The 57671-nt window shown below is 37.6% G+C and carries 50 protein-coding genes, 1 tRNA gene and 1 pseudogene (1 of these 52 running past the window's edge); 25 read left to right on the top strand and 27 right to left on the bottom strand.

The features are described 5' to 3' along the window. Window positions 1–345: the 5' end (the start) of a formate dehydrogenase subunit alpha gene (gene fdhF / locus JEP40_RS13470; RefSeq protein ID WP_198623943.1), read on the bottom strand. Its footprint begins 1824 nt before the window's first position; 345 of the gene's 2169 nt are visible here — the first part of the coding sequence; the start codon lies at window positions 343–345; its stop codon lies off the left edge, out of view. A gap of 328 nt (window positions 346–673) precedes the next feature. After that, window positions 674–931, bottom strand: coding sequence for a hypothetical protein (locus JEP40_RS13465; protein ID WP_198623942.1), 258 nt, complete (start codon window positions 929–931; stop codon window positions 674–676). A 27-nt stretch (window positions 932–958) separates the two neighbouring features. On the opposite strand from JEP40_RS13465, the gene JEP40_RS13460 reads away from it, so the two are divergent. Continuing rightward, entirely contained in the window at window positions 959–2275 is a 1317-nt protein-coding gene (locus JEP40_RS13460; protein WP_198623941.1) for a sodium-dependent transporter, read from the top strand. An 80-nt stretch (window positions 2276–2355) separates the two neighbouring features. Here the strand turns inward: JEP40_RS13460 and JEP40_RS13455 are convergent, their stop codons facing one another. The 4 genes from JEP40_RS13455 to JEP40_RS13440 form a co-directional block, all read right to left on the bottom strand. After that, the gene (locus JEP40_RS13455; RefSeq protein WP_198623940.1) at window positions 2356–3726 is read right to left on the bottom strand and encodes a class-II fumarase/aspartase family protein; all 1371 of its coding nucleotides are present in this window, start codon (window positions 3724–3726) and stop codon (window positions 2356–2358) included. A gap of 11 nt (window positions 3727–3737) precedes the next feature. Next, on the bottom strand, window positions 3738–5294 hold the full coding sequence (locus JEP40_RS13450; protein WP_198623939.1) for a PTS transporter subunit EIIC: 1557 nt from the start codon (window positions 5292–5294) through the stop codon (window positions 3738–3740). 318 nt (window positions 5295–5612) lie between these two features. Then, window positions 5613–6353, bottom strand: a complete 741-nt coding sequence (locus JEP40_RS13445; RefSeq protein ID WP_198623938.1) for a MurR/RpiR family transcriptional regulator — start codon at window positions 6351–6353, stop codon at window positions 5613–5615. Between the two features lie 196 nt (window positions 6354–6549). Then, window positions 6550–6795, bottom strand: coding sequence for a DUF2543 family protein (locus JEP40_RS13440; RefSeq protein ID WP_198623937.1), 246 nt, complete (start codon window positions 6793–6795; stop codon window positions 6550–6552). 124 nt (window positions 6796–6919) lie between these two features. Between JEP40_RS13440 and JEP40_RS13435 the strand changes: the two genes are divergently transcribed. Next, complete coding sequence (locus tag JEP40_RS13435; RefSeq protein WP_198623936.1) at window positions 6920–7645, top strand: RluA family pseudouridine synthase; 726 nt, start codon at window positions 6920–6922, stop codon at window positions 7643–7645. A 10-nt stretch (window positions 7646–7655) separates the two neighbouring features. Here the strand turns inward: JEP40_RS13435 and JEP40_RS13430 are convergent, their stop codons facing one another. After that, window positions 7656–8138 carry a cold-shock protein gene (locus tag JEP40_RS13430; RefSeq protein ID WP_109409958.1) on the bottom strand — a complete coding sequence of 161 codons (483 nt, stop codon included), beginning with the start codon at window positions 8136–8138 and terminating at the stop codon, window positions 7656–7658. Between the two features lie 101 nt (window positions 8139–8239). Then, the gene (locus JEP40_RS13425) at window positions 8240–8773 is read right to left on the bottom strand and encodes a DUF2058 domain-containing protein (RefSeq protein ID WP_198623935.1); all 534 of its coding nucleotides are present in this window, start codon (window positions 8771–8773) and stop codon (window positions 8240–8242) included. 185 nt (window positions 8774–8958) lie between these two features. Here JEP40_RS13425 and yajD point away from each other — a divergent pair, with 185 nt between their 5' ends. Continuing rightward, the gene (gene yajD, locus JEP40_RS13420) at window positions 8959–9306 is read left to right on the top strand and encodes an HNH nuclease YajD (protein WP_006534437.1); all 348 of its coding nucleotides are present in this window, start codon (window positions 8959–8961) and stop codon (window positions 9304–9306) included. Between the two features lie 110 nt (window positions 9307–9416). Beyond that, a complete protein-coding gene (locus JEP40_RS13415) occupies window positions 9417–9779 on the top strand; it encodes a YibL family ribosome-associated protein (protein ID WP_198623934.1) in 363 nt (120 codons plus the stop codon). A 251-nt stretch (window positions 9780–10030) separates the two neighbouring features. On the opposite strand, the pseudogene JEP40_RS19265 reads toward JEP40_RS13415, so the two are convergent. Then, window positions 10031–10165 (bottom strand): annotated as a pseudogene (locus JEP40_RS19265) (hydroxyacid dehydrogenase); the annotation flags it as partial. A gap of 171 nt (window positions 10166–10336) precedes the next feature. Then, a tRNA-Sec gene (locus JEP40_RS13405) sits at window positions 10337–10431 on the bottom strand. Window positions 10432–10672: 241 nt separating this feature from the next. Between JEP40_RS13405 and prlC the strand changes: the two genes are divergently transcribed. Further along, on the top strand, window positions 10673–12715 hold the full coding sequence (gene prlC / locus JEP40_RS13400; protein WP_198623933.1) for an oligopeptidase A: 2043 nt from the start codon (window positions 10673–10675) through the stop codon (window positions 12713–12715). Window positions 12716–12718: 3 nt separating this feature from the next. Beyond that, on the top strand, window positions 12719–13465 hold the full coding sequence (rsmJ, locus tag JEP40_RS13395) for a 16S rRNA (guanine(1516)-N(2))-methyltransferase RsmJ (protein WP_198623932.1): 747 nt from the start codon (window positions 12719–12721) through the stop codon (window positions 13463–13465). 65 nt (window positions 13466–13530) lie between these two features. Here rsmJ and JEP40_RS13390 read toward each other — a convergent pair whose 3' ends face one another. From JEP40_RS13390 to uspA, 3 genes are all read right to left on the bottom strand, one after another. Further along, window positions 13531–14280, bottom strand: coding sequence for a GolD/DthD family dehydrogenase (locus JEP40_RS13390; protein WP_198623931.1), 750 nt, complete (start codon window positions 14278–14280; stop codon window positions 13531–13533). Between the two features lie 152 nt (window positions 14281–14432). Beyond that, window positions 14433–15773, bottom strand: a complete 1341-nt coding sequence (gene gdhA / locus JEP40_RS13385; RefSeq protein ID WP_198623930.1) for an NADP-specific glutamate dehydrogenase — start codon at window positions 15771–15773, stop codon at window positions 14433–14435. A gap of 255 nt (window positions 15774–16028) precedes the next feature. Next, entirely contained in the window at window positions 16029–16460 is a 432-nt protein-coding gene (uspA, locus tag JEP40_RS13380) for a universal stress protein UspA (RefSeq protein ID WP_023583131.1), read from the bottom strand. 406 nt (window positions 16461–16866) lie between these two features. On the opposite strand from uspA, the gene uspB reads away from it, so the two are divergent. Continuing rightward, a complete protein-coding gene (uspB, locus tag JEP40_RS13375; RefSeq protein ID WP_072068946.1) occupies window positions 16867–17199 on the top strand; it encodes a universal stress protein UspB in 333 nt (110 codons plus the stop codon). A gap of 69 nt (window positions 17200–17268) precedes the next feature. On the opposite strand, the gene pitA is transcribed toward uspB, so the two are convergent. After that, window positions 17269–18768: an inorganic phosphate transporter PitA gene (gene pitA / locus JEP40_RS13370; RefSeq protein WP_109409952.1), complete on the bottom strand. Its 1500-nt coding sequence runs from the start codon at window positions 18766–18768 to the stop codon at window positions 17269–17271. Window positions 18769–19077: 309 nt separating this feature from the next. Here pitA and JEP40_RS13365 point away from each other — a divergent pair, with 309 nt between their 5' ends. Then, window positions 19078–20301, top strand: coding sequence for an NAD(P)/FAD-dependent oxidoreductase (locus tag JEP40_RS13365; protein ID WP_198623929.1), 1224 nt, complete (start codon window positions 19078–19080; stop codon window positions 20299–20301). A gap of 594 nt (window positions 20302–20895) precedes the next feature. Then, on the top strand, window positions 20896–21597 hold the full coding sequence (locus JEP40_RS13360) for a pirin family protein (protein WP_198623928.1): 702 nt from the start codon (window positions 20896–20898) through the stop codon (window positions 21595–21597). A gap of 175 nt (window positions 21598–21772) precedes the next feature. Here the strand turns inward: JEP40_RS13360 and pckA are convergent, their stop codons facing one another. The 4 genes from pckA to umoB all read right to left on the bottom strand — a co-directional run bounded on the left by pckA (window position 21773) and on the right by umoB (window position 27103). Then, complete coding sequence (gene pckA / locus JEP40_RS13355) at window positions 21773–23392, bottom strand: phosphoenolpyruvate carboxykinase (ATP) (protein ID WP_198623927.1); 1620 nt, start codon at window positions 23390–23392, stop codon at window positions 21773–21775. Between the two features lie 204 nt (window positions 23393–23596). Further along, window positions 23597–24481 carry an Hsp33 family molecular chaperone HslO gene (hslO, locus tag JEP40_RS13350; RefSeq protein WP_198623926.1) on the bottom strand — a complete coding sequence of 295 codons (885 nt, stop codon included), beginning with the start codon at window positions 24479–24481 and terminating at the stop codon, window positions 23597–23599. A 26-nt stretch (window positions 24482–24507) separates the two neighbouring features. Further along, window positions 24508–24921 carry a ribosome-associated heat shock protein Hsp15 gene (gene hslR / locus JEP40_RS13345; protein WP_198623925.1) on the bottom strand — a complete coding sequence of 138 codons (414 nt, stop codon included), beginning with the start codon at window positions 24919–24921 and terminating at the stop codon, window positions 24508–24510. 73 nt (window positions 24922–24994) lie between these two features. After that, window positions 24995–27103 carry a flagellar biogenesis regulator UmoB gene (gene umoB, locus JEP40_RS13340; protein ID WP_198623924.1) on the bottom strand — a complete coding sequence of 703 codons (2109 nt, stop codon included), beginning with the start codon at window positions 27101–27103 and terminating at the stop codon, window positions 24995–24997. 353 nt (window positions 27104–27456) lie between these two features. Here umoB and nudE point away from each other — a divergent pair, with 353 nt between their 5' ends. Next, on the top strand, window positions 27457–28005 hold the full coding sequence (gene nudE, locus JEP40_RS13335) for an ADP compounds hydrolase NudE (RefSeq protein ID WP_198623923.1): 549 nt from the start codon (window positions 27457–27459) through the stop codon (window positions 28003–28005). 40 nt (window positions 28006–28045) lie between these two features. Here nudE and mrcA read toward each other — a convergent pair whose 3' ends face one another. Beyond that, a complete protein-coding gene (gene mrcA, locus JEP40_RS13330; protein ID WP_198623922.1) occupies window positions 28046–30580 on the bottom strand; it encodes a peptidoglycan glycosyltransferase/peptidoglycan DD-transpeptidase MrcA in 2535 nt (844 codons plus the stop codon). Between the two features lie 115 nt (window positions 30581–30695). Between mrcA and JEP40_RS13325 the strand changes: the two genes are divergently transcribed. The 11 genes from JEP40_RS13325 to trpS all read left to right on the top strand — a co-directional run bounded on the left by JEP40_RS13325 (window position 30696) and on the right by trpS (window position 40430). Beyond that, entirely contained in the window at window positions 30696–31520 is an 825-nt protein-coding gene (locus JEP40_RS13325; protein WP_198623921.1) for a hypothetical protein, read from the top strand. After that, window positions 31508–32080, top strand: coding sequence for a fimbrial assembly protein (locus JEP40_RS13320; protein ID WP_198623920.1), 573 nt, complete (start codon window positions 31508–31510; stop codon window positions 32078–32080). Before JEP40_RS13325 ends, JEP40_RS13320 begins: the two co-directional genes overlap by 13 nt. After that, window positions 32077–32607 (top strand): hypothetical protein, encoded by a 531-nt coding sequence (locus tag JEP40_RS13315; RefSeq protein WP_198623919.1) that lies wholly within the window; start codon window positions 32077–32079, stop codon window positions 32605–32607. Before JEP40_RS13320 ends, JEP40_RS13315 begins: the two co-directional genes overlap by 4 nt. After that, entirely contained in the window at window positions 32604–33710 is a 1107-nt protein-coding gene (gene pilQ / locus JEP40_RS13310) for a type IV pilus secretin PilQ (RefSeq protein ID WP_198623918.1), read from the top strand. Before JEP40_RS13315 ends, pilQ begins: the two co-directional genes overlap by 4 nt. 580 nt (window positions 33711–34290) lie before the next feature. After that, window positions 34291–34812, top strand: coding sequence for a shikimate kinase AroK (gene aroK / locus JEP40_RS13305; RefSeq protein WP_036914409.1), 522 nt, complete (start codon window positions 34291–34293; stop codon window positions 34810–34812). Between the two features lie 54 nt (window positions 34813–34866). After that, on the top strand, window positions 34867–35961 hold the full coding sequence (aroB, locus tag JEP40_RS13300; protein ID WP_198623917.1) for a 3-dehydroquinate synthase: 1095 nt from the start codon (window positions 34867–34869) through the stop codon (window positions 35959–35961). Between the two features lie 170 nt (window positions 35962–36131). Next, complete coding sequence (locus JEP40_RS13295) at window positions 36132–37076, top strand: SPOR domain-containing protein (protein ID WP_198623916.1); 945 nt, start codon at window positions 36132–36134, stop codon at window positions 37074–37076. Between the two features lie 82 nt (window positions 37077–37158). Beyond that, window positions 37159–37974, top strand: coding sequence for an adenine-specific DNA-methyltransferase (dam, locus tag JEP40_RS13290; protein ID WP_109409937.1), 816 nt, complete (start codon window positions 37159–37161; stop codon window positions 37972–37974). 44 nt (window positions 37975–38018) lie between these two features. After that, entirely contained in the window at window positions 38019–38690 is a 672-nt protein-coding gene (gene rpe, locus JEP40_RS13285) for a ribulose-phosphate 3-epimerase (RefSeq protein ID WP_198623915.1), read from the top strand. Then, entirely contained in the window at window positions 38690–39394 is a 705-nt protein-coding gene (locus JEP40_RS13280; RefSeq protein ID WP_198623914.1) for a phosphoglycolate phosphatase, read from the top strand. Before rpe ends, JEP40_RS13280 begins: the two co-directional genes overlap by 1 nt. A gap of 7 nt (window positions 39395–39401) precedes the next feature. Beyond that, window positions 39402–40430, top strand: a complete 1029-nt coding sequence (gene trpS / locus JEP40_RS13275) for a tryptophan--tRNA ligase (RefSeq protein WP_198623913.1) — start codon at window positions 39402–39404, stop codon at window positions 40428–40430. A 104-nt stretch (window positions 40431–40534) separates the two neighbouring features. On the opposite strand, the gene yiiM is transcribed toward trpS, so the two are convergent. Together yiiM and sodA are read right to left on the bottom strand one after the other, a co-directional pair. Next, complete coding sequence (gene yiiM, locus JEP40_RS13270) at window positions 40535–41209, bottom strand: 6-hydroxyaminopurine reductase (protein WP_198623912.1); 675 nt, start codon at window positions 41207–41209, stop codon at window positions 40535–40537. 108 nt (window positions 41210–41317) lie between these two features. Beyond that, a complete protein-coding gene (sodA, locus tag JEP40_RS13265; RefSeq protein WP_198623911.1) occupies window positions 41318–41941 on the bottom strand; it encodes a superoxide dismutase [Mn] in 624 nt (207 codons plus the stop codon). A 372-nt stretch (window positions 41942–42313) separates the two neighbouring features. Here sodA and acs point away from each other — a divergent pair, with 372 nt between their 5' ends. Continuing rightward, window positions 42314–44272, top strand: a complete 1959-nt coding sequence (gene acs / locus JEP40_RS13260) for an acetate--CoA ligase (protein ID WP_198623910.1) — start codon at window positions 42314–42316, stop codon at window positions 44270–44272. A gap of 124 nt (window positions 44273–44396) precedes the next feature. Here the strand turns inward: acs and fadA are convergent, their stop codons facing one another. Genes fadA through JEP40_RS13245 form a run of 3 tightly spaced genes read right to left on the bottom strand, consistent with a single transcriptional unit; the run spans window position 44397 to window position 49054 of the window. Then, window positions 44397–45557 (bottom strand): acetyl-CoA C-acyltransferase FadA, encoded by a 1161-nt coding sequence (gene fadA, locus JEP40_RS13255; RefSeq protein WP_198623909.1) that lies wholly within the window; start codon window positions 45555–45557, stop codon window positions 44397–44399. A 15-nt stretch (window positions 45558–45572) separates the two neighbouring features. Then, a complete protein-coding gene (gene fadB / locus JEP40_RS13250; RefSeq protein ID WP_198623908.1) occupies window positions 45573–47729 on the bottom strand; it encodes a fatty acid oxidation complex subunit alpha FadB in 2157 nt (718 codons plus the stop codon). A 2-nt stretch (window positions 47730–47731) separates the two neighbouring features. After that, window positions 47732–49054: an acetyl-CoA hydrolase/transferase family protein gene (locus tag JEP40_RS13245; protein WP_198623907.1), complete on the bottom strand. Its 1323-nt coding sequence runs from the start codon at window positions 49052–49054 to the stop codon at window positions 47732–47734. 389 nt (window positions 49055–49443) lie between these two features. On the opposite strand from JEP40_RS13245, the gene JEP40_RS13240 reads away from it, so the two are divergent. From JEP40_RS13240 to JEP40_RS13230, 3 genes are all read left to right on the top strand, one after another. Then, the gene (locus tag JEP40_RS13240) at window positions 49444–50466 is read left to right on the top strand and encodes a helix-turn-helix domain-containing protein (protein ID WP_198623906.1); all 1023 of its coding nucleotides are present in this window, start codon (window positions 49444–49446) and stop codon (window positions 50464–50466) included. 132 nt (window positions 50467–50598) lie between these two features. Then, a complete protein-coding gene (locus JEP40_RS13235; RefSeq protein ID WP_198623905.1) occupies window positions 50599–52620 on the top strand; it encodes an FAD-dependent oxidoreductase in 2022 nt (673 codons plus the stop codon). 334 nt (window positions 52621–52954) lie between these two features. Then, window positions 52955–54538 carry a phosphoethanolamine transferase gene (locus tag JEP40_RS13230; protein WP_198623904.1) on the top strand — a complete coding sequence of 528 codons (1584 nt, stop codon included), beginning with the start codon at window positions 52955–52957 and terminating at the stop codon, window positions 54536–54538. Window positions 54539–54563: 25 nt separating this feature from the next. Here the strand turns inward: JEP40_RS13230 and JEP40_RS13225 are convergent, their stop codons facing one another. The 3 genes from JEP40_RS13225 to JEP40_RS13215 are packed head-to-tail and all read right to left on the bottom strand — an operon-like array spanning window position 54564 to window position 57403. Beyond that, a complete protein-coding gene (locus JEP40_RS13225) occupies window positions 54564–55253 on the bottom strand; it encodes a LutC/YkgG family protein (RefSeq protein WP_198623963.1) in 690 nt (229 codons plus the stop codon). Window positions 55254–55256: 3 nt separating this feature from the next. Further along, a complete protein-coding gene (locus JEP40_RS13220; RefSeq protein WP_198623903.1) occupies window positions 55257–56675 on the bottom strand; it encodes a LutB/LldF family L-lactate oxidation iron-sulfur protein in 1419 nt (472 codons plus the stop codon). Further along, window positions 56666–57403: a (Fe-S)-binding protein gene (locus tag JEP40_RS13215; RefSeq protein ID WP_198623902.1), complete on the bottom strand. Its 738-nt coding sequence runs from the start codon at window positions 57401–57403 to the stop codon at window positions 56666–56668. The genes JEP40_RS13220 and JEP40_RS13215 overlap by 10 nt, the downstream gene beginning before the upstream one ends. Between the last annotated feature and the right edge of the window lie 268 nt (window positions 57404–57671).

The raw sequence follows: 57671 nt of genomic DNA, 5'->3' as shown, positions 1-57671 counted from the left end.
TTCATTCCCTGTACCACGAGAAGATCCAGTGCACATGATGGATTTTGCACCGTATTTTTCTTTTATTTCCAGTAATTTTTTTGCCGTATATTGAATCGCTTCATTCCAACTTACAATTTCAAAATCAGCCCCTTTTTGTCGGCGGATCATGGGTTCATGAATTCTGGCTGTCAGCAATTTATTGTCATTAAGAAAATCCCAACCATAGAGCCCTTTTAAGCAAAGTTCTCCTTGATTGGTGACACCATTGGCACCTTCAGCTTTGATTATGCGACCATTTTCGACACAGAGATTGATTTTGCAGCCAGCGCCACAGTAAGGACAGACGGAGTTGATTTTGTTCATTTGATATCCTTTCCCCTAACTAGGGAGTAAAAGAGTCATAAAGAACTTTCAACTAAGCAGGAATTATGCCAAGTAATTTTTACTATTTAATCAATTAGATACAAAAATAAATTGATATTAAATTATTGTTTCGACATTTTTGCCGATGCCACCTTACACAATAAGATTAACTCCATAACTTATCACCCCGTTCACCGTTAGCACCGAAAAAACATTTGCCAATAAAAATTAACACTAAATTCTAATAAATTTTATTTCTTTGGTTTGAATTTATGATATAAATAACAAATGCGCATTTTGAAAAATAATATTTCATATTGCATGGCGATTATATCCATTTCAATAAAGAGCAAAAAGATGAATATGAACACCAATAGTCGACTTCTAGGCCTAAACCTACTACTCCTTCGTTAGGTGGCCAAGCGCGTTCATTTTTTTGCAAAAGCCACCAGTCAGGTGGCTTTTTTTGTTGTGCCCCTACTGGTGAAATTATTTTTAGGGGAGTTTCTATGATGTTGAGTTTTACCATAAGGATGATGAGTGACAACGTCTTCTCAATAAACAATTGTATGGCAATGCCTTCCATAACTGACCAAATAAAACAGGAGGCAAAATGAGCCAACAATGGACATCACGAGTCGGCCATATCTTAGCAGCCGCAGGCTCTGCAATCGGTATTGGTGCTATTTGGAAGTTTTCTTATGTTGCAGCCAATAATGGTGGCGGTGCATTCTTAATTGTCTTTTTGTTATTTAGTTTCATTATCGGGCTTGCTGTATTACTGGCTGAAAATATCTTGGGTAGTAGCACTCACGCAGAAGCCGTAAATGCCTTTAAAAAAATGATGGGACGTAACTGGGTCATTATTGGCGTTATCGGTGTCTTCAGTTCTTGGTGTATTTATAGTTTCTATAGTGTTGTCGGTGGTTGGACAATTGGCTACACCGTTATGGCAGCAACAGGCCAGCTAAATATCACTGATAGCGCAGAATTGACGGGTATTTTTACCCGTTTTATTAGCAATCCTTTATGGCCTATTTTGGCTCACCTTGCCTTTGCTGGACTAACCTGTTTTGTAGTTTTAGCGGGCGTACAACGAGGGTTAGAAAAAGCCGTTAAAATCATGATGCCAATGTTATTTATCATTATGATCTTATTGATTATTGTTGGTATTAGTTTGCCGGGTTCTTCTGAAGGTTTAAAATTATTTTTATATCCTGATTTCAGTAAATTAACCCCTCAAGGTGTATTGGATGCGTTAGGTTTAGCCTTCTTCTCACTGTCTATCGGTTTAGGTATTCATATCACTTACAGTGCTTATTTAGCGGATAACAAAGGGATCGCCAACTCCAGTATGTGGGTAGTTATTTTATCTTGTATGGTGTGTGTACTTGCCGGATTAATGATTTTCCCTGCATTATCTGCCGCAGGCTTAGAGCCTAATGCTGGCCCTGGTTTAACTTTTATGACCATGCCAGTTTATTTTGCTAACTTACCTGGTGGCAATATTTTAGCAGTGACTTTCTTCGTCTTGTTATTAATGGCGGCGTTAACCTCTGCTATTTCATTACTGGAACATATTGTGGCTTATGTGCAAATGCGTTTTCAGTGGACACGTCGTCGTGCAGGATTAGTAGTAACCGCGTCGATCATGCTGATGGGTATTCCTGTCTCATTATCTTTTGGACCAATGAGTGATGTGACATTCGCAGGAAAAACGGTCTTTGATTTATTGGATTATCTGACATCCAATATTCTGATGCCTTTATTTGGTATTGCAATGTGTTTAATTTTTGGATGGTCACGTAGAGCAAATGCATTAATTCCTGACAATATCTCTGGCTTAAAACGTCAATGCTTATTACTGGTATGGCGTTATATTGGCCCAATTTGTATCGGTATTATTTTAGTACATGGGTTGATTGGTTAGTTATCAACTAAAAAGAGCCACTCAAATTGAATGGCTCTTGACTTAACTGATAATGATTTATGTATAGATACTTGATGACTTTATTTATAGCTTTGTTTAATTTCTTGAGAAATCGCTAACCCACGTTTTGCTTCTTTCTGCGCAAGTTCAACAGATAAACCGATATAAGAACGAGGATCAAGCATGGCCTTAATTTCATCGGCATTAAAGGCCGCTGTAATGGTGTCATTTTTCATCAGGTTAGTATAAAAATCTTCACCATCTGCTGCCGTTTTAATGGCTTCTTCATATAACAGTGAATGTGCTTTATCTTTACCTAATTTTTCAGCCATTTTCATCATAACGTATTCAGTATTATCCAAACCTTTATTTCTCATCACGTTATGTAGCATTCTCTCTTCATGAGGAACAATGGTTCTTGAAAGCTCTTCCGTTCTCAACAAAATTTCGGTTGTAAGTTCTAACGATTCTTCAATTAAACCATCGAATAACATATAAGAACTGCTATCACCTTCATAAGGTCTTACCGCAGAGTACATCCCTACATTAGGTAATGAGTACAGTTTCTGTGAGTTAGCAATAATACCTTTGGCTAATTTTGGATTAATTTTATGGGGCATCGTGCTACTTCCCACAGTGCCTTTTGTAAACCCTTCAGAAACCTCAGCAATTTCTTCCAATGTTGTACTATAAACTTCTTCACCAATTTTATGGCAGATGTTAGCCATCAGTGCTAAGTTCATCATATATTCTAATTTGTGAGTACTTAGATTACGTGATGGCACTTCCATTGCTTGCATACCCACTAATTCAGCGACACGTTTTTGTACTTTCATTCCAACTTCTGGCATTGAGTTAAAAGCACCTACAGCGCCACCCATCATAATGGTGAATACTCGCTTTTCGCATTCTTTCATTCGTTGGTAGCAATCAATAAAATCGCTGATCCATACTGAAACTTTGTACCCATAAGTAATAGGAATAGCATGACGACCGTGCGTTCTACCTGCCATCACCATATGTTTTGTTTTTTCAGCAAGATTAGATAAGTTTTCAATAATTTCGCCTAACAATAACATGAACTTATTGTGTACTGTTTTCATCATATACAGCTGTGAACTTTGCTGTATATTTTGCGTGGTAATACCATAGTGCACATATTTACCGCTCTCTTCAGAGCACGCATTCACCAATACTTTTAAGAAAGGCACAAAGCCATGACCGATTTTTTGATAAATGCGGTTCATCTCTTCGAAATCGATATTCTCAATAATCGCCTTTTCTTTAATTTCATCTGCGGCAGACTGTGGAATAAAACCGTATTCAGCTTGTGCTTGCGCTAACATTGCTTCAAACATCAACCAAGTTGAATATTTAGCTTCATTGGACAGCAGATTTTTTATACCGCGATCGTCGATTGTTTTACTTTTAGAATCGTATAACGCTCTCATCATGTATCCTTTTATTTCTTCATTGCTTCATCAACAGCATTGCGAACAAATTCGACTTTAGGGCCATAAACGACATGGACATGGTTTGCTGCCGGAAAGAAGAATGCTGTACATCCAGACTCCAACATTAATTCTTTATCTATTTGATTAACTTCATTAATATCAATACGTAATCGTGTAATACAGTTATCAACATTACGGATATTTTGTTTACCACCTAACGCTTGGATTAAGATCTCTGCAATTTCGCCATAACGTTTTTCTTTGATTAGCGTATTTTTCATATTGCTTGATTCTTCTCTACCTGGCGTTTTGATATCAAATTTGACGATAGCCCAGTAGAAAATGAAGTAGGTCACAACCGCAAGTGCACTACCGATAATGACGAGGAAGATCCAGTTAGTGTGTTCGTACAGTAAGCCAAAGATGGTGAAGTCAAAGACTGTGCCTCGGATATAACCAATTGCAACACCAGCAAAAGAGAGTAGAACCGCACCAATTCCCACGATAATGGCGTAAATTAAATAGAGTAACGGCGCAATAAAGACGAAGGTGAATTCAAGAGGTTCGGTCACGTTACCTAACATTGCGGTTAAGACCATTGTCACCAGCATCGATTTAACTTCAGCGCGGTTCTCTTTTTTCGAGGTTTTATAAATTGCTAATGCAATCGCAGGGAACAAGAACAGCGTAACCAACATTTGTTGCTGAGCCATAAAACGTGTCAGGCTTGGCATCATTGCCCAATATTCACTACTTGGCCCTTGGTTAAATAATACTTCTGTCATTGCTGGAACAACGCCTACATAGGTTTGTCCTTCAATCACATAAGAGCCACCAGCTTCGGTAAATCTAAACAGAACGTTCCAGACGTGGTGTAAACCAAATGGAATAAATAGACGCTCGCCACCCGCGGTAAAGAAAGGCCCAACAGGACTTAAGAAGACAGCCGAGAGCTTAGTTAAACCCATGACTAATACTTCCCAAATAAATGGTAGCAATGCACCTACACCAATCATTAATCCGACCATAATAATGGCGACAGATTTTTTCCCTGAAAAGAAAGCAAATGCTGTTGGTAATTCAAGGTTATAGAATTTATCAGTAGCCCATGCAGCGATTAATCCTGTGATAATCCCCCCTGCGGCACTAATATTCATGGTTTGTATACCCAGAACCTTGATTTGCCCAACCTGCGTCATAATGGCAGGATCAGCCAGTTTTCCAGTCAATACCAACCAGATATTGATTGTACTTATCAAGGTCAAATAGCCCACTACAGAGGCAAAGACCGCGATCCCCTTATCTTTATGGCTCATTCCATACGCCACCCCCATTGCGAATAGAAGTGGAATATTGTCAAACACCACACCCGCAATAGAACGGATACTGACTAATAAAGCATTGACTGTTTCATTTCCTAAGAAAGGAAAGCGTGCAATCATATAAGACTGAACTAAAGCACCACTGATCCCCAAGATCATACCGATAGGTGCTAATACACCGATTGGTAGAAGTAGGGTTCTACCAAAGCGCTGAATAGATTCGCTGAATTTTTTCCTGGCCATATTTGTTTCCTTATGACTTCTCGAATATAAAAGAATTACCGAGGTACTCTAGCTTAGGGATTATAGGAAATGAATGACGTAGCGGTTTTAAATATTATCTCAGGTCATTTTTTATGACCTAGGTCTTTTTAATAAATAATTTAATTAATAATTATAAACAATTTCTTATTTCAGAAATGATGATTGATACTAGATATTAATATTAATATTGAAAAAAAGGTTATTTTAAAATAATTTATATTTATTTTAATCAGGTAGATTAATAATTTTCACACATGAAGAATAAAAAGAACATTTAACTAATAGAATTATTAGAACTTAAAGTAATGTTTCTAGCTCATTTATCAGTAAATCCACCAGCATAAAAAAGCCAATACGTGATTTAGTATCATCTTTTTTTGTATCATGATTATCAGCGAAACAAAATAGAGCATGAGTTGCATAAGTGGTTAATTCATTAGTATTAAATGCTGTCATGCTAATAATATTGGCATCTTTTAATTGCACGATTTTTGCTGTCTCAATGATTTTCTTTGTACCACCAGAAAGTGAGATAAAGATAACCGTATCGTCTTCATTAACAAGACGAGTAAATGAATCAGATAAGTTGTAATCATTAATAAAAAAGCAATGTAGACCTAAAGCAAACAAAAGGTGTTCAAGATAATAACCGACTGCTTTACTCGTACCTCTTGCAACAATAAAAATATTCCTAGAGTGACGTAAGGTTTTCGCACATTCCCGAATTTGTTCTTCATTAATTAAAGTAAATGTTTTATTAATATTTTTTTCTAATTGCTTTTTATAAGATGCTGTACTCGTTTTCTCAACTTTATTTTGCATCAAAATATAATTATTAATTTGGAATTTAAGCTCTTTAAATCCACTAAACCCTAACTTTTGCGATAAATTAATGATCACCGTTTTTGATACAAAGGTTTTTGCAACTAAATCATTAATATTTAAATAGGGTATATCCGCAATATTATCGGTGAGATATTTTAATACTTTTTTTTCGCTGATCGTTAAATTGTCATAATTCTTTAGGAAATCCAGCATATCTCACCCAACCAATTGAATATAAAACACCCGATAAAGGATCGAACATCCCAAAAGCATGTCAGTTCTTTTCGTGCACTTATGTGCAATAAAATAGATAACGAGTATACGTTAAATCATACAGTTATGTATGATCAGAGTTGTTTTTTGTGAATTGAAAGATTATTGAGCCCACAATTAATGAGCTCAATACGTGTTATTCATTACCCCAGCGATTAAGAAACATCGCGATATCGTCAATGCGTTTTTTATCAATACCCGCTTCTTTTGCCATATCTTGTTGTGCCAATTCACTAATTTCTTCGTTATTCATCAATCGAGTGAGTAATAATTGAAAATAGAGAGCAAGCGCATCTTCTTCTGCCTCAGCAACAGGATCGGTTGATTCCAGTGAATACTCTTCTACCATGTCATAATATTTAAAGTGGATTTCATTGTTCATAGGTTGCCCCTAGGGATTAACATTTATCGTCATTATATTCAAATTACTAAGAGTATATCTCTACATTCGCCTGTTAACTTAAAATTCGCTATCATCCACTCTCTTCTTTTTTGCGGATAAGCTGATGTCTACGATTATCGATACTTTTATTGCCCCACCTTGCCATGATGAAATCGAGATCCTTTATCAAGATGAGCACTTAATACTTATCAACAAACCGACAAGACTATTGAGCTTATCAGGAAAAAATCCACAAAATATCGACTCGGTACATTATCGGTTAGTGAAGCTATTTCCGGGATGTACACTTGTTCATCGACTTGATTTTGGTACATCTGGATTGATGGTTGTGGCACGCAATAAAGCTATCAATGCTCTTTTGTGTCAGCAATTTAGCCAACGCAGTGTAACCAAGGTATACAACGCACTCCTATGTGGCCATTTGAAAGAGAATGAAGGCGTGATTGATGCACCGATTGCAAAAGATCCAGCTCTGTTCCCACGCATGTCGATTTGCCCTATTAATGGAAAACCTGCACGCTCTGGTTATCACGTTATTGAGCGTTTTTATCATACGTTAGAAAATGGAACGTTATTGCCTCTAACACGGGTACGATTTACCCCTGAAACGGGAAGAACTCATCAACTTCGTATCCACAGCCAGTTTATAGGGCATCCTATTTTAGGTTGTGATTTATATGGCGGGAGCGACTGTTGCTTGAATGAAAGAATGGAAGAAACTAAAAGAACTGCACGGACTCCACGACTTATGCTTCATGCGAGTGAACTTCACTTTGCTCACCCTATTAGTCAAGCGCCAATAAAAGCGCACTGTGAGAGCCCGTTTTAAATGTCGATATTTACAGTTTAAGCGCCTTTACTGTTTCATCGATATCAAGTTCATCTTCAGTAAAAACTATCTCTGTTCCGTGCATTGTGGTGATCGCCAGCTTTCTCAACGTACGCATATTATTAGCGCCATCCGCTGATTTTGGTCTGATGCTATTCATTAAAGTACCGACAGAAAGTACGGTATTTTCTTTATTGATATGCGTATCTGCAGGCACATCTTCACTGTAAATTCGAAATGATTTAATAGATGTCAGTTTAACTCGCTCACCGGCGATATAAACGTATTTGCTGTCTGGGATCACTTTAACTGCATACGCAGACAGGCCTTTGGTATTTGTGGTCGGCTCAAACGTGACATTTGCATCTGTCTTTATCAAAGCAGGGTTGGCAACTTTAATCACATGAAAATAACGGTTATCACCGTTTTCATCTTTAATAAATCCAAAACCTTTATCTTCAAACCACTTTGTGATTATTCCGTTCATTGCCATTATCGCCTACTTAATCGTTTATCTACAAAAATTTCCAGATGCAGTATAAAGCACAATGCTTATACAAACTATGCCTTTAAGGTAATAAGCTACGTTGCTTATTACCACATCAAATCATCTGGGATTTTAAAATCAGCATAAGGATCGTCTTCATCTTGTTCTGTCTCGCTAAGTGCGTTATTTAACAAAATACAGTCCACATCTCTTTGTGTAATTTTATCCGCTACACTTGCTGGAATAATCGCGTATTCCGTTTTATCTGCATTATCCAGGCGAGCAATGGCGAGACGCCCACTAATTAATTGAGATTGCGTCAGTTTATCCACCACAATCTTTTTAATCACATTGTTATCAGTGAAATTAAAATCAATATCGCCTTTTACTGGCGTAATTCTATTCATTTCAATAAGTTGCTTAACTTGCGCTTTATATTCTTTAGATAAAATCGCCTGTTTTTGTTGCTCACTAAGCAGTTTATCGCGCTCCAGTTGAGCTTTTTTATTTTCTTCTACGGCTTCCCTTGCTTCTCGTGCTTGAACACGTGATTTTTTTGCCGTTCTTTGGACTTTTGCCATTTTTTTACTGGTCACAAGCCCTGCTTTTAACATTTGCTCTTGTAAGGTAAGTTTTGCCATTTTTTTGCCTAAATCTGCTCAATAATTTTTGAAATTATACCTGTAATTTCCAAGAGTGCATCAGATTGTAAGATTAGCGGTTTACTGAGAGAAATAGAACTTATGAAATTTGAACCTATCGGTGCATTCAGAGTATATTGGAAAAACTATTGTCAAACTTTCTCTTATAACAGGTAATACTAGTAATGGCACTGATCCCAAAAAACTATGCACGGTTGGAAAGTGGCTACCGTGAAAAAGCACTGAAAATCTATCCGTGGGTATGTGGACGTTGTGCGCGTGAGTTTGTCTACTCGAACTTACGTGAACTAACCGTTCATCATATTGATCACGACCATACCAATAACCCAGAAGATGGCAGTAACTGGGAGTTATTGTGTCTTTTTTGCCATGATCATGAACACTCTAAATACACAGAAGCAGACCAATACGGCACAACTGTTGTCGCGGGTGAGGATGCACAAGATGATGTAGGTGCAGCAACCTATAATCCTTTTGCTGATTTAAAATCGATGCTCAATAAAAAGAAATAATGAATGCGATGTCTGCTTTGGTGCAAAGCACCAACTCGTCCCCTTTTTCACTCTCTTACGTAGAATAGTGTATACTTGCCAACAAGAAATTTGTTCACGGTTAATTAATAATGAAAGAAATCGAAAAAGCAAAAATTAAACTCCTTAGCGATCGTTTAGATCTTATTCGCCATAAGATGGCAAGTATCTCGCTGACGGACGAAGCGGAAAAATACGCAGAGTTTGAAAAAGAAAAAGTAGAACTGGAAACTGAAATTGTTCGTCTGAAAGCTGTACGTAACAATAAACTAAGTAAAGAAGCGCAGAAATTAGAAGATATGCCATTCAAACGCCTTATCACTAAGAAAGAACAAGCTGATATTGGTAAGCTGAAAAAAGCCGTACGAGGATTGATAATTGTCCATCCAATGACGGCATTAGGCCGTGAAATGGGACTAGATGGTATGACTGGTTTTTCTAAGACTGATTTCTAGTTAGAAAATTAGCCCAACTAAAATCTATAATGATCGACTAATACTGAAAGGTTCTTAAAACACTTTTCGTTGTTATGCACTGTTCGTTATCCGTAGCTTTCTTACTAACTCCACCAGCACTTTGTAATACTTTGCGACCATAGAGAGATTAAAGTATTGCACATTGTACTGTTTAGCATCATCCACAGTTGTTCGGTAAAACCGAACAACTGGATCTTCGATTAACTCGTCTTCCATAAAAAATATTACTGGTATGCTTCACTAATCGAGGCTTGAAATAACCACAACGTATCAGACTCAAAGAGGCATTCGACGCGAGTTTGACCATCTTCACTTCGGAATAAAATAAATTCACCCTGTGGTGCTTCAGGAAGATTTTCGCTCATCAAATTGCCTCCACTTTCTATACGTTATGAATAAACTATGAACAACAATATATCAGGTTTAACAAAAAAATAAGGGTGCCTGTAAATGGATGGTAAACTTATTATTTTACTGAAAAACAATATGATAAAGAGATAATAGGATGCTTTATTGGGAAGTAATGAAACAAGAAGTGGCGGAAGATCACAGGAGTCGAACCTGCCAAGGACCGCTGGCGGCCCCATCTGGATTTGAAGTCCAGCCGCCCCACCGGGGACGATGATCTTCCATTTTTGAATGGGTCAAAAGGAAATAACGGGATGATTATACGCTGAATTATTTTTAATCCCAAGTGCATCAAATCAATAAAACCTCTTTCAAATAAAATAATCCCGTTTTTGAGTAAAACTTCGGATAATTACCGCGATACTATTGAACTTATACAGTTTCATCCTCATCTTACTATCTATAACGAATAAACTCAGTGGTGTGTTTTACGTCACTGCAAACCAAAATACAGGATGTTTTTTATGTCAAATCCATTACTTAGCACAACGGGATTACCTGCATTTTCCCAGATCAAACCAGAACATGTTGTTCCTGCATTAAAAAAAGTGTTAACAACTTATCGCGAAACGGTCGAAAAATTACTGGCTGATAATACTCATTTTAGCTGGGATAATCTTTGCCAACCTTTAGCAGAAGCAGGCGATAAACTTTCTCGTGTTTGGTCTCCAGTCAGTCATTTAAACTCTGTCAAAAATAGCGCTGAATTGCGTGAAGCCTATGAACAAAGTTTACCATTGCTGTCTGAATTCAGTACGTGGATGGGACAACATGAAGGCTTATACCAGGCTTATAAATCTATTAAAGAAAGTGCTGATTTTAATGCGTTAACTCAACCTCAGAAAAAAGCGATTGAAAATGCATTACGTGATTTTGAGTTATCAGGTATTGGTTTATCCAAAGAGAAACAACAGCGTTTTGGTGAAATCAGCGCGCGTATGTCTGAATTAGGCGCTAAATATGGAAATAACGTATTAGATGCAACGATGGGTTGGTCTAAACTAATTACTGATGTAGAAGATTTATCTGGTATGCCTCAAAGTGCTATTGATGCCGCAAAAGCTATCGCACAAGCTAAAGAGCAAGAAGGCTACCTATTAACACTCGATATGCCAAGCTATCTGCCCGTCATGACATACGCTGATAATCGTGAACTAAGAAAAGAGATGAGTATCGCTTATAGTACACGAGCCTCTGATCAAGGCCCAAATGCAGGTCAGTGGGATAATAGCGAAATTATTGCTGAGATCCTCGCATTACGTCACGAACTCGCTCAACTCCTTGGTTTCAACAATTACGCTGAAAAGTCACTCGCCACTAAAATGGCAGAGTCTCCAGAACAAGTCCTTAGTTTTTTAACTGACTTAGCACAACGCGCTCACCACCAAGGTAAAGAAGAGTTAGCTGAACTCACCCAATTTGCAAAAGAACACTATGGCGTTGATAAATTAGAATCATGGGATCTGGCTTACTACAGCGAAAAACAGAAACAACATCTGTTCTCAATCGATGATGAACAACTGCGTCCTTACTTCCCTGAACAACGCGCTTTAAGTGGCTTATTTGAAGTTGTTCATCGTATCTATGGTTTAACAGCTAAAGAACGTAATGACATCGACACTTGGCATGATGATGTTCGTTTCTTTGAGCTTTACGATGAAAGTAACACCTTGCGCGGTAGCTTCTATCTTGATTTGTATGCACGTGAACACAAACGTGGTGGTGCTTGGATGGATGACTGCATGGGAAGAATGCGTCATGCCGATGGAAAACTACAAAATCCTGTTGCTTATCTCACCTGTAACTTCAATAAACCAGTAGGTAATAAGCCTGCACTGTTTACTCATAATGAAGTCACTACGCTATTCCATGAGTTTGGTCATGGCTTACATCACATGTTAACGCAAATTGATACTGCCGATGTTGCAGGTATTAACGGCGTGCCATGGGATGCTGTTGAATTACCAAGTCAATTTATGGAAAACTGGTGCTGGGAGCCAGAAGCATTAGCTTTTATTTCTGGTCATTATGAAACTGGCGAACCATTACCACAGGCAATGCTTGATAATATGCTTAAAGCAAAAAATTATCAGTCTGCAATGTTTGTGTTACGCCAATTAGAATTTGGTCTATTTGATTTCCGTTTACATGCAGAGTATGACCCAGCAAAAGGGGCTCGTGTAATGGAAACCTTAACCAGCGTGAAAGATCAAGTATCTGTTGTTCCATCAACACCTTGGGCACGTTTTCCTCATGCCTTTAGCCATATATTTGCAGGTGGCTATGCTGCAGGTTATTACAGCTATTTATGGGCTGATGTACTGGCGGCTGATGCCTTCTCTCGTTTCTCCGAAGAAGGGATTTTTAACCGCGAAACAGGCCAATCATTCCTAGATAATATTTTAACTCGTGGCGGTTCTGAAGAGCCAATGGAACTGTTCAAACGCTTCCGTGGTCGTGAGCCAAAACTTGATGCTATGCTTAAAGGCTACGGCATTAAAGGATGATATGTGAATATCTGTTTACTTTGTGAAGAAGGCGCTGATAACAGCGCCTTATCTGATTTAGCGCAACGTTGGGGATTAATTCACGACGAAACGCAAACAATGGCTTTAGTGTTAACACCGACTCACCTTGAATTACGCAAACAAGATGAACCTAAATTAGGTGGCATCTATGTGGATTTCGTAGAAGGCACTATGGCTCATCGCCGTAAATTTGGCGGTGGTCGAGGTGAAGCAGTGGCAAAAGCGGTTGGGATCAAAAAAGATTATCTGCCCGATGTTGTTGATGCAACAGCAGGGCTTGGCCGTGATGCGTTTGTCTTAGCATCTATTGGTTGCAAAGTCAGAATGGTAGAGCGTCACCCCGTGGTTGCTGCATTACTTGAGGATGGCTTAAAACGTGCTTATCTTGATGCTGACATTGGTGAATGGATGCAGGAAAGAATGATATTAATTCATGCCTCTTCTGCCCAAGCATTAACCGAGATCACTCCACCTCCTGATGTTGTCTATCTTGATCCTATGTATCCACATAAAACAAAAAGCGCGTTAGTAAAAAAAGAGATGCGTGTGTTTCAATCTTTAGTCGGTGCTGATGAAGATGCTGATGCACTGCTAGAACCCGCAATTATTTTGGCAAAAAAACGTGTTGTCGTAAAACGCCCTGATTATGCTGAACCATTAAATAATCAGCCTGCTCATGCCAATATAACAACAAAAAATCACCGTTTTGATATTTACCCTTGTGTTTAAGGCTATTATAAAGGGGCTTTATAGCCCCTTTATTCTTACACCACTACTTTTCTTCTATTTTCTGATTATTGAATACTATATCCACCGTCAATAACAAGATTATGACCATTTATCATATCTGAAGCATTACTCGCTAAAAAGACTGCGGCGGCGGCAATCTCTTCCGGTTCGGCAAAACGTTGAGCTGGAATTTGAGCTTTCATCTTCTCGCCTTTCTCACCTTCCCATGCCTGCTTTCCTAAATCGGTCATCACAATAGTGGGGGATATTGCATTAATTTGTAAACCTTTAGGTGCCCATTCTAACGCCAACACTTTAGTCATACCGATAACACCCGCTTTAGTGGCGCAATAAGCAATATGTTCGGGCAAGGCTATCACGCCTGCTTGAGAGGCTAAATTGATAATTTTACCTTGTCCCTGTTGTAACATATATTGCCCCACTTCTTGGCATAACAAGAATGTCCCCGTTAAATTGACTGATAAGGTTTTATTCCAGTCCGCAACAGAAAGTGATCCCGCGGGAGCTAACGCTACAACACCTGCGCAATTCACCAAAATATCAATATGACCAAACTCTTCAAATACAGAGTAGACTGCACGATGTACAGACTCTTCATTTGTGACATCACATTGAATACCAACCGCACTATTTAATTGCTGAGCAACTTGCTCAACCTTTTCTGATCTATCTAATAATGCGACTTTTGCCCCTTTCTGAATAAACATCTTCGCAATAGATAATCCAATTCCTGCCGCTCCACCAGTAATAACAGCGACTTTATTTGGTAGGGTGAAGTCTATTTGCATTGCCATAAATACCTCCCACAAAAATAATCACTTTATAAAGTGCCTCTTTTTAAGGATAGCAGATGAAAAATTAGAAAAAGATAAGATAGGTAAATGAAGAGCGGTAGGTTCATAGAGGATCTGACGGGTGTTACACACCCGTTCAGAATCAATGAGATTTACAATACACCTTGTGCCAGCATTGCATCTGCAACTTTGACAAAGCCAGCAATGTTCGCACCTTGAATATAATTAGTTTGCTTACCTTCACCACCATAATTAACACAAGCATGGTGAATATCTAACATGATGTGATGTAAGCGAGCATCCACTTTCTCTGCTTTCCAGCTTAGACGAGCCGCATTCTGTGCCATTTCTAAACCAGAGGTTGCAACGCCACCTGCATTAGCTGCTTTACCCGGTGCAAAAAGAACACCCGCTTCAATAAAGGCATCCGTTGCAGCAATTGTCGTTGGCATATTTGCACCTTCAGCAACCGCTTTAACACCATTTTTAATCAAGACGTTAGCCGCTTCTAAATCTAATTCATTTTGTGTTGCACAAGGCAGCGCAATATCAACAGGAACAGACCAAGGTTGTTGCCCTTCAAGGTAGGTTAAACCAAATTCTTTGGCATATTCTTCAACACGGCCATAGTTATTTTTAATTTCAGTTAGGCGTGCGAGTTTTTCAGTAGTAAATCCAGCTTCATCAACAACCGTACCACCTGAATCTGATGCTGTAATAACCTTAGCACCTAGCTCTAAACATTTTTCGATAGTGAACTGCGCCACATTACCCGCACCAGAAACTGCCACACGCATCCCCTCAAGAGACATACCATGACGTTTAAGCATCGCATTAGTAAAGTAAACTAAACCGTATCCAGTGGCTTCTGGGCGGATTAAACTGCCTCCAAATGAAAGACCTTTCCCTGTAAATACACATTCATTGCTATTAGACAGTTTTTTCATCATGCCTGCCATAAAGCCAACTTCACGCGCACCTACACCAATATCTCCTGCTGGAACATCTGTGTTAGCTCCTAAATGACGATAAAGTTCAGTCATTAGAGCCTGACAAAAACGCATGACTTCCCCATGGCTTTTACCTTTAGGGTTAAAGTCCGAGCCACCTTTCGCCCCCCCCATTGGTAATGTCGTTAAGGCATTTTTAAATGTTTGCTCAAAACCTAAGAATTTTAGAATGGAAAGGTTCACTGATGGGTGAAAACGCATGCCACCTTTGTAAGGTCCGATAGCTGAGTTAAATTGGATACGCCATGCACGGTTAACCTGCACCTGTCCTTTATCATCTAACCAACAAACGCGAAACTGAATAATACGTTCAGGCTCAACTAAGCGCTCAAGTAATGATTGTTCACGATATTGTGGATTTTTCTCTAAAAAAGGCCACAAAGTGGTAAAAACTTCACGGACCGCCTGATGATACTCAGGTTGATGAGCGTTATATTTTTCTACCCCTTCTAAAAACGAAGACAATGAGCCAGATATATTCATTCCGCTATTCCTTTTTTGTGTAATGTGATGTTGGCATAACCTCATTTATTCGGAATATTTTTGGGTTTTGTGAGGTTGATGTTGTTTTGCTTCTTGAATATATCATTAAAATACATTCACACTTCAAGACATTTTTTTCATAATTAGACAAAAAAAAAAGGTTGACTCTGTTTAACAGCAGGAAAAATAGGAATTTTAGGCAAAAAAATACCTGCATAAGCAGGCATTTTTTTTGCTTAAACAAGCAAGCGATTATTATTCATCATCTTTCAAAGGAACAATTAACATATCAACATGTACTGTATTAATTAATTGACGTGCTGATGACATCAATTTGCTCCAGAAGTCTTGGTGATGACCGCAAACAACTAAGTCCATATCGTATTTTTTAATCGCATCAACCAGAACTTGGCCTAAATCACCGCTACCACTCAAGGTTTCCTGAATTTCATAACCTGATTTATCTGAGAGGTCTTTTAACGCGTTACGGGTTTCATCAGTAATACGTTGTTGCATATCACCGAGGTTAACATCAATTAGACCGGTATAAAGATCAGAATAGTTAACATCAACGTGAATTAAGGAAACTTTGGCATTATAGGGTTTTGCCATAGATACAGCTTTCTGTACTAAGACGTTACTCTCAGGGGATAAATCAACTGCCACTAGAATATGCTTATAAGCCATCGTGAACTCCTTCCATAAGCTGATTAATCGGTTGGAAAGGCGGTTAAGCCTAAATCCTATATATTAAATATAACGTTTTAAGATGAAAGTTAGATGTCGCCTTGATCACAACTTATGTCAAATTCATCAAGAAAGCATCTATCGATAAATAACAATATACACCATTTTAGATTATCACGATGTCATTCACCGACAATATCATCATAATAATGAGAATTGAGTATAAAAAACAACAAAAACACCCTTTTAGAGTTATTTTTTATCCATTTTTTTGAAAAAGGAAACAACTTAAACACGTCACTTTTGTTTATTGTTTAATTTCACCTAAACTTAAATAAGAGAAAAAAGTAACCTCTATGGGTAAAGGTTTTCTCATCTCTGAATCTATTATTCTAGGGAGGGGATTATGTTTAATGTCATTGTTATCTTTTGGGCGCTCTGTATTCTTTGCCTGATTAATATGATGCGTTATTTTTCATCTATTCGGGTATTACTCACAATATTGCGCCAATCTGATCCGTTACTCTATCAATCAGTGGATGGTAATGGTTTTTTTACTATGCATGGGCAATTTTCCAAACAATTGCGACTGATCCGCTACATCAACCAACGCCAATATACCAACCATCATAATCCTGAAGTGATTATGCGTTGCGAGCGAATTTATCGACAATTTTATCTTGTTAGCCGTTTTTGTATTTTGGCTGTAGCAAGTTTAATTGCGATGCTCATTTGGTAGGTGATAAAAACAAAAAAACGGTGACTAAAAGTCACCGTTTATAAACAAACTTGGGTAGTTTATTGCTTATCAGCCATTCACAATGAATGTCAGTGATATCCAATAAAGTAAACCTGATAAACCAATGCTAACTGGTAATGTTAAGATCCAAGCTAGTGCAATATTTTTCACCGTCTTCGTTTGAACCCCTCCACCATCAACAATCATCGTACCTGCAACTGCAGATGATAGAACTTGTGTTGTTGATACAGGCATACCCGTATAACTTGCGACACCAATGGACACTGCAGCTGTTACCTGAGCAGAAACCCCTTGAGCATAAGTCATACCTTTTTTACCAATTTTCTCACCAATCGTTACTGCAACACGTTTCCAACCTACCATTGTCCCAATAGAGAGCGCTAATGCCACTGCAACAATAATCCAAATCGGTGCATATTCCACAGTGTTTAGCAGGTCACGACTCAATGTTTTTAAGAACCGTGCATCTTGGGCGCTAGTTTCAGGTAATTTAGCCACTTCTGTTGCGGTATCAGCGATACACATTAGTAATCGACGCATTTGAGCACGCTGGTCTGCTGTTAGTTCATCATAAGAACTAATATTTGCCAGCATTTGTTCTGTTTGATTCAGAACAATTGGCGTTCTCGCGCTGTTACAATGGAAATCAGTATCACTAGGATCAGTTTGTGCTGACACTGCTGGTGTATTTTCGATAGCATGCTGTAATGCTGGCTGATGCTTCTCATAATACTGTTGTAAGTGCACAACGGCATCATGTGTTTTGGTGATATCGTATCCGCTAGCACTCATATTGACGACAAAGCCCGCAGGCGCCACACCAATTAATACTAACATGATAAGACCGATACCTTTCTGCCCATCATTTGCACCATGAGAAAAACTGACCCCAACTGCAGATAAAATCAGTGCAGTACGAGTCCAAAATGGTGGCTTACGTTTACCATCTTGTTTTTCACGTTCAGCAGGTGTCAGGTGAATACGACGACGTTTTTTCGTACCACTCCAGTAACGGCGCAGTAAGAAAATCATCGCGCCTGCAATAACCAAGCCGATAATTGGAGAAAGAATGAGAGATAGGAAGATACTGATCATTTTTGGAATGTTTAACGCATCAACGATAGACGAATCTGTCACGATAGCATTTGTTAAACCAATACCAATGATAGCACCTATCAGCGTATGTGAACTTGATGCTGGAATGCCGAAATACCATGTACCTAAATTCCAGATAATGGCGGCTAACAACAACGAGAAGACCATAGCAAGGCCATGACCTGAGCTCACATTCAGCAGAAGATCTGTCGGTAACAAGTGAACGATAGCATAAGCTACGCTCAAACCACCGAGCAAAACTCCAAGGAAGTTAAATACACCCGCCATCACGACCGCAAATTGCGCACGCATAGCACGAGTATAGATAACAGTTGCTACCGCATTTGCGGTATCATGGAAGCCGTTAATAGCTTCATAAAATAGCACAAAAAGCAGTGCTAAAACCAACATTAAACCTGTATGAAATTCTAGGTCAGTAAACAAATGTAGCATAGACGTTAAGCCAGTTAGTTGGACATGAACGCGGCGCATTATCAGCGACAAATGCGAACGGTGGAAGCGAAATTTAACCTTTTTTTGATTTGATAACCAAGAAAATCAGAGCCTTTTTAAGATAATTCCTTATATATCATTTAATTAATAAAAATAAAAAAAAAGTAAATTTCTGACAAATTTTTTCCTTGCTAATACGAATTTAGGTGAAAAATACAAATTTCTCCATATAATTTTACAAAAACACTCTGATCTTACGCGAAAATCATTGATTAAGTAGTCAGAGAAAACCAAGAACGAGACATCATTGTGGGATCATACGATACAGTAATTATAGGTGCAGGTGCCGCGGGGCTTTTTTGTGCATCTTTAGCAGGACAAGCAGGATTATCTGTTTTAGTGCTAGATAACGGTAAAAAAGCAGGGCGAAAAATTCTTATGTCAGGAGGTGGCCGTTGCAATTTTACCAATATGTATATCGAGCCTTCAGCCTATTTATCAGAGAATCCTCATTTTTGTAAGTCAGCACTTGCTCGCTATACACAATGGGATCTTATTGAATTAGTGCAAAAACATAACATTGCCTATCATGAGAAAACATTAGGCCAACTCTTTTGTGATGATTCAGCACAGCAAATTGTGGATTTATTACTTACCGAGTGTCAAAAAGGAAAAGTGAGTATTCGCTTACGTAGCGAAGTGACGTTAATCGAGAAAACAGATGAAGGCTTCACTATTTTTGTTGATGGAAAAGTGATTGTGACCCCTTCTGTTGTTATTGCTAGTGGTGGGCTTTCCATGCCTGGTTTAGGTGCGACACCTTTTGGCTATAAAGTTGCAGAACAATTTGGCCTCCCGGTTTTACCCACTCGTGCAGGCTTAGTGCCTTTTACACTACATAAACCCCAACTTGAGCAATTAAGTCAGCTATCAGGTGTCGCTGTACCTGCTATTGTGACGGCAAAAAATGGAACGAGTTTTAAAGAAAACATTCTTTTTACTCACCGAGGCCTTTCAGGCCCAGCTATTTTGCAAATCTCTAGTTATTGGCAACCCGGAGAGTATGTAAGTATTAACTTACTTCCAAATATTGATCTTGAAAGTCTTCTACAAGAAAAACGCCAAGAGCACCCAAATCAATCATTAAAAAATACATTATCTCGCTTATTACCAAAGCGTTTTATTGAAATAATGATAGAAAATAAACAGTTGCCTGATATTCCCCTCACTCAACTTAACAACGAACGCATTACTCAAATTGCAACGTTGCTGCAAGAATGGCAAGTTCAGCCTAATGGTACTGAAGGATATCGTACTGCAGAAGTCACTCTGGGTGGCGTAGATACTCGTGCCCTTTCCTCTAAAACGATGGAAGCCACCAAAGTAAAAGGACTCTATTTCATTGGTGAAGTAGTGGATGTAACAGGTTGGTTAGGTGGATATAACTTCCAATGGGCGTGGAGTTCCGCGTATGCCTGTGCTCAGAGCCTTATTTCAACACCAAAATCGACTTTGCTGGGTAATAATAAATAAATGTACCAATGTTAAAATTATAAATACTGGATTTATAATTCTATAAATTTATAAGCCATACATAACAAAACCCAGTTATCATCAATCAATGATGGCTGGATTTTGTTTTATCTCTTAATAGCGACTGAAAATGACTCATATCCCTTCTTTTACTCTGGTTTTATAACGTATTTCTTATTCTTTTTTCTACGAATAACCTTATAAAAAATATTGTTAACTATTTGGTTATATTACTATTTTAAAAAATTATTAAAATAAAATAACTCGTTAATCAGTAAGTTAAAACTTTTTCATTGCTTTTTTCTGTATTGTTTAAAAAAAGGGCTTTACAAATGATACTGAGAACTATTATCATCAATAACACTTTCAGACGCACCTCCTTCAGGGTGATATGAAAGAACGACATTGCTCACATTGCTTCCAGTGTTTTATTTTAGCCAGCCGGGTGCTGGCTTTTTTCTTTTCTAGCACTTATTCGATATTTTTATTTCTCCTTATTCAAATTATTTGGATCCTCAGGTTAAATTCCTCCGCTTTTCTACTTTGTGCTATTGCGTAAACTGTGTTCAACAACTGATGAGAAGGAAACACATAATGATTTATCTACGCAAAGCAAATGAAAGAGGACACGCTAATCATGGTTGGCTAGATAGCTGGCATACCTTCTCTTTCGCAAACTATTACGATCGTAATTTTATGGGATTTTCTGCATTACGTGTGATTAATGAAGATCGTGTAATACCTGGTGAAGGTTTTGGCACTCACCCTCATAAAGATATGGAAATTTTAACCTATGTGCTTGAAGGTAATATCGAGCATAAAGACAGTATGGGTAATAAAGAAAATGTACCTGCAGGTGAGTTTCAGATAATGAGTGCTGGTACAGGGATCACCCATTCAGAATATAATCCGAATAGTGATCAAGGGCTACATTTCTACCAAATCTGGATTATGCCAAATACTGTCGGTATTACACCACGTTACGATCAACGTCGTTTTGATACAACAGTAAGTAAACAGCTTATTTTGTCGCCAGATGCCCGTGATGGCTCTTTAAAAGTATTCCAAGACATGATCTTATGGCGTTGGAACCTGAAAAAAGGCGAAGAAGCACAATATCAAGTAGAAACGGGACGCAATGTTTGGCTACAAATTGTAAAAGGAAAAATAGCCATTAATGACATAATTGCGACCACCAGTGATGGTGTAGCTATTGCTGATGAAGATATGATCCGTTTCGTTGGTGATGAAGACAGTGAGGTTTTATTGTTTGATTTGCCTCCTGTAAAAGCATAGTTGGGTTATCACCCTCTAAAGCCACTTTTTCTCTAATAGATAGTTTCACTTTATTTCCTTTTTACTCCCTGAAATACTCTCGCATTTCAGGGATTTTTTTTCTCTAATACTTCAAATAAAAAAACACCAAAATCATATCCTATGAATTTGGCGTTTTTATTAGTACTCTAAATAATTAACGTTTTGGCCCAACTTTTGTCAGTGCTTGACCTGCTGGTGTATCTGTATACTTATCAAAGTTTTTCACAAAACGATCAGCGAGATCGTCTGCTTTCATGTCCCATTGCGCTTTATCCGTATAAGTATCACGAGGATCTAAAATTTCACTGTTAACACCTGGTAGTGCTGTTGGGATCTCTAAATCAAACACAGGTAATGTTTTCATTGGCGCATTATCAATATCACCATTTAAGATGGCATCAATAATAGCGCGAGTATCTTTAATTGAGATACGCTTACCTGTGCCGTTCCAACCTGTATTAACCAGATAGGCTTTTGCTCCAGATGCTTGCATACGTTTTACCAATACTTCAGCATATTGTGTTGGATGCAGAGATAAGAATGCCGCACCAAAACATGCTGAGAATGTTGGTGTTGGCTCTGTTACACCACGTTCTGTTCCTGCAAGCTTAGCGGTAAAACCAGATAAGAAGTGATATTGCGTTTGTTCTGGCGTTAAACGTGAAACTGGAGGTAACACACCAAAAGCATCTGCTGTTAAGAAGATCACTTTCTTAGCGTGACCGGCTTTAGAAACAGGTTTAACGATATTATCGATATGATAAATTGGGTAAGAAACACGGGTATTTTCTGTTTTTGAGCCATCGTCGAAATCAACAGAACCATCCGATAACACAACCACGTTTTCTAACAGTGCGTCACGTTTAATTGCACCATAGATATCAGGCTCAGCTTCTTTTGATAAGTGGATCGTTTTCGCATAACAACCCCCTTCAAAGTTAAACACGCCGTCATCATCCCAACCATGCTCATCATCACCAATTAACTTACGCTTAGGATCTGTTGAAAGGGTTGTTTTACCTGTACCAGATAAACCAAAGAAAATAGCCACATCACCACTTTCGCCAACGTTTGCGGAGCAGTGCATAGAAGCCATACCTTTAAGAGGAAGAAAGTAGTTCATCATAGAGAACATGCCTTTCTTCATCTCGCCACCATACCAAGTACCACCGATTAACTGAATGCGTTCAGTTAAATTGAAAGCAACGAAGTTCTCAGAATTAAGTCCTTGTGCCTTCCAATTTGGATTTGTACATTTCGCTCCGTTCATCACAATGAAGTCTGGTGTGAAATTTTCCAGCTCTTCTTGTTCAGGACGAATAAACATATTTTTAACAAAATGGGCTTGCCAAGCAACTTCCGTAATAAAACGTACTTTTAAACGTGTATCCGCATTCGCACCACAAAATGCATCAACAACAAACAAACGTTTGCCTGATAGCTGATTGGTTACCAATGATTTTAAGTCAGACCACACTTCTTGTGAGAGTGGTTTGTTATCATTTTTACCTTTTCCCTGATCAGCCCACCACACAGTGTCACGAGTAACATCATCACGAACAATGTATTTATCTTTCGGAGAACGTCCAGTAAATATACCTGTATCAACGGCAATAGCGCCTAACGAGGTTAATGTGCCTCGTTCATAACCTGTTAATCCAGGTTGGGTTTCTTCATTAAATAACAGCTCATAGCTTGGGTTATAAATGATTTCACTTGTGTCTTTAATACCGTACTGCTGGAGATCCTTAGGGGTAAGACCTTTAGCGCTCATAGTTTCGCTCCTGATAAATAGACCTTTCTACGAGCAATATTAGGGTGTTACGAGTAATTAACAGCGATTGTTATCAATATTTTGAAAATTTATAATTTTTTTATGTTGAGAACGAGAGCTAATGCACAAAACTACAGAAAAATTGTTGAATAAAAAAGGACGTAAAATAACGTCCTTTTGTTAAAATCATCTTGCTAAATCGAATCAGTGCAATTCAGAGTTATCTAACTTATTGATATTGCTAACATCACTCTCTGTGAAGATGTAATGAGTTCCACAATACTCACATTCCATATCGATATTACCCTGTTCTTGCAACAGGTGGTTCACATCTTCTTTAGACAATGTTACTAATGTATTTTCACAGCGTTCACGCGAACAAGTGCAATGAAATTCAACAGCTTGAGGCTCATAAAGAGTAACATCTTCTTCGTGATATAAACGATGTAAGATCTCTTTAGTATCCAGCGTAAATAACTCTTCAGCTTTAATAGTGTGAGTTAATTGTGTAAGTAATTCAAAATGTTCCGCCGTATGTTCTGCCGTGAACTCTTCTGATGCTGGTAATACTTGTAATAACATCCCCGCGGCCGCAGTCTTACCCGCTTGCATACCACTACGAATAAATACACGAGTCGGTAACTGTTCTGATTGCTTAAAATAGTTATCAATACAAGCTTCAATAGTTTCACCATCAAGAGCAACAATACCTTGATAACGCTCACCCTTCTCTGGTGTTACTGTGATGACCATAAAACCATTCCCGATCATCTCTTTTAATGTACTTCCAGCCTTAACATCATCACCCACACGCGCAACGCCGCGCATTTGTTGATTGTTATTACCATTGATAACAACCAATCGTACTGGGCCATCGCCTTGTATTTGAACAGTAATATCTCCTTCAAATTTAAGCGTTGCTGTTAACAAACTCGTTGCCACCAGCAAATCACCCAGAAGACATTGAACTGGCTCAGGATAATGGTGATTTTCAAGCATTGATTGATAGGTTTCAGTCACATTGACCAATTCACCACGTACCGCGTTTTTTTCAAATAAAAAACGTGATAAAGAGTCTTTTTTAGACATAACGTTCTCTCATTTCAGGGAATCGATTAATCCGATTCTTGTAAATTTGTCTGTTTGAAGCGAAGTAAGGTACGTCTTTCCTTTTTATCCGGGCGACGTTCAGGATGAGGCATTGTTAACGCATTCATTTTTCTCGCTAGAGCAATTTTTTCTCTTTTAGCAATACTCTCTGGTGTTTCACAATAGAGTGCCTGCGCTTGTGTAGCACCTTGTCGCTGTGCACTCACCATTAGAATGGTTACTGTCCGTTCATCATTACCTTGTCGCAGACGTATTTCTGCGCCTTCTTCAACGATTTTACTTGGCTTGCCTCTCACACCATTGTAATGGACTTTACCACCTTCAATCATCGTGCGAGCAATGGCACGCGTTTTATAAAAACGAGCAGCCCAAAGCCATTTATCTAAGCGGACACCACTTTCTTGTGATGGTTGACTCATCCCTTTCTCCTTAAACTTCAACTTCTTTCATGAAGGCGATAGTGAAAACACATAGCCTTCCACAACAAGGGACTTACTGAGGAGGGCGATAAAAACAGTGCTCATAATAGAGACTGATTTTATTCATGCGTTGGTTGTTTTGTCGCCGACGCCGGATGATAAGAAATAGGTTCAATACTAAGAACCCGATAGCAAGAAACAATAATAACGTATTACCGATGTAATATAACATTGTCATTGAATCAGGTAGGCTATGTAAAAATATCTGTAACGTACCATTAGCATCAATAACCATGCCTGTTATTACGCCACCTGTATCAAAAGGTGTATGTAATAAAATATCGGATAAACGCTGTAACTCCCGCCACTGTTCTAACGGCGTGGGTTCAAACACTGAGTTTGAATTTGACGCGTAATCAACGAGCTGTTTTCTTTCATCACTAATTAATAGCACACCACCTGGTGGCGGACTATTTAGCAGTATTGCGGCTTTATCTATTTCTCGGTAGATGAAAGAAGATGTGGTGGTGTCGATAAGCTTTTCCAAGGCCTCAGCACTTACTGCACGTAATAAAACATTGGTGCCAGTTAGTTTACCACTCTCAGCACGTTGAACTAATGCAGTCCAGTCATTGACGTTACTCAAATTAACTAACGCCATTTTCAAGCGGATACATTCATTCTCTCGTGGACATAAATCCTGTGTTTTCAACACAATACCATCGAAGTTATCTAAAAGATTCATCCCTGATTTAGTAATTGCTTGACCTAAGCTGGGGTTAACTCGGTTATTAGAAACGGGATGAAGTTGCTCTTCAACCATATGTAATAAAGCAGCTGCTTTTTCGATTGTGCTCGACTCAGGCATCGGCATTGGATTGCTGTTGTTCCAGTAAATACCCGAACAATCAAAAGGTGCAAAAATGGTTTTATTATTCTTACTTGATAGATTAGGTGGCATATAACACATACCAACCCCTTTCGCCTGAATAATATCCCCAACATGCAAATCCGTTGTTTCCAATTCAGTAAAATTGGTCACTAAATGAGGTTCTGTATCTTTAAACCATGAAAAACTGAGTTTCATTGAAAGAGAAAGTGGCTGATAAAGATACAACATGCCAATAATAAATAAGCTCCAAAAAACGAAAATAATATTTTTAATATACCGTTTATAAGGATAATTTTTTTCTTCATCATGTAATGAAAGATAACTTCCTTGCTTTATAACATGATGACTAGGATACATTTCTAAATAGGTAACTTTATCAATATCACCTTGAATATAAGGTTCCCAATGAGGTGGATAAATAAGATCAATTCCCCCTAAAGAAACATTTTTTACCTGCCCATGATCAAAATTACCGAAAAGCCCCCAGCGTTTTAAACGTCCTTTAAAACAATGGACTTCTTGCTTACGCGGCTTAATCAAAGGATTGTGAATAAGGAAAATTCCAATGACAAGAAATACGCTTCCTATCGCTAAGATCCAAGGAAGGAAAACCTGAGGCATCATTAAGGCCGTTAACCATAATGTAAGCCCTATACAAACAAAAGAACCATCCCAAAAACCAGATGAGTTATGTAATCGGTATTCTTCGTTAGTCTCTTCTCTAATTTGCAGTAGGTGAGCAGCATCACCTTCATTCTTTTGGATCGTGGAAGAACCATTTGCCAAGATAGGTTCAGAAAGTTGCTTTAAACTGAGTGCGGAAAAATGGATTTTTTCATCTTTTAAGAAATGCCCATTAACACCAACTACGATGGGGATAGATGGCGTACACACAACATCGAGGACATTTTCTTGTTGAAGATAAGGTACAAGCAACGGGGGAATATGAATTTCTACAGCATCAATATAGTAACGCCAATGATTTAATCCTTCCGATGAACCAGCAAAACGGTTAACGATATTTCTTAATGTCGTAACGACTTCACCTTTAATTGGCATTTCGGGGAAGTTTTGTAATGAATATCCAGAAGAAAAATCAGACGTACCAAAATAAGATAAATAATCACTAATAAGCCCATAGTCATCTGAAGTGAGCTTACGATAAGTTGGTTTGGCAAGAGAGGGGAGATGATGTGAGTCATCAAGCCGCCTTCTTTTAAAGAATAGAAAGGCGGCCATTATAAATAGGCTTATCATCAAGATAGCCAATATAATGACTGATAATCTCATTTTTTCCCCATGCTTATACTGATGCTGCGTGGTAACAATACCAAATTTAAAACCCTGCCTAACATAAGGCAATTCCTATTCTTTTGTTCTATTTTTTATTTAAATACAATAGATTATATTTTTATCGGCGCGTTATAATTTATTTATCTTATCAATTTTATATCCACTAACAACGCTATCTTCAGGTAAAATAGCGGATCAATAAATAATAATATTCTCAAAAAATCAATAAATAACTAGGTTTAGTAGCGGAGTGTACTCAATTTTCACTTAAAAGCTAAATCTAATTGTTAGATTTATTTTGTCATTAATGTGTTAAATTCAGGTTAATCTCTATTCTGCCAGGGGCTGTTATGAAAGAACTTAAAAAACCCAACATATTAAACATTGATAACATCGCCCGTTCTCGATTATTTCAGATCCAATCCGTTAATCTGGAGTTCAGTAACGGGGAAAAACGTATTTATGAACGCATGAAACCAGCGAATCGTGAAGCTGTTATGATTGTTCCGATCATTGATGACAACCTTATCCTTATTCGTGAATACGCTGTCGGTATCGAAAATTATGACTTTGGTTTTCCTAAAGGAGCCATTGATCCCGGCGAAAATGCCCTACAAGCCGCAAACCGCGAACTCAAAGAAGAAATTGGTTATGGTGCCCACTCTTTAATAGAAATAGCAAAGCTTTCTATGGCACCTTCTTATTTTTCCAGCAAAATGAATATCGTCATTGCGCATGATCTTTACCCAGAGCAACTGGAAGGCGATGAACCTGAACCACTAATTCAAGTACGTTGGCCTATCGCAAAAATGATGGACTTACTAGATCATCCTGATTTTACTGAAGCACGTAGTGTCAGCGCCCTCTTCCTCGCACAGCGTTATTTACAAAATAAATAGATAAAAAAACCGGATTTTTACATCCGGTTTTTTCGACTAATTAGAATAATTCGTTAGATTCGCCATTATCCTCAAAAATCTGTGTTCCCACTTCACTTTTTGCTCTTTCAGTTGGTTGTGTACCTTCAATGAAATACTCTTTCATCGAGGGACCATCACCTGCGAGTTTGCCCGTTCTTCTATCTATTTGAACAGCGACAACACCTTTTGGTGCTGGCATCATATTCACAGGCACGCCATCAAGTGCGACTTTCATAAAGTCATTCCAAATAGGTTGCGCTGTTTTAGCACCCGCTTCACCACCACTAGCCGCAGTACGTCCTAAGCTTCGGCTACTGTCATCAAAACCAATCCAAGCAGTAGCAACAATATTCGCACCATAACCCGAGAACCATGCATCTTTAGAGCTGTTGGTTGTTCCTGTTTTACCACCAATATCTTGGCGTTTTAGATCACGAACAGCCCGCCAACCTGTACCAGACCATCCCGGCTCACCCACAAGGTTTGTTCTTAATGCATCATGCATTAAATAAGCCAGTGGTGTACTGATAACGTGTGGTGCATAAGGGCTTTCTTTAACAGTTTCAGCTAACGGAGCTTGTTCCAATTCAATTTCAGGAGCTGCATCCACAGGCTGTGATTTATTAGACTGAGCAACGTTTTCCATATAGTCATCAGATAGAGCGATAGAACGCATGGTATCACCGTAAATAACGGGTATATCCGTACAGTCTGGGCACGCTACTTTTGGTTCTGCAGTAAACAGCACTTCACCTTCTGCATTTTCAATACGTTGGATATAGTAAGGTTCAATTAAATATCCGCCATTCGCCATAACAGCAAAACCGCGTACCATTTGCATTGGGGTGAATGATGGCGAGCCTAATGCTAAGGATTCTGTTCTGTCTATATTTTGGTTAGGAAAACCAAAACGTAAGAGATAGTCTGCGGCATAATCCACACCCATTGCACGCATTGCACGAACCATTACCACGTTTTTAGATTGACCTAATCCCTGACGTAAACGAATAGGGCCAGCGTAAGTTGGCGGTGAGTTTTTAGGTCGCCAATCTGTACCAGCACCCGCATCCCAACGACTAATAGGTAAGTCATTTAGTAACGTAGATAGAGTTAAACCTTTATCTAATGCTGCAGCATACAAGAAAGGTTTAATATTCGAACCCACTTGACGTAATGATTGAGAAACACGATTAAATTTACTGATTTCAAAATCAAAGCCTCCGACAAGGGCAATAATTCCGCCATTTAGAGGATTTAATGCAACAAATGCCGCATTAACACCCGGAAGCTGGGCTAATACCCAATTATTATCATTATTTTGACGAACCCAAATTTGCTCACCAACATTAACGACTGCATCAACTTTTGTTGGTGTTGCTCCTTGAGCGGTATCTGAAATAAACTTACGAGCCCAACGAACGGCCTTTAAATCTAAGGTTATATTATCGCCATTTTTTAAAACCACTTTCGCTTCTTTAGCATCTGCAGATAACACAACCGCCGGAATCAATGGTCCATAAGTTTGTATTTCTTTTAATTTTTTACTGATCGCATCATTATCCCAAGGCGTTTGCCCTTCACGCCAAAGGACTTCTTGAGCACCGCGATAACCATGGCGCATATCATAATCAATCACATTGTCACGTAAGGCTTTTTCTGCAGCTAACTGATCTTTACGAATAACCGTTGTGTAAATTTTATAACCATCCGTATAAGCATTTTCACCATAGCGCTCATACATCTCCATTCTCACCATTTCAGTGAGATATGGGGCTGAGAAATCAATTTGGGGAGCATGATATTTCGCCACAATAGGCTCTGCTCGGGCACTTTCATATTGTGCCCGAGTGATGTAATTCTCTTCATACATACGCAGTAAAACAACATTACGGCGTTTTAAGGCTCGATCGTAAGAATAGAGTGGATTTAGTGTAGAAGGCGCTTTAGGCAAACCTGCAATGACGGCCATTTCATTAAGGCTAAGATCATGCACACTTTTACCAAAGTAAACATAAGCTGCGGCACCCACACCATAAGCACGGTTACCCAGATAAATTTTATTTAGATACAGCGCTAAAATTTCATCTTTAGTTAACTCTTTTTCAATGCGAATAGCCAAAAAGGCTTCTTTGATTTTTCGCATTAATTTTTTCTCAGGCGTTAAAAAGAAATTTCGTGCTAACTGTTGCGTAATGGTACTTGCACCTTGAGAAGCTTGTCCTGACGTTAATGCGACAACTACCGCACGCGAGATCCCAATGGGGTCGATACCGTGATGCTCACGAAAACGGGTATCTTCTGTTGCGATAAAAGCATTAATTAATTGAGGAGGCATTTCCTCTAGCGTTAGCGGTAAACGACGTTTTTCGCCATATTGCGCAATTAATTCTCCGTCTGCACTCAAAACCTGCATAGGGGTTTGTAAACGAACATCTTTTAATGTCGCGACATCGGGTAACTGAGGCTCAACATACTTATACATACCGTATATCGAGGCTGCTCCCAAAATTATGCAAGCAAAAACGAAGATGAAAAAATATTTTAAGAACTTCACCTTAAATTTCCCATGTAGTGTGGATTGGGTAGTTTATAAACAAACAGTGCGTAGTATAAAGGTAACGCCTCTTTGAAAATAGGCAATTACTCATCAATAGATATGGATATCATTTATGGAAACACACAATTACCAGATTGGTATTGAAATTAACACTCATCATATTAATGCTGTTTTGGTATTTCAGCAGAATAAACAATGGAAGATCAGCGCATTTTGGCAATTCCCTTTACCTCTCAATGACGATTCAGATGATACGAAATTAAGAAATATCTTAATAAACTGGCGCAAGGATCTCCCTTTTATTAACAATATTACTCTCTCGTTACCCGATATTTATGAAAGTTATCAAACAATCCCACTGCCACCGCTTATTTCCCTTACATCGGCAGCATGTTATCGGTTAGCACAGTTACGAGCCACATCTTACACACAAAATACAAAAAACCCCGTTAATTTTGACTATCGGCAAAATAACGGCAAACTCGCTATTCATTTGTGTCATAAAATCGCATTAGATAAGTATATAGCTTTATTTTCCCAAATAAACTTAACACTCTCTGCGATTGATTTACCCGCGTGTGCACTACGCTATTTAGCCACTTACCTAAAAATTTCACCTCAAAACAAGCTTATTTACTGTAAAAACAATACGCTATTTTGGGTTTCATCTGATGATGAAATGCCCCACTACGGCACTCTTCCTTATCAAGATCAACAAGAACAACAAACCGCTATTTATCAGCTAATAGAGAAATATCATTGGTCTAAAGAGCAGTGCTATTTTGCTGGCGATAATGCGACAAACTTTAGCCATTTAATGCCTCTCTGGCCTGATTTTTCCCATTATTTATTTCAACCAACCATAAAGGAAAACACACTCTCCCTTATCGCTCTTGGTTTAGCATTACGCCCTTGGGAGTCATCATGTATCAAGTAAATTACCTACCTTGGCGCCACAATTTATTTAGAAAAAAAATCGTAATATGGACTTATCAAACGTTAGTTCTTATCACTATCACGCTGATAATTTGCGGTTATTACACCTATCATTTAGTCCAAAAACGAGATACCACCACAGCATTACACACTCAAATAAAGCAACAAGAAAAAAATTTGCTAGAGCAACTCAACATTTATCAACAACAGAAAGAACAAACCTACTTATGCTATCAGCGCTATTCGCTCTATTATCAAAATTGGTTACGTTATTTACATTACATACGTTTTTTTCAGGCTATTGAAGCTTATCTCCCCGCTACTGTATGGGTAAGTCATTATTCTGATACTGATAATCGCCACTCTTTGGCTCTTATTTTACCCAAAACACAATCGCTTTCTTTTATAACCCATTTTAAACATCACCCCATTCTTGCAGCCCTATCATTAGATTATTTACAACAAAGTAAAATCTATCCGTCTTATACCGAAGTTCATTTAACGGGAAAATGGGAAATCGACGAACCGTGGAATAAAAAAGATATCGAGGAAGTACCATGAAGATAAATATGCAATGGTTACAATTTGTGGTTTCTCTCGCAATCTGGCAAATAACATTACTGAGCTTAACAATACCTTTTATTATTTTTCTACTTTATTACGTCGTTATTTATACCAATTATCAGCAAGAAATAATTCAACAACAAATGGAAATAACCCAAAGACTCACACGTATTCATCATTATCAAAAGACGTCAGAAACAACACCATCCCTTGAATCACTTATTGCACAACAAGCTGAATATCATATTCCATTAAATAGCCCATCCCCCCCTGAGCAACTACAACACATACTTATTACTTATCATTTCACCCCTGAAACTTGGGAAAGTTCACCTAATTCGTTATATAAGCTCACTTTTACTTTGTCTTATGCCCGCTTGTTAACTTTACTAGAACACCTTAATCAAACAGGATTGTTACTTATCTCGCTCAATATTATTCCAACAAAAACAGAGTTACTTTCAGTTCAAATCACACTGACGGCACTAAAAGAACTCTCATTAGAACAAGGTGGCATATCATGAAAATATTGTTTTTCTTTATGATGTTATGTATGACAACTTGTGTTTTGGCTCATTTGAGAGATCCGTTCTTCCCTGACGTTCCTGATGCCATTAATCATGAAAAGACACCACCAACATTCGCTGAAGAACCATGGGCAGACACACAACAAACTGAACAATTACACCATCAACTTTATCCGTTAAATTATGCTGATGCAGATACATTAGCGATGCAACTTAGCACTTATGCGATCCCACTATTGAGTAAACAAGGCCGAGTCATTGCTGATAGTGACTCTAATAGCCTTTCAATTGTCGATAATAACAAAGCACTTTCTGAAATCGCAGATTGGCTAAAATTAAAAGATACACCACAACAACAAGTTCATATCACGGCGCATATTGTCAGTAGCAGTCAAGAAGCGTTAAATGAATTAGGTACACAGTGGGGCTTACAAGCATTAAAAACTACAAACACTGAAGCAATATCGACAATACCTAATACTATACCTAGTGCCCCTAACACTGCTTTATCAATACCATCACTGTCTGCATTATCACTTCATCAAAATACCAAAAACCCACTTCACTATATTGCCTTTAATATTGCCAGGATTAATGGTCGCCTACTAGAACTTGAGTTAAGTGCATTAGAACAAGAAAAGCAGCTATCAATTATTGCAAGCCCAAGACTAACAGCGGCTCATGAGAAAACCGCCTCAATAAAACAAGGAACGGAAATTCCCTATGTCAGCCGAGATAATGAAAGTACTCGTGTTCAATTTAAGGAGGCCGTATTAGGGATGGAAGTCACGCCGATTATTCAGAGAAATAAAAAAATAAGGTTAATACTTAAAATCAGTCAGAACACACCTGGTATTGCCCTCGTTCAAGGAGGAAGTGAACACCTTTCTATCGATAAGCAAGAGATCAGTACAGAAGTCACAATTAATGATGGAGAAACCATTATGTTAGGAGGAATATTTCAAAAAAAGCAGCAAGAGCATACAGCAAAGATCCCTTTATTATCATCTATCCCATTATTAGGGGTACTTTTTAGCCATAAAAGAGATCAACATAGTCGCCATGAATTGGTTATTTTTATTACACCCAAATTAATCTAACTTTTTATTCAAAAAATTTTTTTATTATAAAATACAATAAATTATCAATTTTTTACTAGGATTAAACTGAGAGTTATTCATTGTTTTTTCTTATAATCAGTATTTATAGATTTGACGATGAGGACGATTTAGCTTACAAGGGTTAGCTAATTTGAGTGGACCTGAAACATCACAATGATAATACGGATACATTTTATGCACTTCCTCTATTCTTTGAGGTAGGGCTTTTTATATGTAATATTGATCGCTTGATGACGAAAAAGACAATATTATCAGATGCGGTTTTCCGACTAAATTGTGTTAGAATCTTCGCGTTGCCAACAAAGATGATTACTTTTTTTAGTAGTTTTTGTTATGTACTGTAGGCAAAGGGATTTTTATCCTATGTTGTTGTTTGCAACAGCATGTGGTTATTTTATAGCGATCTACTGAAAGAACTCAGTCTTATTATGAGAGTAGATAACAATTGTTATCAGGTGTGAATTAGATAAACACTCATAAATTTCAGTTTAGGTCCCGTCGCTGAATGAATTTGGCGGGGCGGGTTATCATTAACGAATATCTTAGTAATACCAAAAACATGGCAGAGAAACGTAATATCTTTCTGGTTGGGCCTATGGGTGCCGGCAAAAGCACTATTGGTCGTCAGTTAGCTCAACAACTTAGTATGGAGTTTTATGATTCCGATCAGGAAATTGAGCGGCGTACAGGTGCGGATGTAGGTTGGGTATTTGATGTAGAAGGCGAAGAAGGCTTCCGTCAACGAGAAGAGAAAATAATCAACGAACTCACTGAAAAGCAAGGTATTGTACTCGCTACAGGTGGCGGTTCGGTGAAATCGCGAGAAACCCGTAACAGACTATCTGCACGTGGTGTGGTTGTTTATTTAGAAACAAACATTGAAAAGCAACTCGCTCGTACCCAACGTGATAAAAAACGTCCTTTATTGCAAGGTGTTGAGCCTGTGCGTGATGTCCTAGAGACATTAGCTGAAGAACGTAATCCTCTTTATGAAGAGATTGCTGACATCACAATTCATACTGATGATCAGAGTGCAAAAATTGTAGCCAATCAAATAATTGAATTATTAGAACAAAACTAATAAATTCAGCTATTTATAAGGTTAAGTAAAGACAATAAGAAAAAGGCCACTGTTATGGAAAAAATCACTGTCACATTAGGTGAAAGAAGCTATCCCATTACCATTGCTTCTGGCCTTTTTCATCAGCCTGATACCTTTTTACCATTAAAATCAGGGCAGCAAGTTATGATAGTTACAAATGTAACGCTTGCTCCACTCTATTTAGAGAAGGTAACAAACACCTTAAAAAAACAAGGTGTTTTGGTTGATAGTGTGATTTTACCTGATGGCGAACAATATAAATCGCTTGAAATCATGAACGATGTCTTTACTGCATTATTAGAAAAAAATCACAATCGAGATACGACACTTATCGCATTAGGCGGAGGTGTTATTGGTGATCTAACCGGTTTTGCGGCAGCAAGTTACCAACGTGGTGTTCGCTTTATCCAAGTTCCAACTACGTTGTTATCACAAGTTGATTCATCCGTTGGCGGAAAAACAGCTGTTAATCACCCTCTTGGCAAGAATATGATTGGTGCTTTTTACCAACCCACTTCTGTCATTATTGATCTCGATTGCCTTGCCACATTACCACCTCGTGAACTTTCATCTGGTTTAGCTGAAGTTATTAAATATGGCATCATTTTAGATAAAGACTTCTTTATCTGGCTTGAAAATAATATTGATAAACTTTTGGCACTTGACCCTAAGGCTATGGCTTTTTGTATCCGTCGTTGCTGTGAGCTAAAAGCTGACGTTGTCGCTGCAGATGAAAAAGAAACCAGTGGCTTACGTGCATTGCTCAATCTAGGCCATACTTATGGGCACGCTATTGAAGCTCATATGGGATATGGTGTTTGGTTGCATGGTGAAGCAGTTGCAGCAGGTATGGTAATGGCGGCAAGAACCTCTCAAGCACTCGGTCAATTTACTGAAGAAGAAACACAACGTGTTATTCAACTACTTGAGAAAGCAAATCTTCCCGTCAATGGCCCTGTAGAAATGGCACCTGATGACTATTTACCTCACATGATGAGAGATAAAAAAGTATCTGGTGGCAAATTACACCTTGTTTTACCAAAAGGCATCGGTCAATCCGAATTACGTGCGGATATTTCTCGCGAACAAGTCCACAAAGCGATAACATCTTGCATTAATGCAAATTAAGCTCCCCATTACCTGACTAGAAGCAAACCAGAATGCCTACTTAAGGATAATTCTGGTTAATATTGTCAAATGCAACGTTTCAGAAAAAGCGTTTCATCCTTATACTATGAGGTAATGGCTAAGGCTGAATAGAATATTTTTCGCTTTTTGACGCTCTGACGGAGGGCATAATGGACGAGTTCAAACCTGATAATGAAACCAAGAGTGATAATTCACTCAAACCTGATACATCGGATAGACCTGAACGTCGAACCAACCGACCTCGTAGCAACCCATTAAAAAATGCACGCTTCTCTGTATCCCGTCAACAGATGATGATTGGTGTAGGTGTCCTAGTGCTTATTCTGTTAATTATTGCAATCAGCTCTGCATTAAAATCACCAGAAACAACTGAACCTACGTCATCAACAGGAACAGAAAGAAATATCGATCTGTCTCAACAACCGTCATCCGTTACGCCTACAGAAAGTGGTCAGTCATCAACACCTCAAGCTATTTCTGGGCAAGAAATTCAATCTGTGACCCCCCCTTCACAAAATTTACCACCGATGATTGATTCACAAGGTCAACGTGTTGAGATCCCTGGTGATATTGTTGATTCTTTAAATCAACAACAAGCAGGTATAAACCAAGCAACTAGTCAGCAACAGCAATTAAATTCACAACAACCAAAACCAGTACAACCAGCTGCACAACCGCAAGCAACCAAGCCGGTGCAATCTGTACAAAAACCTGCAGAAGTAAAAACACCGCCAACAAAGCCAGTAACACCACCACCAGCAACAACACAGCCTAAACCAGCGACTAAACCGGTTGTTTCAGGTTCATTATCTGCTGGCAATTTAAGTTCTATTCCAGCTTCAAATTACACATTGCAATTAAGTGGTGCGAGTCGCCAAGATACTTTAGAAGCTTTCGCTAAAAAGAACCTCAATGGAAACTACGCTATCTATAAAACTCAGCGTAATGGCAACCCATGGTATGTACTCATCTATGGTAACTATCGTAATATAAGCGAAGCTAAACAGGCTGTTTCTTCATTACCTGCACCGGTACAAGCGAAACAACCTTGGGTTAGACCGATGAAACATGTTCATCAGGATCTAAAAAAATAATTAAGACGAGGTTCACCGCTGATATGCTGTCTGAAACAGAGTACAATCGGCGACTCTGAAACGATTGAGAAATTTGGACGGCATGAAAAAAAAACGCGCATTCCTAAAATGGGCTGGTGGTAAGTATCCTTTGGTGGATGACATTAAACGTCATCTGCCTGAGGGTAACTGTTTAATTGAACCTTTTATGGGTGCTGGTTCTGTTTTTTTAAATACAGAATACGATTCATATATTCTTGCCGACATAAATAGTGATCTAATTCATCTCTATAATACGGTAAAGCGACATCCTGAAAAATTTATGAAGGATGCTCGCTTATTATTTACCCCTCAAATGAATATCGCAGAGGAATTTTATCAACTACGACAAGAGTTTAATCGCTCAACAGATCCTTATCAGCGTAGTGTCTTATTTCTCTATCTTAACCGTCATTGCTACAATGGTTTATGCCGTTATAATTCAAAGGGTGAATATAACGTCCCTTTTGGCCGTTACAAAAAGCCTTATTTCCCTGAAACAGAGTTAATTTGGTTTTCTGAAAAGGCGCAAAAAGCTGAATTTGTTTGCCAAAGCTATTCATCAACCATGACCAATGCAGAAAAAGGTGCCGTCATTTATTGTGATCCGCCTTATGCGCCATTATCACCCACTGCAAATTTCACGTCATACCATACAAATAGCTTTAGTTTTCAAGAGCAGGAACATCTGGCTCAACTTGCCTCAATGCTGGCTTACGAGAGACAGATACCCGTGTTAATATCAAATCATGAGACTGCGTTAACAAAAGAGTGGTATGTAGACGCAAAAGAGCTACACAGTGTGAAAGTCAGAAGAACAATCAGTAGCAACACACTCGGTCGTAGCAAAGTAAACGAATTACTTGCCTTATATAAATAATCGTTAACAACTCCCGACAATGGGAGTGTTGTCAGGAGAATGCGATGAAAGATTTTCTGATTGCCCCTTCTATTTTATCCGCTGATTTTGCGCGTCTTGGTGAAGATACTGAAAAAGTACTTACTGCGGGTGCTGACGTTGTCCACTTTGATGTCATGGATAACCATTATGTTCCAAACCTGACGTTTGGCGCACCGATATGTAAAGCCTTACGTAACTATGGAATTACTGCCCCCATTGATGTTCACTTAATGGTAAAGCCGGTTGATCGCATCATCCCTGATTTTGCAGAAGCAGGTGCAACTTATATTTCATTTCATGCAGAAGCCAGTGACCACGTTGACCGTACCATCCAATTAATCAAAGATTGTGGTTGTAAAGCAGGCTTAGTACTTAATCCAGCAACCCCATTAAACTATCTCGACTATGTTATGGATAAATTAGATCTTATCCTGCTGATGTCTGTTAACCCAGGCTTTGGTGGTCAATCATTTATACCTAACACTCTCGATAAATTACGCCAAGTTCGTAAGATGATTGATGATGGTGGTTATGACATTCGTTTAGAAATTGATGGCGGTGTCAAAGTCGATAATATTGCTGAAATTGCCCAAGCAGGTGCGGATATGTTTGTTGCTGGCTCTGCTATTTTCAATCAGCCTGACTATAAGCATGTTATCGACAATATGCGCCGTGAATTAGAAAAGGTATCGTAATGACAGATAAAAAACTCAAAGGTATCCGTGCTATCGCCTTTGATCTCGATGGCACTCTCACCGACAGCGCTGTAGGGCTTACAGAAGCAACAGATTACGCATTAAAAGCAAAAGGCTTTCCTCCTGCTGGAAAACATAATGTTACCATTTGGGTGGGTAATGGCGTTGATATGCTACTTACACGTGCTTTGCATAATGCTGGCGTTGAGGATGTCACAGAAACTTTATTAAAAGAAATGCGTGATCTTTTTGATGAACATTATGCAACTTCCGTCAAAACAGGCAGTGATTTATTCCCACACGTTAAAGAAACGCTTGAAGTATTAGCTTCACATAATATTCCATTAGGCATCGTCACCAATAAACCATCACCATTTATAGCTCCACTATTACAGCAATTGGAAATTGATAAATATTTCTCTTTGGTGCTAGGAGGAGACGATGTTATAGAAAAAAAACCGCACCCAGCACCATTGTATTTAACAATGGGTACATTTGGTGTTAAAAAGGAAGAACTCCTTTTTGTTGGGGATTCTCGCAACGATATTATTGCAGCACAAGAGGCACAATGCCCTTGCGTAGGTTTAACCTATGGCTATAACTACGGCGTATCTATCGCAGATAGCAAACCTGATTATACACTTGATAATTTTGCTGATTTGCTCTCAATCCTCGACATCACGCCAATGACAACTGTGGAATAGAACTAACATGACGACTTCAGTAGAAAAAACGGCAAAAAAACCAATTGTATTCAGTGGTGCACAACCTTCTGGTGAGTTAACTATCGGAAACTATATGGGTGCATTACGTCAATGGGTACAAATGCAAGATGATTATGACTGCATTTACTGTATCGTTGACCAACACGCCATTACAGTTCGTCAAGATCCAAAAGAATTAAGAAAAAGAACGCTAGATACGCTAGCGCTCTATCTTGCTTGCGGTATTGATCCAGAAAAAAGTACCATTTTTGTTCAGTCACATGTTCCACAACATGCTCAATTAAGCTGGGCTTTGAATTGCTACACCTATTTTGGTGAATTGAGCCGTATGACTCAATTTAAAGATAAATCAGCACGTCATGCTGAAAACATTAATGCTGGATTATTTGATTATCCTGTATTGATGGCAGCAGATATTCTTATTTATCAAACAAATCAAGTTCCTGTTGGTATTGACCAAAAACAACATCTTGAATTAAGTCGTGATATAGCTCAGCGTTTTAACGCTATTTATGGCGATATATTCACTGTACCAGATCCTTTTATTCCAAAAGGTGGTGCTCGTGTTATGGCATTACAAGATCCAACTAAAAAAATGTCTAAGTCTGATGATAACCGTAATAACGTTATCGCATTGCTTGAAGATCCAAAAGCGGCGGCTAAAAAAATTAAGCGTGCAATGACTGATTCAGAAGAGCCACCTCGTGTTATTTACGATCTTGAAAATAAAGCGGGTGTATCTAACTTACTGGATATTTTAGCAGGTGTAACAGGTAAAACGATCCCTGAATTGGAAGCTGAATTTGAAGGCCAAATGTACGGTCATTTAAAAGGTGCTGTCGCAGATGCGGTCTCCGAAATGCTAACCAACATTCAAGAACGATTTAACACATTCCGTAATGATGACGTTCTACTTAATAAAATCATGAAAGAAGGTGCGGATAAAGCTAAAGCTCGCGCTCAAGCAACCTTAGACAAGGTTTATGACGCAATTGGATTTATTGCTCACCCATAATTTTCTGTTAATACATAAAAAAACACCCCAAAGTTGGTGTCCAACTTTTGGGGTGCAGTTCATTTTAGGGAGGTGTTTTTTTAGTAAAAGAGAAAGTTAACTATTTATTCCTTAAACAACCGTCTATTAAAACTCTCAATGGTTTGATTTTGTAGTCTTAACTGCATAGTCTTGCTCCAACTTGCAGATAATCCTGCGGCGCTTAATAGGCGACGATAAAGTTCTTCATCAAAAGGCATATGAAAAGCAATCGAAATCGCTTCTTTAACAGAGACATCACTGTTTCTTGAAACCAAGACAAGAGGATGATGGCTACCTGTTTCACCCATACTCACAACACGATATAACCAACCACAATAACCACTGTCTTGCATAATTTGCGAAAAGTTACTGACTTCTGTCACTGTATTAAGTTTGTAGCAAGGAGAGCGAGGTTGTGTAACTTGGATAAAAGCAGTTCCCCATTGGTAAATATCACCAATAAAAACGTTCTCTTCAGTCATACCTGTTGTTGAGATATTCTCGCCAAATGCGGGAGCATGAAAAAAATCAGTTAATTGTGGAAATTGCTCAGCCCAATAAAGATAGTGTTCTTTAGGATAGTGACAAAGTGCGCGATCAGGGCCACCGTGAAAGCTCTTTTCTGCTTGCTCATCACCTTCTAATCCCAGCGAAGTGAGTTTGATATGACCATCCACCACTCTCTTCGTGATCGCACTGGTAAATCCATTAGACGTTGTTGTGATATTGCCAATAAAGACACTCGGAAAATAACGCATAGCTCACTACCTAAACAAAAAAGGATAACCTATAGTAAAGATAGTGTTCAAAATAAACAATGCCGACAATTGTCGGCATTAAAAATAGAAAAGAAGTTATCAATTCAATTACGCTTTACTCTGAAAACGTTTTTGCGCTTCATCCCAGTTCACAACTGACCAGAATGCTTTGATATAATCAGGACGACGGTTTTGATATTTCAAATAATAAGCATGTTCCCACACATCTAACCCAACAATTGGATAGCCAGATGCACCGGCTAACTCTTCACCCATTAATGGGCTATCTTGATTGGCTGTAGAAACAACAGCTAACTTACCATCATCTTTTAATACCAGCCATGCCCAGCCAGAACCAAAACGACTAGCAGCTGCTTTTTCAAATAACTCTTTAAAAGCATCAACACTACCAAAATCGCGTTCAATCGCCTCTTTTAGTGAGCCTTGTAATTGAGTTCCTAATTTTAAGCCTTTCCAAAATAAAGAGTGGTTTGAGTGACCTCCTGCATTATTACGTAAGAATGTACGTTGATCAGCAGGTACTTTATGAAGGTTTTTAACTAGCTCATCAATATCTAAGCCAGCAAGTTCAGGTAATTTCTCTAATGCAGTATTGGTATTATTCACATAAGTTTGATGATGCTTTGTATGGTGAATTTCCATTGTACGCTCATCAAAATGAGGTTCTAACGCATCATAGGTATAAGGCAGTGCAGGTAATGTATAGCTCATATTAATCTCCAGTGCTGTTTTATCTTGGATCACATCATGTGATTTATCTTTTCATTTCATTATAGTGAAAAAAACGTTAATGAAAATCATTATCATATCCATATTATTTTTGTGGTTTTTTTATTCAGCACTCGTTCATTAATTTTCACAGTATATTATTTTAATTTAAAAGCCTTTAATTAAACAAAAATTCTATTAAACAAGATAAATATAGATAAATAATTCACACCTTGCTTTCGCACTAATTGAACATTCCATGAAAAGCATTTCCATTAATTCGTGATCTTCTGCGCAAAAAAGAAACAATTTTTATTCCCCCTCTTTTGTTAACGACTTTTTGACATAGTATTAACAATAGTGAGGAGAACTATTATGACAAAAATAAGCCAACATCATATTCCTGCAAGCATTGCAGAACACGCCCTGATCAATAAAGAGCAATACCAAAAAGACTATAAATTATCTATCAAAAACCCGGAGGCCTTTTGGGCAGATAAAGGGAAAATTGTTGACTGGATAAAACCATATACTGTGGTAAAAAACACTTCATTTGACCCAGGCCATGTACGCATTCGCTGGTTTGAAGATGGACAGCTAAACATCAGCCAAAACTGCCTTGATCGCCATCTTAAAAAACGTGGGGATCAAACTGCAATTATTTGGGAAGGTGACTCACCTAATGAGTCGAAAAAAATCACTTACCGACAACTCCACCAAGATGTTTGCCAATTCGCTAATGTATTAAAAAATCTAGGAATTAAAAAAGGCGATGTTGTGGCGATTTATATGCCAATGGTGCCTGAAGCAGCAGTCGCTATGCTTGCTTGTACTCGTATTGGTGCAATCCATTCTGTTATTTTTGGTGGTTTCTCACCAGAAGCTGTTGCTGGTCGTATTATTGATTCGAAAGCCAAATTAGTTATCACTGCTGATGAAGGCTTACGCGCAGGCCGCGCTATCCCTCTAAAGAAAAACGTCGATGATGCATTAAATCACGCCGATATTCCGCCGATTAATCATGTTGTTGTACTTCGCCGAACAGGAAATACAGAACAATGGATTGAAGGTCGTGATATTTGGTGGGATGAAATTATTCAAGGTGTAAGTACTGAGTGTGATGTCGAAGTTATGGATGCAGAAGATCCACTCTTTATTCTGTATACATCAGGTTCAACAGGAAAACCTAAAGGTGTGTTACATACCACCGGAGGCTATCTTGTTTATGCTTCAATGACGTTTAAATACACCTTTGATTATCATGAAGGTGATATTTATTGGTGTACTGCTGACGTTGGTTGGGTAACAGGCCATAGCTACTTACTGTATGGCCCACTTTCAAATGGCGCAACAACAGTCATGTTTGAAGGTGTACCTAATTATCCAGCCGTTAACCGTATGGCTCAAATCGTTGATAAGCACCAAATCAATATTCTGTACACTGCCCCTACCGCAATTCGCGCATTAATGGCTGAAGGCGATAAAGCAATTGAAGGAACTCAACGTGCTTCTCTACGTATCCTAGGCTCTGTAGGTGAACCTATTAATCCAGAAGCTTGGGAATGGTTCTATCAGAAAATGGGGCGTAGCCAATGCCCTATTGTAGATACATGGTGGCAAACAGAAACTGGTGGTTTCATGATAACCCCATTACCTGGTGCCATGGACTTAAAACCAGGTTCTGCAACACGTCCTTTCTTTGGTGTTCAGCCCGCCATTGTCGATAATATGGGAGAAATACAACAAGGTGCTTGTGAGGGTAACTTGGTGATTGTTGATTCTTGGCCAGGTCAAGCAAGAACACTTTTTGGTGATCACGATCGTTTTGAGCAAACGTATTTTTCGACCTTTAAAGGGATGTATTTTTCTGGTGATGGTGCTCGTCGTGATGATGATGGTGACTATTGGATAACAGGACGTGTTGATGATGTCTTGAATATTTCAGGCCACCGATTAGGAACAGCAGAAATAGAATCAGCTCTCGTCGCTCACCCTAAGATTGCTGAAGCTGCAGTAGTCGGTATTCCCCATAATATCAAAGGACAAGCTATTTATGCTTATGTTACGTTAAATCATGGTGAAGAGCCAACTCCTGAGCTTTATACAGAAGTCCGTAACTGGGTACGTAAAGAAATAGGGCCAATTGCAACGCCTGATATTCTTCACTGGACTGATTCTTTACCCAAAACGCGCTCGGGGAAAATTATGCGACGTATCTTGCGTAAAATTGCCTCTGGTGACACAACTAACCTCGGAGATACCTCAACACTCGCCGATCCTGGTGTAGTTGAAAAGTTATTAGAAGAGAAGCAATCACTATCAGTCACCGCTTAATAGCGCTATAAACACAAGTAACTGTAGATAAATATAACCCATTTATATCATTGATAAAGCCTTTCATTAATATAATGAAAGGCTTTTCTCATAAAATGATATGAAGGTATTGCTCGATATAATATTATTCAATGCGTTCTATAATTGTAGCAATACCTTGCCCCATACCGATACACATTGTTGCTAGACCAAAATGACCATTATTTTGTTCCATAACATTAAGTAGCGTACCTACAATACGAGCTCCAGAACAGCCTAAAGGATGGCCTAGTGCTATTGCACCACCATGAAGATTTACTTTTTCATCCACTTTATCTAATAGATCAAGCTCTTTTAAACAAGGGATTGATTGTGCAGCGAAAGCTTCGTTAAGCTCAATAAAATCGATTTCATCTAGTGTCATATTTGCTTTTTTCAAGGCAGCATGAGTTGATGGAACTGGACCATATCCCATTATAGCAGCAGGTACACCAGCAGTTGCCATTGAAACAATGCGCGCTCTAGGGATTAGATTTAACTCTTTTGCCTTTTCTTCGCTCATAACTAAGATACACGATGCACCATCTGAAAGAGCTGATGATGTTCCTGCGGTTACAGTCCCACGAGGATCAAATGCAGGTCGGAGTAATGCAAGTGACTCAACCGTTGTTTCTGGTCTAATTACTTCATCATTTTCAACTAAGATCAACGCACCATCTTCGTTATGCCCCATTGTAGGTACAATCTCATTACGGAAGTTACCTTCTATGGTTGCTTTATAAGCAAGAGCATGAGAACGGGCAGCAAATTTGTCTTGATCTTCACGGCTAATATTATACATTTTTCCAAGTGCATCCGCCGTTAATCCCATCATTGCAGAGGCTTGGGAGATATTACGATTATAACTATTAATATCAACGCCTTTAGTCATAGGAATATGACCCATGTGCTCAACACCACCAACAAGAATAATATCAGCATCTTCTGCTTTGATTGCTCGTGCTGCAATATGTAAAGCATCCATCGATGAACCACATAGACGATTTACGGTTGTCGCAGGTACTGTCTCAGGAATACCTGCTTGTAACGAGGCTAATCTTGCAATATTTACGCCTTGCTCTTCCGTTTGTTGAACACAACCCCAAATAATATCGTTAATGTCTTCTGCATTTACATTGGGTTGACGTTTTAACATTGCTTGCATTAGATGAGCACTAAGATCTTCCGCTCGAACATGACGAAAAACACCATTTTTTGAACGTCCCATAGGGGTTCTTATCGCATCAATAATCACAACATTTTTCATTATCTTCACTCCCAATTAAGCATAAAAAGGACGGTTTGATTCAGCTCTATCAATCAATTCACGAGGAATTTGATAAAGTGGTCCCAAATGCTCAAATTGTTGAGCTTTAGAGACAAGATTACCTAAGCCATAACGATCCATATAATAAAGTAAGCCACCTCTAAATGGAGGGAAACCTGTACCATATATGAACGCGATATCAGCTTCTGCTGGAGTCCCAACAATACCTTCCTCTAAGCAACGAACGACTTCAAACATCATAGGCAGCATCATTCTTAGCTGGATCTCTTCGTCAGTAAAATCTCTTTGCGGCGCACATTCTGCTTTTAGCAAATCTGTTGTCGCTTGACGAGGTGCAGGCTTAATACGGCCTTTTGGATCTCGTTGATGAAGATAGAAACCTTCACCCGATTTTTGACCTAAAAATCCTTGAGAGCATAATTGTTCAATTAAATTAATCTTAGGTTTGGCATGACGAGATGGGAAAGCTTCACTCATCACATCAACACAGTGAGCTGCAGTATCTATACCAATAACATCGAGTAAAAGAGCTGGTCCCATCGGCCAACCAAATCCTTTACTCATTACTTTATCAACTTGAGGAATTTGTGCACCATCAACAAGCAATTGGTTAAAGGCAAGGAAATAAGGTGTTAAGCATCGATTAACAAGGAACCCAGCACAATCGTTAATAACAATTGGCGTTTTCTTCAATTTCAAGACATAACTAACAGCTTTTGAAATGGTTTCATCTGATGTCTCTTTCCCGCGAATAACTTCAACTAATGGCATTTTATGTACAGGGTTAAAGAAGTGTATACCACAGAAGTTTTCAGGTTTTTTCAAAGAAGATGCTAAGCCACTAATCATCAATGTCGATGTGTTGGAGGCAAGAAGTGCATTAGGCGCAACAAGCTCTAACTCTGAAAGAACTTTCTTTTTAACTGCTGGGTTTTCTACTACAGCTTCAATAATTAAATCTGTATTTTCAAGTGCATTATTATGCAGTGTTGGCACGATATGATTTAAGGCATTTCCCATATCCTGAGGTGCCATTTTTCCTCTTTCAACTTGTTTTGCAAATAAAGAATTTGCTTCAGAAAGCCCAACTTTTAAGCCTGTTGCATTAATATCTTTTAATACAACCCCCATATTTCGGCTACTACTCACATAAGCAATACCGCCTCCCATAATACCTGCACCAATAACACCGATATTTTCAATATCGCAAGGCGCTTTAATATGACTTTTAGCAATGGATTTTACGGCAAGGTCGCTTAAGAAAACGTTTACCAAAGCATCTGATACATTATTATCTTGAACACAAATAGCTAAATTATTGATTTCAACTTTTAACGCTTCATCTCGTGTTAAATAAGCAGCTTCTTCAAGTGTATTAAGAATATGTTTCGGCGCAGGATAATTAGGACCAGCGGCTTTCGCTATCATGCCTCTAGAAACATTTAAAGATAAACTTAATTCATATTTATTTAATGTTAGAGGTGATTGTTTTTCGTTGTAACGAGATTTCCAATCAAGCTTATTATTAATCGCACTACTTAATAATGCGATAGCTTGATCTTTAGCCGTTTCATTATTATTAAGAATGCCATCAATAACATGTGCCTTTAAAGCTTGAGGTGCTTTAAAGTTTTTCCCTGTTGTCAGCCAAGAAATAGCAGTATCAAGCCCAACAATACGAGGAAGTCGAGTAATTCCTCCCCATGCTGGGAATATACCTAATTTAACTTCTGGCATACTAATTACAGTATCACTAGCCGCGAGACGATAATCAGCTAATAAAATTAGCTCAACAGCCCCACCAGCGACTGCACCATGAGCAAGCGCAACCTTTGGATAAGGTAAATCTTCAATACGGTTATAAATAGAGTGAGCCCAATTTAAATAGTCTTTTAGTGGTTTCTCACCTGAAGAAAATATTTTTTGGAATTCTTTAACATTAGCACCTGCACTAAATAATCTTTTATTAGAGCGGATAATTAACCCTTCTACATTTTCTTCTTTTTCCAGGGTACTTATACATTTTTCTAAGTCAGTCAGTGCATCTTTACTTAAACGATTAACAGGATCATTATCAGAATCAAAAACTAACTCAATAATTTTATTTTGTGCGGGTACAGCATTTAATTTAAAATATTGACCTTTATACATAATTAATCCTCCAATTTTATTAAGGCAGCTGCTTTTGCTTCAGATAATAATGAATCTCTGAACTCAGGATGAGCTATGCTAATAAGTGCCTGAACACGTTCTGTATTACTTAAAGTTCGAAGATCAACAGCGCCATACTCTGTCGCAATAATATTGACATCATTACGAGGTGTAGTTACCGGAGTACCATTAGGTAATGCAATACGAATATTAGACTCATTACCTGCTTTTGTTTGACGAATCGAAGAGAGACAAAGAATACTGATCCCATTGTGAGACATATTTGCACCACGGACGAAATCAAGTTGTCCACCCGATCCTGAGATTTGTATATGCCCAACCCCTTCTGAAGCAACTTGTCCTAATAGATCAACCATTAAGCAAGTGTTAATTGAGGCAAAATTGTCATTTTTAGCAACTTCTTGGCAGCTAACAACCACGTCCATACTAACCATTTCAAAGTCTGGATTGTTATTTAAGAAATCCATGACTTCTTGAGGACCTGTAGCAAAACCTGCAACAATTTTATTTGGTTTATAATTCTTCTTCGAGCCATTTACAGCACCCGCTTTACACATATACATCATAGATTCAGTAAACATTTCAGTATGAATACCTAAATCTTTATGTTTTAGTAGCGCGAGTCCCATTGCGTTAGATATTGTGCCAATACCTATTTGGATAGTCATACCATCTTTAATAAAAGGTAATATGTGTCTTGCAATTTGTTTATCTCTTTCGGTAGGTTCTTCTGCTTTAGGCAGTGCGATACTATGATGCCCCTCAACTAACCAAGTCGCATCATCAATATGGACTAAATTTTCGGGATTACCGACATAAGGTTGGTGTTTGTTGATAACAAAAATAGCTTTTTTGGCGTATCTTAGTGCGTTTTTATTTGCAACACCGCCACAAGCCCCTAGGCTTAAGTATCCATTTTCATCTGGTGGTGTAGTTTCAATAACAACAACATTAGGTTGTAGACGATCAATCACTCGGCTAAAGTTAGAAAAGTGGAAATTAATCATTTCCAAATTACCTTCACCTGTATTTTGGAGCTTACGCTCGATTGGTCCCATAAATAAACTATAATGTTTAAAATGCTTTTTATATTTAGATTTTAAAAATTCGTAAGGAGCTGTCATTAGACCAGAATAAAGTTCACATCCTTCAAATGATTCAAGGTGCTTATCTAATTCTTTGAGGAAAAAGACTGGAGTAGAAACTAATCCACCAATCCATATTTTATCCCCAGACTCAATTTTAGTGACAGCCGTTTCTGTAGAGATCAATTTATCACTATACATACTTTGCCATTCTTTCATGTAGCGCTCCTTCAGGTGGAATAATGTAGTGATTATTTACATCCAACGCCCTCATATAGTACATAACACTGAGATTAGTTAAATTTAAAGTATCAACTACCTTTAAATAAAATTAGCTGATAATCCACAGATACGCTTTGCAATTTAGGACAACAGAACAACCTTTTAGGTCAACCTTTTTTTTTGTGATAAACATCACATATAAATGAGAAATTAATACTAAATATTTACTTATTAAAGACAAACTTAAAGCAAGTATTTCTACTAACTTTTAAGTCAAGATAGGAAGTGATAATTTGTTATTAATTTTGTAATTATTTGAATATTGAATATTGAATATTGAATATTGAATATTGAATATATTTATATGGAAAATTAGGATACTCAACATGAAACAATCTCATGAGGGAGAAAAAATAGTTGTACCCTCTGTTTTTCTACATAAAGGTTGGGGTACTTTGATAAAAAAGGCAGCGGAAGAACAAAATTTAAGTAATAGCGATTTTATTCGTCAACTTCCCCAACATGGTGATATTCCTTTACAAACAACGAGAGAATGCATCCATGACTTCTATACAAAATATCCAAATGATAGTTTATTTTATGATATTGCCAAACACGTCACACCATTAACGTTTAGCTCGTTTTCTCTTACACTCTGGACATCTCCAGATGTAGAGACTCTACTCAAAAATATCTGTGAGTACTCTACCTTTATTGGAACGCCAATAAGGTTAAGCTATCACCAAAATATTCAAGGTGATGTAGAATTATGGATACTTGATAATGAACCGTTAAATAAAGAGAATCATTTAACTTTTTTAGGCTCTTCTCTATTTATCGCCACTATTATTGTGTTAATAAAAAAAATATGTGCTGAGCATAATTTATCTATTAATGTTCAATTAATGAAAAAAAATTTCTCAGACCTAATTTTAAAAAATTATACCGAAAAGTTGAATGTCAGTATTAAATTAGAGTTTCCTATTCGTAAAATTTGTATTGAAAAAAAATATCTTTATCTGAGATTATCTAATAATGATATAGATCTTTATTACTCATCATTAAATTTATTACGTGAAAAAGTTGGCTTAATTAATAAAAAAGATTTGATCTTAAAAATATATAATTATCTTAATACTTGTGAAAATTTATCAGAAATCACCGGTGAAAGTCTGGCTTACTCGCTTAACATTCATATTAGGACTCTTAATCGTCGATTATCTGAATATGGAACAAGTTATCGTCGAGTCCTTGAGAAATTTAAATTAGAAAAAGCGCTCTATTTACTGGAAGATAGTGATATTTCTATGACTGAAATTGCCTACAGATTAGGCTTTTCTGATCTAAGTACTTTCTCAAGAGCCTTCAAGCGATGGACAGGGCTAAGTCCAACAAAAAGAATGTTATAAGCCATAATTAATTTGACTTATGTCAAATTAATTATCTAAAAGTATTATTGTCAAATATTTGTCCTAAAAAGCAAAATAAAGTCTATAAAAATCTCCCATATTTATAGTATTACACGATGTGGGAGGTATCATATGTTACAGAATAAACATAAAGTTTTATTTAGCCCTATGAATATAGGTGCAGTGCAGATAAAAAATCGTTTTATTATGGCTCCTATGGGTACATTAGGCTGTGCTGATGCACAAGGTGCTTATAATAATCGAGGTATTGAATATTATGTTACTCGAGCAAGAGGTGGCGTTGGTCTTATCATTACTGGCGTTAATAAGGTTGAAAACAAACTAGAACAATTCCCTCTTCCATCACTACCATGTCCCACACATAACCCTGTTGCTTATATAAAAAATGCACGAGAAATGACAGAACGAGTACACGCCTATGACTGTAAGATTTTTTTACAACTTACTGCGGGCTGGGGTCGTTCATGCATTCCAGGTCTCGTTGTCAATGAGACCAATGTAGCACCATCGAACGAAAAAAATCGATTCGACCCTTCTATTGAACACCGAGAATTAACAACCGAGGAAGTAAAGTATTTTATTCAAAAATTTATTGAATCCGCTGTTATTGCGCAAAAAGCAGGGTTTGACGGTGTTGAAATTCATGCTGTACATGAAGGATATCTTCTTGATCAATTTACACTTGCCTTTTTTAATAAAAGAACAGACGAATACGGCGGTAGTTTTGAAAATAGATACCGTTTCGCGGTAGAAATAGTTCAAGGTATTAAAACTGCTTGTGGTCAAAATTTTCCTGTTTCATTACGTTATTCTGTAAAAAGTAATATGAAAGGATTTGGCCAAGGTATTCTTCCTGATGAAATTGCCACTGAAATGGGTAGAGATATGGAGGAAGGGCTTAAAGCTGCGAAATATCTTCAAGATATGGGTTATGATGCTTTAAACGTCGATGCTGGTACTTATGATTCATGGTATTGGAATCACCCACCCCAATTCTTTAAACCAGGAATGTATAGTCCTTATTGTAAAGCCGTTTCTGATGTCGTAGATATCCCTGTATTAATGGCAGGACGTATGGAAAATCCAGACCTAGCATCACATGCAATAGAAAATCATATTGCTGATGGTATTGCTTTAGGACGCGGATTACTTGCGGATCCTGATATCCCTAATAAGATTCGTCGTGGCTGCTTTGATGAAGTTCGCCCATGTCTATCGTGCCATCAAGGATGTTTAGGTCGTATGGCTGATATTGGTAATATCTCTTGTGCAGTCAATCCCGCCTGTGGCCGTGAAGAAGAGTTTAAGTTATTACCTGCTTATCATCCTAAAAATATCGTTGTTGTTGGTGGGGGGGTTGCAGGAATGGAAGTTGCACGTATTGCAGCTGAACGTGGGCATAATGTCACCTTATATGAAAAAACTAATCAACTAGGAGGTTGTATTATTCCTGGTGGACAACCTCCTTTTAAACATGATGATAAATTATTGTTAAAATGGTTTGTTGGCGAGTTAGAGCGTAAAGGAGTCAATGTTCAACTCAATATGGAAGCGAATAAAGAGGTTATTGAATCCCATCATCCCGATAGTGTTATCTTTGCAACAGGCTCTAAACCTACAGTACCTCATTGGCTTGAAGGTAGAGACGACCCTAAAGCTATGCTTGCTGAAAAAATGTTAATGAACCCAGATTTAATTACAGGTGATAAACTTATCGTGGTTGGTGCTGGATTAGTAGGAACTGAAGCTGCACTGTGGATGGCTCAAAGAGGTAAGCAAGTCACTCTTATTGAAGCCTCAGATGATATTATAGGCGGACCTCATGGCTCTTGTTTTGCAAACTATCAAATGACTAAAGAGTTATTAGTCAAAGAAAAAGTTAATTTACTCACCTCGACATTTTTAAAACGTATTACTAAAGAGGGTGTTGAAGTGCAAAAGCAAGGCGAAGCCTTAACACTTGTAGCGGATCATATTGTATTAGCACTTGGCTATGAGTCTCAAAACCAACTTTACCAATCATTGAGTAATGAGCTAGATGTTGAACAAGTATTTAATATTGGTGATAGTCAAAAAACACGTACAATTATGGCTGCTATTTGGGATGGATATGAAATAGGCCGTTACTTATAATATTCATTGATATAAAAGAGTGATTATAAATAATCACTCTTTTAATATAATTGATTGATTTATTATAAATAACATTAAAAATAGATAATTAATTTGTTTAACATAAGTGCTGAATAACTTGCTCTTTTAAAAAAAACGCTATAATTAACATTATTTTTAAATAACTAATAATAATTATGTAAAAAAATCATTTTTTATCTAAAGTTAGCTTTAAAAACTAAAAGAAGAACAAAAACATTAAATTATTACTTATTATATTAAAAGAAAACTTGTATTATCAATTCGTTAATGGTTAAATTTCACCCAATATAAAAAAGGTGAAATTTAATAAATCATGTCTAAATTAACTTATTTATTACTTCTATTTTTCTTATCAATAGTTCCATCATTACTTGGTGGTTCATCCTTTTATATTGAGCAAAAAGTCTATATCTCTGTGATAGGATTTCTTATCATGCTCGCTTGTAGTGGTATCTATCACTCTATGGTAGGAAAAATGATCACTTTTGTTGTAACATCACTGTGGACACTTAACCTCTCAATTTCACTGTTTTTCTACCGTGAACACGATATTGTATTTTCATCTTCTATAGCAGAAACCTTTATTAATACTAATAGTAGTGAAACTATTGGTATGCTCTCTTATAATAAGTATTATGTTTTATTCTATGCTTTTGTATTTGCTATTTACTATTTCCTTATATATAAAATGTCATCTTTTTCTAATATTAAAACAGCAAAGCGAAGCTTAATTATTATAATTTTATTGATGATAACGACACCTATATACAAAAACCTAGCGATAAGACCAGAGAATAATAATAAACTACTCGTAGAATACACTTTCCTTTATACTCCATTTTATAATGCAGCTGCATTAGTAAAAACTTTTCATGAAAATAGGCAAATTAAAAAAATAGCCTCACATCATGTCAACCTCCATTATGATAAAGTTGATGATAAACCAGAATTTTATATTCTTATAATTGGTGAGTCTGTTCGTCGTGATCACCTAGGTATTTATGGTTATCCTTATGATACAACACCAAATTTAAAAAAAGAAAAAGAAAATATTTTATTATTTAATCAAGTATACTCCCCTGCACCCGTTACTATACTTTCAGTACCTATATCTCTTTCAAATATAGGGTTAGACCAATTACAAGATAAAACACATTATGCAGATAATATTGTTTCTCTTGCTAATCATGCTGGTTTTAAAACTTATTGGCTAAGTAATCAAGGGGAGGGTAACCAAAAAACTAGTGTTATTTCTGTTATTGCTAATATGGCACAGAATAAACAATGGAATAGATTTATTGGTTATGATGAGGAGTTACTTCCTTATTTAGATAAAGCGCTTAGTGATAAATCAAGCAAGAAAAAACTTATTATTTTACATACCTATGGTAGCCATGAACCCGCTTGTAATAGGTTTCCAAGTGATGAATTAAAATCATTTACATCACAACCTGATGATAATTGCTATGACAGTTCCATTCACTACACAGATAAATTTATTGGACAGATTATCGATAAAGTAAAAGATAAGCCTGCCTCGGTACTCTATTTTGCAGATCATGCATTACAGCGTTTAGATAAAAATCGCGAGATCCATTATCACCATGGTGTCCATACTCCTCGCCAAGAGGCTTATAATATTCCTTTATTTATTTGGTATAGCTCCTTAATCGATAAGCCTACCATTAATAATGATATATTAAGCCAGCCTTATTCAACTGCAAATAATTATTGGTTATTAAGCGATTGGTTGGGGATAAAGCATCATTCAAAAAAAGTTTGTCACTCACCACTTAATGAATGTTACAAAGGAGCACCATCTATTATGGTGATCGATGGAAATAAATATTTATTTGATTACAGTAAACTAAAATCAGAAGAGCAAGAGCCACAATAATATTGTGACTCTTTACAGATATCGGTTAACGATCTTCAATCACAACATAAATAGCATTTAAAGAACCATGAACACCAACAACTTTGATTAACTCAATATCAGAGGTACAACTAGGTCCACTGATAATATTAATACAAGAAGGCATTCTAATATCACATGTAGTCATTTTATGTAGTTTTTCAGCCAATTGCGCTACTCGAGGCAAAATAGAACTACGTTTAACAACAAAAATAGTTGTTTCTGGTATTAAGCTAACACTACGTCCTTTATCTGCACCAGAAAATAAAACAACTCCCCCTGATTCAGCTAATCCGTACTCAGCAAAAATAATACCTACTTTGGCATACTTTATTAACTCAATATTTTTTTTACCAACAAGATGATCCCAGACTTCTATTTCACAATGTTGAGATAATAAATCGATAACTCCGCTCTCTTTTAATCTAGGATCCCCCGTTAAAATAATAGGCGAACCATATTTCTGACTCAGTGCAAGTAAACATTTAGGTAATAAATCTTGAGTGGTGCTCTCACAGCTACTTCCAACTAACTTAGCGGCGTTAATAAAGTATTGATACCGCTCTTCTTCAGATAAGTCAGTTAAGCGCTCTTCAGGGTATGTATTCACTGGTAACGGTAACACTTCTGGTTTCGTTTTTAATGGCCGTCCTAATTGAGAAGCAAGATGAGATAAAAAAGCTTCTGCATTATTCATCATTTATTTCTCCTCTTTTTGATGTTTTTTAAACCAACTACGAAAACTTTCACCGTCACCTTCAGGTAGATTTCTCGCCTCAGTCCAAGCCTTTAATGCACCTATATTGAATGGCGCTTTACCATCTTTAATAAACCATCGAGCAGCATGAGCTCCCCAATTCATTCCAACCTTCCATAAGGTTGGATGCCGATTTACATAGTTAAATAAAGTCGTGATTGTACGCTCTGTTGTGGGTGTAATACCTTCTGTAACCATCACCTCTCTATGTTTTTTAATTAGACTGGATAGAGGAATTTTTACAGGGCAAACAGAATCACAGGCAGTACATAATGAGCAGACATAAGGCAAGTTCTTAAACTCTTTATAACCACCTAATAATGGTGTTAAAACGGCACCAACAGGGCCAGGATAAATTGAACCATATCCTTGACCACCAATATGGCGATAAGCAGGACAAGTATTCATACATGCACCACAGCGAATACAACGTAAGATATCTTTGAACTCAGAACCAATGATTTTTGAACGCCCATTATCGACAACAACAAGATGGAAATCTTCAGGACCATCAACATTGTCATTTTCTCTTGGGCCAGTAAGCCAAGTATTATACCCAGTTAAACGCAATCCTACTGCACTACGCGCTAGCATCGTGATTAGAATATCAACCTCTTTAAAGGTTGGTACAATACGCTCCATTCCCATTACTGCAATATGTGTCTTAGGCAAAGTAGTGCTTAATCGAGCATTACCTTCATTAGTGACCAAACAAATAGAGCCGGTTTCAGCTACAGCAAAATTACACCCAGTTATACCAATATCTGCAGTAAAGAAATCTTCTCTAATATTTTTACGAACAAAACGAGTCATCTCTTCGGGTCTATCAGATCCGTTATATCCTAGTTTATCGTGGAATATCTGACGTATTTGCTCTCTATTTTTATGAATAGCAGGTACAACAACATGAGAAGGTGCGTCTTTTGCTTGCTGAAGAATAAATTCAGCCAAATCAGTTTCAATAACTTTAATACCCGCATTTTCTAACGTACTATTCATGCCGATTTCTTCAGTCACCATGGATTTAGCTTTTACAATTTTCTTAGCATTCTTTTCTTTGGCAACACTAAGGATATATTGTGTCGCTTCTTTTTTTGTTTTAGCAAAAAAAACATGGCCACCATGCTGTTCTATTTTCTCAGATAATTGATATAAATAAGCATCTAAGTTTGTAAGCACATGATCTCTAATTTGAGCCGCTCTATCTCTCCAATCTTCCCAATGCCCTAGATCATCCACCATTTTTTGACGATTTCTACCAATAGTCTGTTGTGCATTTGCAACTGCTTTTTGCATGATTTCATCATGTACTTGGCGATTAATTAAATCCTTGAAGGGAATATTACTTGTTCTTAACGACATAATACCTCCTCATGACTCATTAACACCTGAGCAATATGTAGCACCTTGATAGGACGATCTTCTCGTTCTAAGCGACCACCTATATTTAAAAGGCAGCTTACGTCAGCACCGATTAAATAGTCAGGCTTAACACTCATAATATGATGAACTTTCTCTTTGACCATTTCACCTGAAATTTCTGCCATTTTGACGGAGAATGTACCACCAAAACCACAACAAGTTTCCATATCTGCAAAAGGTAATAGTTCAAGTCCTTTAACATGGCGTAATAGTGTTAACGGTTCTTCTTTTACGCCCATCTTACGAAATAGGCTACAAGAAGGATGGTAAACTGCTTTACCATTGAGACAAGCACCGACATCAACAATACCTAGTTGTTTAACAATAAACGAGGTTAAATCAAACATTCTATTGCCAATTTTTTCAGCTCGTAACGCCCATTCAGGCTCATCAGCAAGGTATTTTGCATAACCTTTAATCGCGTAAGAGCAAGAACCAGCAGGAGATATAATAGGAAATTCATTTGTTTCAAATGTCTCAATAAGGTGCTTCATTGCAGGTTTTGCATTTTTTACATAGCCACTATTAATTGCAGGTTGGCCACAGCATCCTTGCTTTTCTAAAAAATGAATCCGACATCCTAATTTTTCTAACAGTAATACACTGTCTTTCGCCATCTGAGATTTCAAAGCATCCCCGATACAGGTTACATAGAAATTAACATCCACACTTATGCTCCTATTGCTCATCATTTACAAAAATAGATCACTTTGTAACGTCACTAGCTTACTCTCATTTGTATGACAATTAATGTTGACATAAAAATACTGTTAAATATATTGTTTATATCCTGAGTTTTTATAGCTTGGTATGTTTTTAATGCAGATAAATGTTAAATATAAAGATTTATATATTATTATTTATAATAAAAATAACTTATTAGAGAATTATGAATGTGGGATCCATCAGTAGAAAATTTTTTTGAATTTATAAATC

The organism is Proteus vulgaris (assembly GCF_016239305.1).
GTDB lineage: Bacteria > Pseudomonadota > Gammaproteobacteria > Enterobacterales > Enterobacteriaceae > Proteus > Proteus vulgaris_C.
This window is presented reverse-complemented; position numbering and strand designations above follow the sequence as displayed.

Coding starts and splice junctions, on each gene's coding strand:
- JEP40_RS13465 (WP_198623942.1), bottom strand. CDS start 931: ATGGAAGGCATTGCCATACAATTGTTTATTGAGAAGACGTTGTCACTC.
- JEP40_RS13460 (WP_198623941.1), top strand. CDS start 959: ATGAGCCAACAATGGACATCACGAGTCGGCCATATCTTAGCAGCCGCA.
- JEP40_RS13455 (WP_198623940.1), bottom strand. CDS start 3,726: ATGAGAGCGTTATACGATTCTAAAAGTAAAACAATCGACGATCGCGGT.
- JEP40_RS13450 (WP_198623939.1), bottom strand. CDS start 5,294: ATGGCCAGGAAAAAATTCAGCGAATCTATTCAGCGCTTTGGTAGAACC.
- JEP40_RS13445 (WP_198623938.1), bottom strand. CDS start 6,353: ATGCTGGATTTCCTAAAGAATTATGACAATTTAACGATCAGCGAAAAA.
- JEP40_RS13440 (WP_198623937.1), bottom strand. CDS start 6,795: ATGAACAATGAAATCCACTTTAAATATTATGACATGGTAGAAGAGTAT.
- JEP40_RS13435 (WP_198623936.1), top strand. CDS start 6,920: ATGTCTACGATTATCGATACTTTTATTGCCCCACCTTGCCATGATGAA.
- JEP40_RS13430 (WP_109409958.1), bottom strand. CDS start 8,138: ATGGCAATGAACGGAATAATCACAAAGTGGTTTGAAGATAAAGGTTTT.
- JEP40_RS13425 (WP_198623935.1), bottom strand. CDS start 8,773: ATGGCAAAACTTACCTTACAAGAGCAAATGTTAAAAGCAGGGCTTGTG.
- yajD (WP_006534437.1), top strand. CDS start 8,959: ATGGCACTGATCCCAAAAAACTATGCACGGTTGGAAAGTGGCTACCGT.
- JEP40_RS13415 (WP_198623934.1), top strand. CDS start 9,417: ATGAAAGAAATCGAAAAAGCAAAAATTAAACTCCTTAGCGATCGTTTA.
- prlC (WP_198623933.1), top strand. CDS start 10,673: ATGTCAAATCCATTACTTAGCACAACGGGATTACCTGCATTTTCCCAG.
- JEP40_RS13390 (WP_198623931.1), bottom strand. CDS start 14,280: ATGGCAATGCAAATAGACTTCACCCTACCAAATAAAGTCGCTGTTATT.
- gdhA (WP_198623930.1), bottom strand. CDS start 15,773: ATGAATATATCTGGCTCATTGTCTTCGTTTTTAGAAGGGGTAGAAAAA.
- uspA (WP_023583131.1), bottom strand. CDS start 16,460: ATGGCTTATAAGCATATTCTAGTGGCAGTTGATTTATCCCCTGAGAGT.
- uspB (WP_072068946.1), top strand. CDS start 16,867: ATGTTTAATGTCATTGTTATCTTTTGGGCGCTCTGTATTCTTTGCCTG.
- pitA (WP_109409952.1), bottom strand. CDS start 18,768: ATGCTACATTTGTTTACTGACCTAGAATTTCATACAGGTTTAATGTTG.
- JEP40_RS13360 (WP_198623928.1), top strand. CDS start 20,896: ATGATTTATCTACGCAAAGCAAATGAAAGAGGACACGCTAATCATGGT.
- pckA (WP_198623927.1), bottom strand. CDS start 23,392: ATGAGCGCTAAAGGTCTTACCCCTAAGGATCTCCAGCAGTACGGTATT.
- hslO (WP_198623926.1), bottom strand. CDS start 24,481: ATGTCTAAAAAAGACTCTTTATCACGTTTTTTATTTGAAAAAAACGCG.
- hslR (WP_198623925.1), bottom strand. CDS start 24,921: ATGAGTCAACCATCACAAGAAAGTGGTGTCCGCTTAGATAAATGGCTT.
- umoB (WP_198623924.1), bottom strand. CDS start 27,103: ATGAGATTATCAGTCATTATATTGGCTATCTTGATGATAAGCCTATTT.
- nudE (WP_198623923.1), top strand. CDS start 27,457: ATGAAAGAACTTAAAAAACCCAACATATTAAACATTGATAACATCGCC.
- JEP40_RS13325 (WP_198623921.1), top strand. CDS start 30,696: ATGGAAACACACAATTACCAGATTGGTATTGAAATTAACACTCATCAT.
- JEP40_RS13320 (WP_198623920.1), top strand. CDS start 31,508: ATGTATCAAGTAAATTACCTACCTTGGCGCCACAATTTATTTAGAAAA.
- JEP40_RS13315 (WP_198623919.1), top strand. CDS start 32,077: ATGAAGATAAATATGCAATGGTTACAATTTGTGGTTTCTCTCGCAATC.
- pilQ (WP_198623918.1), top strand. CDS start 32,604: ATGAAAATATTGTTTTTCTTTATGATGTTATGTATGACAACTTGTGTT.
- aroK (WP_036914409.1), top strand. CDS start 34,291: ATGGCAGAGAAACGTAATATCTTTCTGGTTGGGCCTATGGGTGCCGGC.
- aroB (WP_198623917.1), top strand. CDS start 34,867: ATGGAAAAAATCACTGTCACATTAGGTGAAAGAAGCTATCCCATTACC.
- JEP40_RS13295 (WP_198623916.1), top strand. CDS start 36,132: ATGGACGAGTTCAAACCTGATAATGAAACCAAGAGTGATAATTCACTC.
- dam (WP_109409937.1), top strand. CDS start 37,159: ATGAAAAAAAAACGCGCATTCCTAAAATGGGCTGGTGGTAAGTATCCT.
- rpe (WP_198623915.1), top strand. CDS start 38,019: ATGAAAGATTTTCTGATTGCCCCTTCTATTTTATCCGCTGATTTTGCG.
- JEP40_RS13280 (WP_198623914.1), top strand. CDS start 38,690: ATGACAGATAAAAAACTCAAAGGTATCCGTGCTATCGCCTTTGATCTC.
- trpS (WP_198623913.1), top strand. CDS start 39,402: ATGACGACTTCAGTAGAAAAAACGGCAAAAAAACCAATTGTATTCAGT.
- yiiM (WP_198623912.1), bottom strand. CDS start 41,209: ATGCGTTATTTTCCGAGTGTCTTTATTGGCAATATCACAACAACGTCT.
- sodA (WP_198623911.1), bottom strand. CDS start 41,941: ATGAGCTATACATTACCTGCACTGCCTTATACCTATGATGCGTTAGAA.
- acs (WP_198623910.1), top strand. CDS start 42,314: ATGACAAAAATAAGCCAACATCATATTCCTGCAAGCATTGCAGAACAC.
- fadA (WP_198623909.1), bottom strand. CDS start 45,557: ATGAAAAATGTTGTGATTATTGATGCGATAAGAACCCCTATGGGACGT.
- fadB (WP_198623908.1), bottom strand. CDS start 47,729: ATGTATAAAGGTCAATATTTTAAATTAAATGCTGTACCCGCACAAAAT.
- JEP40_RS13245 (WP_198623907.1), bottom strand. CDS start 49,054: ATGAAAGAATGGCAAAGTATGTATAGTGATAAATTGATCTCTACAGAA.
- JEP40_RS13240 (WP_198623906.1), top strand. CDS start 49,444: ATGAAACAATCTCATGAGGGAGAAAAAATAGTTGTACCCTCTGTTTTT.
- JEP40_RS13235 (WP_198623905.1), top strand. CDS start 50,599: ATGTTACAGAATAAACATAAAGTTTTATTTAGCCCTATGAATATAGGT.
- JEP40_RS13230 (WP_198623904.1), top strand. CDS start 52,955: ATGTCTAAATTAACTTATTTATTACTTCTATTTTTCTTATCAATAGTT.
- JEP40_RS13225 (WP_198623963.1), bottom strand. CDS start 55,253: ATGAATAATGCAGAAGCTTTTTTATCTCATCTTGCTTCTCAATTAGGA.
- JEP40_RS13220 (WP_198623903.1), bottom strand. CDS start 56,675: ATGTCGTTAAGAACAAGTAATATTCCCTTCAAGGATTTAATTAATCGC.